Genomic DNA, 57,671 nt, shown 5'->3' with positions numbered 1-57,671 from the left:
CCCCGACCATCTCGCCGTTTTTCAGGGCGGTACGCCGGGCTCCCCGGCGCTTGGTCAAGATATCGTCCTCGGCGGCGCTTACATCAACGAACTGTTCGCCGCCGACGTCATCGTCATCGGTGCGCCGATGTACAATTTCTCGGTCCCCTCCCAGCTCAAAGGTTGGATCGACCGCGTTCTGGTCGCCGGGCGTACCTTCCGCTACACCGAAAACGGGCCGGAAGGACTGCTGCCGGCCGGCAAGAAGGTTTTCATCGCCTCGGCGCGCGGCGGCATCTACAGCGGCGCCAGCCCGGCGGCTCAATTCGATCATCAGGAACCCTATCTGACGGCCGCGCTCAATTTCATCGGTCTGACCGATATCACCATTATTCGTGCGGAAGGTCTGGCGCTCGGCGATGAAGCAAAAACCGCGGCGATTGCCAGGGCCAGAGCGGAAATCGACGCGCTCATCGCCTGACTTACCGCCCGGAGGGAGCGATGTTGCACGGTGCCGGCCTGCTGTTGATGACTATCGGCACCGCCCGATCTCGCTTCCCGTTTCAAAAAATTGCTTTCCGCTGCAAAAGACGGTTCTTCGCTGCAAAAAAGGTATCGCTTATGGCACATCATCAGGCTTTCTCTGCGACAACGCGCCCCATCGTTCACCGCACTTCGGGTCAACGCCTTGGTCCTCTCACCCGGCTGATGTCACCGGGCGATCTGGGGCAGTGGGCCAAACCGTTCGTTTTTCTGGATCTGTTCGAGTCTGTACCCTCAACCGGCACGGGTTTCAGACCGCATCCGCATTCGGGTATTGCAACGCTCACCACTTTCCTCGAAGGCAGCATGACCTATGGCGATACCACCGGAAAACAGGGGGCGATGACCGCGGGATCGGTCGAGTGGATGCGCGCCGGAAGCGGGGTGTGGCACGCCGGCGAGCCTGCGCCAGACCACATGATGCGTGGATATCAGCTCTGGATTGCGCTGCCGCCATCGCTTGAGCTTGCGCCTGCGCAGAGCCTGTATCTGGAACCGGAACAGATCGCGCGCGACGGGCCGGCGCGCATCCTGCTTGGTCGCTATGGCGACAAAGTCAGCCCGATTCCGCTGCCCGTGTCCATCACCTACCTTCATGTCCGACTGGCGGACGGCGAACGCTGGACCTACCAACCCGCCGCCGATCACGATACGGCGTGGCTGGCGCTGAACAGCGGCAAGCTGCATGTCGGTGGTACGGTGCTTGAGCGCGAACTGGCGGTGTTCGCGCAAGGTAATGAGGCAATCGGGATGATGGCCGAGGACGAGGTCGAGCTGGTCATCGGTTCAGCGGCCAAACATCCACATCCGCTCGTGATGGGCGCGTATTCAGTTCACACCTGTATCGAGGCGCTCGCCGAAGGCGAACGTACGATCAACCAACTGCAACACAGCCCGGCGTTCGCCGCGCTTAACCGCCGCGAAGCGCGGTGGTCATAACGTCATTTAAAAGGAACTGTCTGTATGCAAAAGAAATCTGTCCTTGTTATTGGCGGTGGGGCGGCAGGGCACCAGATCGCTTATCAACTGCGCGATGCGGCGAACGTGACCCTCGTTGATCCCAAAACCTATTGGGAAGTGCCGATGGCGGTCCCGCGTTTGCTGGTCGATCCTGACAGTCTGCCGGCGCAAATCCCTTATGACAGCTTCATCGGCACGGTGCGGTTCATACAGGGTAAAGCGGTGGGGTTGACCGACCACAACGCGCACGTGGCGCTGGCGGATGGCAGCGAAGGCGCGGTGTCATTCGATTATGCGGTGATCGCCACCGGGTCAGCGTATATCGATCCGCTTATCAAGGCCCAGGCGCCGTTGAGTACAAGCCGCACCGCCGAAATCCGGTCGATGCACAAACGCCTGCGGGAGGCACGCTCCGTGGTGGTGGCGGGGGCCGGGCCGGTTGGTATCGAGATTGCCGCAGAGCTGTGCGAGGCGTTTCCCGATCTGGCAATCACCGTGGTTCACAGTGGTAAGACGGTACTGAATAACGCACCGGACAAATTTCCCCAATGGGCGGAAAAAGATCTGCGCGACAAAGGCCTTAAATTTGCGCTCAACGATCGCGTTGTGCTGCCTGCGCCCGGTGAACAGCCTGTGGACGGTAAGGTCGTCACTCACTCGGGACTTATGCTCGCGGCCGATATCGTCATCTGGGCAGCGGGAGCGAAGCCGGTGACTGATTTTGTGGCCAGATCGTGGCCTGAAGCGGTGCAACGCAACGGCCTGATCAACGTCGATCACTATCTGCGTGTGGAAGGTCATGACCGGGTGTTCGCTGCCGGTGATATTACTAACCTGCCTGAAAACCGGCTGGCGATTATCGCCGGGCTGCACGCCAAATCGATTGTTGCGAACATCAAGGTGTTGATAGCCGCGAATCAGCCGTCCGAGGCCAGGCTTAAACCTTACAAACCGGTACAGCCCGGTAAAGGCATGGGTAAAGTCATGGTGGTCACGCTTGGCCGCAACGACGGTCTGACTTCGCTACCGTTCGGTCAATTCCGGGCGCCATTTTTCGCCCGCAAGATCAAAGCGCGCGATATGCTGGTGGGGATGTCACGCAAGGCCGTTGGCCTTTGACAAAAGGATGTGTTCTCGTGTCACTGTAGCCATCAGAAAGCGGATTATTTTCGGGAAATAATCATGTGAATCAAATAAATGAATAGCAGCTAGTTGAGTAGCTGCTATTTGTCTGCAACACCGCGACTGGTTTGGCAAACGACGATGTGTTTGCCAAACCACGACGTGTTCGTCAAACCACGATGGAAGCGATTATGCCGTGGTGTTGATGTTGCGGCCGATTGCCGGATTAGCGGGCAACTGCGGAATGGACTGAATGAGACTGGCTACCGTATCCTTCTGATTATCCAGTGATTTCTTCAGAACACTCGTACTGATCTCGCTGCTCAGTTGCATGTTGCTAAGACCGGTGGAAAGTGATGCGATCTGTGAAACATCCATCTTGGTTATCCTGTTTCTGCGTTTGAAGAGGCCCGATATGCAAGGGGGAATTCCCTGCTCATCAGTACACCGATGAGCTGGCGGCATATGCGCCAGCTTTTTTATGGTATCGGTTTTTTCTGTTCAAACTTTAGGCTAGCAGACAGAGCACATTACCGCCGCTCTTTTCATCTCATCGCACTATTTTTATCAGCGAGCTATTTTTCTCGAAAAACCGTTTGTCTCAAAGAACCATTTGTCTCGACGAACCATTTGTCTCGAAGAACTATTCGTCGAAGAACCAGTAGCCTTGATTAACCAGCTCGGTCAGTTCCGCAACGAAAGCCGGATTGCGCAGCGCCTCGCCGAGTTCCTTTTTCCCGAGAGTGGTGTAACGGCACAGCGCATCGGCGGCTTCCGGGGCGACCGTTTCCAGCCTTTCGCTGTTGATGAAAAAACTGTCGCCGATATGCAGCACCCGCAGTCCGCTTAAGCGGGTCAGGATTTCGCCGGACATCAGGGCGTCGGCAATCTCATCCGGCTCATAGGGCGGCTCTGCGGGGGCGATATCCAGCTCGTGGCGCGGCGTCGTCACGAAGCGACCGAACCACTGTTTAAAGTCTTCCGGCTGATTGAGCATGTCGATCATCATCGCGCGCAGGCGGTCGAGCTCATACGCCTCCACCCGGCCTGGATGTTCCCGGCAGGTTAAATCAGGGTCGCTGTAGTGCTCGCCGCCGAGATCGTTTTCCAGCGCATAGTCGGCAAAACTGCTGATTAAATCCCTGCCGTTTGGCCCGCGGAAGCCGACCGAGTAATTGAGCGTGGTTTCAAAGGTGAAGCCGTCGTGCGGGAAGCCCGGCGGAATATATAAAATGTCGCCCGCTTCAAGCTCTTCATCGATGATCGGCGTGAAAGGATCAACGTGCAGCAGCGCCGGATGCGGGCAGAACTGCCGCATCGGCAGCTTATCGCCAACGCGCCAGCGGCGGCGGCCCATCCCCTGAATGATAAACACGTCGTACTGGTCGATATGCGGTCCGACGCCGCCGCCCGGTACGGAAAAGGAGATCATCAGGTCGTCTAAACGCCAGTCCGGCAGCACGCGAAACGGACGCACCAGCTCGGCAGACGGGGCATGCCAGTGATTAACCGCCTGGGCTAACAGCGACCAGTCGGTTTCCCCTAAATGATCGAACTGCTCAAACGGCCCGTTCCACGCTTGCCACTGTCCATTAACATGGCTGACGATGCGGCTGTCCACCTCCGGCTCCATCGCCAGTCCCGCCAGTTCATCCGGCGTAATGGGGTCGACGAAGTTCGGGAACGCATTTTTTAATACAACAGGTTGTTTTTGCCAGTATTTTTCTAAAAATTCGGGCCAGTTAAGGTTAAGTTGATAAGCCATACTTTCACACCAGTGAGAAGACAAACGGGCCTGATTATAAAGAGGCTAACGTCCGTACCGCCTTGTCATTGGTCAAGATCGCGCGCTCGGGGAATCATCATGTGGCGGAATACCGGTTACGGCTGGAGCAGAATCGTGGCGGAGAAACGCTATCTTATACGAGGGGGCGACCATGCCTGTATCAGCCTAAAACGCCCGGTCTAGACCGGGCATAGCAGATATCAACCTGGATCAGGCGGTGGCTCAGCGTCAGGCCGTTAATACGATTTTCCCGACGTTAAGGCCATCCTCCATGCGCTGATGAGCAACACTGGCCTCTGCCAGAGGGAATACGCTATCAATAACCGGTGACAACCCATCTTTGCCGAAATGAGACAGCCAGCGCTCTCTGAACCGCCGGGACATCTCATGCTTCACATCCTGGGAACGCGATTTCATGACCGTTCCGATGATCTGCAAGTGACGATAAAGAACACGATCCAGCGGCAGTTTCGCGTTTTCAATGCCTCCCATAATGCCAATCTGTATCAGACGTCCACCGAAATTGAGTGAATTCACATTACGTTCCAGGTAGGAGGCACCAATAAAATCAAGGATGAGATCCACGCCGCGGTTATCGGTCAGATCGGAAACGACGTTGGCAAAATCCTCTTTAACGTAATCGATGGCATGGTCCGCCCCCATGCGATGGACAAGCGCGTGCGCCGTCTCCTGGGCGGTGGTGATGACCGTTGCACCGACCGCATGAGCCAGTTGCACCGCAGCACCGCCAACGCCGCCGGCGCCGGCATGAATGAGGACGGTTTCACCCGCTTTCAGTTTACCAAGATGGATTAACGCTTCATGTGCGGTAACAAAGGTCTCGGTAATGGCGGCTGCATGAATATAATCAAGACTTGCCGGGATGGGCATCGCCATACGGTAATCAATGCGGGAAACCTCGGCATACGCACCGCCACCGACGATCCCCATCACTCGGTCGCCGATGGCATACCCCTTAACCTGATCCCCTACCGCAATGACATCACCGGCGATTTCGAGACCCATGATGGTTGAGTCGCCAAAATCCGGACGTCCATATCCGCCTTTACGATGCGTCAAATCGGCACGATTAACGCCAGCGGCACGTGTCCGTACCAGCAGGTCATTGGGACGAATTTCGGGTTCCGGAACCTCACGGAGTTTGAGCACATCAGGTGCTCCAAACTGGTCAAAAATGATTGCTTTCATGGCTGTTTCCTGTGAAAAAATTGGTTTAAAACGGGATGCCGGCATAAATGGATATACCGGCAGGGTATGTTCAGGCTGCGCCGTCCTCGCTGAATGTTGCGTTCGCGACTGCCGATGCGGTGATGGCGGCAGGAAAGCCTGCGTAGAAAGCCAGATGGGTGATGACCGCGCTGAGTTCTTCCCGGGTCAGCCCATTTTCAATACCCCGACGTAAATGGGCGGGCAGTTCGTTCGCATGATTCAGGGCGATCAGGCAGGCGATGGTGATCAAACTGCGATCGCGGGGAGCCAATGCCGGGTTAGTCCAGACCTGAGAGTACAGCGGCTGTTCGACAAAATCAGACAGCTCGGGAGTGAAGGGCCGGGCGGCAGCGCGGGGACGGGTAAAATCAATCGCTTTCATGGTGTGTTCCTTATCTTTGGTGATTCGGGTCAGGTTATGCATCAAATCTGGCTGATGAATTTGTTGGTCAGATAGTGTCCAATCCCTTCGGTGCCCCCTTCAGAGCCATGACCGCTTTCCTTCATTCCCCCAAAGGGCAGTTCCGTCGCGATGATGCGGTACTGATTGATGCCGATCATGCCGGCTTCCAGGCCGTCCCCCACATCCATTGCGGTGCGTGCGTCACGGGTAAAGGCATAGGCAGACAGGGCATAGGGCAGGCGATTCGCCTCCGCCAGACCATCTGTCAGGGTATCGAACGGCATCAGGACCGCGATTGGGCCAAACGGCTCTTCATGCAGGATGCGGGCGTTCATCGGGACGTTGTCGAGCACCGTTGGCTCAAAGAAAAAGCCGGGGCGATCAATACGCTTCCCACCTGTCAGTACCTTCGCGCCCCGTTCCACCGCATCAGCAACCAGCGATTCCATCTTTTCCAACTGGCGCTGATTGGCCAGTGGGCCGACCTGCGTTTTGGCGTCCATGCCGTCACCGATAATCAGTTTCTCCGTTGCGCTAACAAAGCGCTCGGCGAAGCGATCATAGGATGCGCGCTGGATTAAAAAGCGGGTTGAGGATATACAGATCTGCCCGGTTCCACGGAACCGGTTGGCGGCCCCGCCATCCGCGGCAGCGTCGATATCGGCATCGTCAAAGACCAGCACCGGGCCATGTCCGCCGAGTTCCAGGGTAATCGGCTTCACACCCGCCGCCGCCCGCTCGGACAGCAAACGGCCCACAGGTACCGAGCCGGTGAAGGCGACTTTGCGGATGATCGAAGAGGCAATGAGCTGGGATGAGACCTTATCTGGTACACCGAATACGACCTGCAGAACCCCTTTGGGAAGGCCCGCGTCATCAAGGCAACGGGCCAGCGCCAGGGCGGTTGCCGGGCTTTCCTCGCCGGGCTTCAGAATGACGCTGCAGCCTGCCGCCAGCGCCGCAGAGAGTTTTCGGGCCGGCGTTATCGCCGGGAAATTCCAGGGGGTAAACGCGGCTACAGGGCCAATGGCCTGTCTTTTAACCAGTTGCTGCACGCCGGGGCGATTCGCCGGTACCACGCGACCGTCGATACGGCGGGCTTCTTCTGCAAACCATTCAAAGTAATCGGCCGCGCGCAACACTTCATCACGGCTTTCCGACAGCGGCTTGCCTTCTTCCTGGGTCATCTGGGTGGCAATGTGTTCCGCACGTTCGCGCATCAATGCCGCAGCATCTTTCATTATTTGCGCACGTTCGGCCGGTACTGTGCGACGCCATACTTCAAATCCCTCTTGGGCGCTATCCAGTGCGTTATTCAAATCAGCCGTGGTGGCCAGCGGCAGTCGCCCCAGCGCATCCCCCGTAGCCGGATTAATGACGGAGGCGGTATCGCGGTTGCCGGCTTCCAGCCAGTCGCCATTAATAAATAGGTAGAGCGGATCATAGGTGGTGGTTTTCATATTTTCTTTCCCGGTTCAATGATGTCTGTAGGTGAACTTGCTGTGGGAAGAATATTAAGATTGGGGGAACTGACTGATAAGATGGCTTCTCCCCACAACAGCTATGCAGGAAATGCACAGATGCAGTCAGAGAAATTCGCCGAGTTCCTGAGCGTTTTTGTTGATGTCGCGCGCGAGAACAGTTTTTCTGGAGCCGGTCGTCGTCGTGGACGCACCCCTTCCTCGATCGGCCGCCAGATTGATGCGCTTGAGGCGCATCTTGATACGCCGTTGTTTCTGCGCTCAACCCGACATCTTACGCTGACGGATGCCGGCGAAGCGTTGCTGATCCGGGCAAGACAAATACTGGATTCACTGGCGGACGCACAGCAGGAGCTGGCCTCGATGAAAGGCGCCGTTACGGGCATTTTGCGGGTGGCGTGCTATCCGACATTCGGCAAACGCTACGTACTTCCCGTCATGGCGCAACTGACGCAGCAGCATCCTGATTTAAGGCTGGAACTGGATTTGACGGAACGGCTGGCAGACCCGGTTGCTGAGCGGCTGGATCTGGTTATCCGCATCGGTGATATGGCCGACAGCACCCTGATAGGCAGTCGCATCGGTACACAGACCCGGGTGCTGTGCGCCAGCCCGGCGTATCTGGCAAAGGCGGGAGTACCCGCCACGCCAGAGGAGATTTCGACGCATCGCCTGATCGATAAACTTCACGGTTCTGACCTGCTGAACTGGGCCGGTGTGCTGGGGCAGCCGGTACGCGCAGCCGGCTTTCCCCCGATGTTCGGTTGTGATGATTTTGACGCCATGCGACTGGCGGCAGTGGCGGGGATCGGTATCGCCTGGCTACCGGACTGGGTGGTTGGTCCGGATATCAAAGCGGGTCTTCTGACACAGCTGTTCCCGGCGTTGTGCCTGCAACCACAGGCATCGACGGGTATTTACGCATTACGCGCACTGAGAAATCCGCCAGCCCGCGTAACGGTTTTCCTTGATGCGTTGAGGGCCTATATCGGTCAGCCGAATACCTGGTCACTGACTGATTCGGTTGGCACCTGTGCTGAATGAGCCGCCGCAGGACTTATTAAGGTCATCCAGAAACGTGATGCAGAACGTAAGCCTTATCAGTGTATTTAGTGGCATCCGGTAGATGTGGGGAAGGGGGATAAATTAGGTGCAAATTTATTCCCTCTGGATTTAAACTCCAAAATGACGTTGAGGTGTCTCTAAACCTGTGGTGATTTAGTCAGGGTCACAATCAGATACTCAGACTGCACAGTGTAAAGGTGAACAGAAGCTGAGCCTGATAAGCTGGGCTGCTATTAATAAGACACTTGAGCCTCACTGATTTTGCGAGCATTATCGCAATAAATCTCTCTTTTCATCAGTCTTGAGTATGTCATCTGTTCAGGCTCTTCAAACAGCAATCACCAACATGTCTATGTGGCGTAAAGGCGACCAGCGTGCGCCACATAAGCCGCTGTTGCTGCTTTATGTGCTGTCAGCCTATCAGCAAGGGCATCCGCGTTTATTTCACTACGGCAATGAAATTCGTCCTCACCTCCTGACACTGCTGAACAGCTTTGGGCCACAGCGGCGGACTCATTACCCTGAGATGCCATTTTGGCGACTGCGAGGTGATGGTTTTTGGGAATTACAGAACGATGATCGCTGCTCACCGCAGAAAGGTAGTAAAGAGCCGCCCAATCGTGAACTTATTCAACATGATGTCATGGGCGGGTTTGATGAAGCCAGCTATCAACTATTAAAAAAACAGCCACGATTCATTGAGAGATTGGCCCAGCAGATTTTGAGCGAACACTTTCCTGAGAGTGTGCAGGAAGTGATTGCCAATCGATTGGAACTGCCGATAGAGGATGTCAGAAAATCCCGTGATCCCCATTTTCGTCAGACGGTGTTACGTGCGTATCAATACCGTTGTGCGGTATGCGGCTATGATTTACGCCACGATACGACACATGTTGGCCTGGAAGCCGCGCACATCAAATGGAAACAATGCGGTGGCCCTTGTACCGTGACCAATGGGCTAGCCTTATGCTCGGTACACCATTCCGCGTTTGATATTGGTGTTATCGGTATTAATGACGAAATGAAATTGATGGTTTCTGAGGGTGTTAACGGCAGCAAGATTGTTGAACGCCTGTTCTGGGACTTTGAGGGAAAACCGCTTTTTATGCCCAAAAAACGGGAGTATTACCCATTGGAGCAGTTTGTTGAATGGCATCGGGGGCGGGTGTTTAAAGCGTAATGTCTCAGTTAATGTGGGCAAATTCACTGTACTAACCACAGGGAAGCTAGCTGAAGAATAAGTGAAAATTTGCTAAAGGTTATTACAATCAGATGAATTTATAAGATTTGTCTGATGTGTGGTTGTTTTTTTGACGGATTTTTCCCCGACCAGAATTTTTTATTTTTTAGGTTATTAGAAAGTGATGCGGATGGGATCCACTATTGGGTAGTTATCAGCACACAGATTGTACAGGCGAAGTGATGAATATCACGTTAGACGCGATCTTCGCTTTTGTGTCCCATCAAAATGCCATGCCCATTCTGCGCGAATTAAAAGTAAATGATGGCGGCGTAATCGATCTTGAAAACCTGATGCTGCCATTAACGTCGTCACCTTCTTTCTTCCCTAGAACCTAAAACATGGCATATAGACCGGCTTGCCGGTAGGAATGTACTTGTAGTGGCGATTGATCTTTAGTTATCTGTGGCAGGTGCGACATGAATGCCAAGTGAATTGTGTTTATTCTGTCTTAACGTAATCAACTAGAATGATAGGTTATTTATTGTGTGATGGTTTCATTTTATTACCATGAATGCGCTAATTATTTATCTATGTTATTTATTTTTTTGGGGATATATACCTTCAAGGTAAGGGTAAATTTATTAGTGTTTTTTATTGTGCATTAAAAGAGGGATTGGTTGGCTATTTGCTACTTGTTATCCCTGTGCAGCAGGTTATGATTTGTGAGAGGAATGTGATTGCATAAAGAATAAAAGGTGGTCTGGCGCTGTGGGCGATGGGTTATCGATGTTCACTCTCTTTTGCTGACGTCACCTCTCTCCGTGATTCGAAAACTGCATATCAGTTTATTATTGCGCTATAACACCTTGTTATGAGTGCCAGTGGGTAGTTGTCAGATAAATAATCTGTTGTTGACTCGGGATGAAAAATGGATTGGCTTAACTCGTTTTTAACTATATTGACCTCCGTGCAACCCGAAAAGGTTCCGCTGGTCGTTATTATTGTCGTTGCTGTTGCGCTGGCATTTTTTGCTGCTTTGTATGTTTATCGGGCAATTAAAATTGTCAGTAAACTGAAGAAGCAGTCAGTGATCATTTCAGGCTGGAAGAATGAAACAACGGCAGTAAAGCTACAGAAGCTGAGCGAGTTATTTACCGGGACGTCACTAGCACACTCCTGGAGTGAGTTTGCAGAGTCACTCCATCAACAAAAAACGCTTGTCGATGGAGAACTAAAATTAAAAGACGTTCGGGCAACGGCCCCCGCGGCGGCATTTTTTACTGAGCAGCAATTAATTGATATTCCGCTTAATACCGAGTTTTTTAAGCACCTGCCAGGGATCCTGACGGGGGTCGGCATTATCGGTACATTTTATGGGTTGATGATCGGTTTAAATCATTTCGACCCCAGCACGCCCGAGCAAGTTACCAGCAGTGTGGCTTCGCTCTTGCGGGATGTGCTGTACGCTTTTTTAGGGTCGTTTACCGCCATCGCGGCGTCAATCTTCGTTACGTGGCTGGAAAAGCTGTCGATAGCGAAGTGTTATAAATATCTTGAACAGTTTACTGCCGCTGTTGATCAGCTATTTGAAACCGGTGTGGGGGAAGAATACCTTGCTGAACTGGTGAAATCGAGCAACGAAAGTGCCACCCAGGCCAAACAGCTTAAAGACAGCCTGGTGACCGATCTCCGCGATATGCTTCAGAACCTGGTCGCAAGCCAGGTCGCTGAAAATGAAAAGCTAGCGCACACCTTATCTTCCACCTACCGTGATACTGGCCAGCAGTTTGCCGAGCAGGTGAGTGGAGCCATCGAAAATAGCCTGAAGTCACCGTTAGATAAAATTGCCGGTGCGGTACAAACCGCCAGCGGCGATCAGTCGGGTCAGGTACAGAATATGCTTCAGGATGTCCTGACGGCATTTATGTCCAAACTCGACAATACCTTTGGCAAGCAGTTCGAAAATATGCACCAGATGATGGGGCAATCTGTTGGCGCCATTGAGGCAATGCAATCGGGTTTTGCCGGTTTGTTGCAGGATATGCGTAGTGCCAGCGAGGACACCCGCCAGGGCAGTGCTGAGTTGATGTCGCAGTTGCTCAGTGAGATGAAATCCGGACAGGTTGCAATGCAGGCAGGGATGAACGATATGCTGGCCAGCCTGCAATCGTCGGTCGCCAAAATTGGTGCCGAAGGTGAAGGCGCAGGTGAACGGATGGCGCAGCAGCTGGAAAAAATGTTTGCCGATAGCGAAGCGCGTGAAAAAGCGATGGCTGAACAGATGAAAGCGTTTATCGACTCTATCCAGCAAACGTCCCAGCAAGGCCAAAGTGAAACCATGAAGCAAATGGCGTCGTCCGTTGAGGCGCTGGGCGAGAAACTGGGGTCACTGTTTACGCAGCTTGAGCAGGGACAACAGCAACTGGCCAGTCATCAACAGGATACTCAGACATCTCTCCATCAGGAAACGCAGCAGATCATCGCTGGTTTCGACGAGCAGGTCCGCTCACTGCTGAATGCATTGAATGAACAGCAGGGTGCGACGGAAAGCACGTTGCGCAAACTGGCAGAACAGACTTCCGCACATTTACAGGATATGCACACCGGGGCCGATAAAATGCGCCTGGCTGCCGAGCGTTTTGAAATGGCAGGAGACAAAGTTAAAGAAGCAAATCTTCTCACCGCTGATGTGCTTACTAAAGCGCAAGGTACAGGCAATACGTTGAGCCAGGCCAGCCAGGAGCTTGGCTCGGTGGTGGCAGATTATCGAAACAACCGTGAGGCGGTAGCAAAATCAATCACATTGCTGGAAGGCATCATTGCCAATGCCCAGTCTGAGTTGGAATCACGTAGCCAATTCCTGAAAGAGCTGAAACAGCACAATGAAGGGTTGCATGACTATAACCGCGAAGCAAAAGAGTTCCTCGAAAATGCAGGACAAGTGTTGGCTAATGGGTTCAATCAGTTCTCAGACGGCATGAAAACGAGTCTCGACACCACGTTAGGGGCGCTGGATGCTAACCTGGACAGCGCTGTTAAACGCCTGGGAAGCGGTATTGATGAGCTTGGTGAAAGTATTGAAACCCTTGAAGAAGTGCTTTCTAAAGTGCCGGCGTAAGGGAGTCTGAATCATGTTCGGTCAAACATTTCGTATTAAGCCCCGGCGTTCGGATGAGGCAGAGAAACCCTTCTGGATTTCCTATGCTGACCTGATGACGGCCATGATGGTGCTGTTTCTGGTCGTTATGGTGGCCTCATTAAGCTCGGTAACACAGCGGATCCAGCGGGTAGAACAAGGTGAGAAATTGCGTGGTCAAGATATTACCCGTCTGTGTGAGCGTTTAGAGCTGCACGCCCGCAACCTCAATAAAACCATCGTTGTTGATTGTCGTGATAACCGTATCAGCTTTGGTGAAGCGGGCCGTTTCGATCATAATCGATTTTTCCTCAATGCCAGCGGTCAGAAAGCACTGCAGGATGTCGTGCCGCTAGTGCTGGAAGCTGCAAACAGCGAGGAAGGGCAGAAGTGGTTCAAACAGATTGTTATTGAAGGTTTTACCGATACCGATGGTTCTTATCTGTATAACTTACATCTTTCGTTGCAGCGTTCAGAGTGGGTGATGTGTAGCCTGCTGGACAGCCGTAGCCGCTTACAGCAGCAGATAACGCCTCTGCAACAGGAGCAGATCCGCAAGCTGTTCCTTGCGGGCGGTGTTTCGTTTAACAACGCCAAAGAGAGTAAAGAGGCCAGCCGTCGCGTTGAGTTACGCATGCAGTTCTTTGGTCTGAAAGATGAACATGATAAGGCTGCAGTCGATGTGGATAGTGCGGCCGGGCTTACAACCGAAAAATGTCAGTTGGAGATGCCGTTATGATCTCCGCTTTATCCCGCCTGTCATCGGAGATTGCTGCCACCGTCAAGCGGCATATTGATACGGAAGCAACCGCTTTTGGCGATTTTCCTAAGCTCAGGGCTGCAGAGCAATATCTGTCTGTCAAAATGGAGAAAAGTGAACGGACGACAGTTCCTCCGCTGACGAAGCGACTTAAAGCGATCGCAGCACTTCGCCAGTTGAAAGTGCTGACGAGATATGACTGGCAGTTGATCTTTGCGGGCCTGGCTGATAGCGATCCCGATGCGGCATTTCCGGTTCTGCTGGAGGATGATTCGCTTTATAACCGGGTTGAACAAGAGATTCAGCAGCGGATAGACAGAAAAAAACTCAAACGGCGTGAGTGGAAGTTTTTATGTAGCAGCTATTTTGGTTATCACGCGAAAAAGCCCGACGAGAATAACAATTGGTGTTCGTTACGCGATCAGCTTCGCATTGGCTACGGTGTGATTAAAGGCCAGGTACGCCGAGAAAAACGCTGGATGGCGGTGATTGATGAATATCAGGATTTATTCACTGCTGATGCCGGGAACTTGCTGGCAAATAAAATGAGTTCTGGCGAGCTGGTTGATTTTTCTGCGCTGGAAACTGTGGCTCAGGTTCCCGATGATAGCTGGCTTTGGTACCGGGCCTTTGTTGTTCTGTTGGCAAAGATCTTAGAGCTGGATGATGATGCATTTAAAGAACGGCTGCCCAACCTGCTGGAACTCGCTCGCCAGCGCGAAAGGTATAAAAATATCATCTTACGTGCGTGTTTAATGCAGTATTACCGATCTTCTTTCAGAAATACCCCGCATCCACAGCTTAAGCAAATGGCACTGGAAAGCTGGGGAAGCCCGCAATTACGCAGTAAACAAAACCTCTGGCTTACTCATTTGAAAGATCCCGATACCAGCGAAAAAATTTGCGGCATGGTACGTAGCTGGCTGGCTAAAGAGGATTTAACGCATTTCTTCCAGTTGCTGAAAGGTAAGGGTGATGTTGATCAGGCCCGACTATTTTATTGGCTACGGTTTGCCAATCAGATGGGATTTACTCGAATTGTCATGGGGCAGGATGCGTGGGAAGATCGTAGTTCAGATTTTGTGGCATTCAGAGATAAAAATAAAGGTCGTTTGAGCCAGCTTATCGGTGGCAGAAGCTGGGACAATGCCATGATTATGCAAATTGGTGATTATTTCTTCGTTGAATTTTCGGGCACCGGCAATGCTATGTTTATTTATAGCATTGCAGATAAAGACTTTAAGCCAGAAAGCGAATATCTACATATCAATAATATGCTTAAGAAAAAAACGGGCATTGTTGCGAGAATGCTGCATTCATCACCGGTGCGTCGTTTAGATTTGAGATATATTGAAGGATGGATGGCAAAATTTGACGATAAATTGAAAGAGTTGGGTATTAGATATCTGCCGGATGATACTCCTGTAACTGAACTTGTGCCCGAATCGGGGGTAGTAAAAAATATTAATAGTGATACCGAAAGAGAAAAGGAAATTCAGGGGCTAATAAGCACCATCGAATGCACTGTTAACGATAAAAGAGAGATAGGTGGTGCTCTGTATATAATTTTGCCAGCATCAAATCCAGTTTTTGAAGCAAAATTATTACGTCTCGGCTTTACACCGCAACGCGGTAATTCACTTATGTTCTGGAGTAAATAATGCTGAAACGCCTGCTCAGTAAGTTTATGGGTAATGATTCATCCTCAGAGGAACGAGTAAGCCACCGTTATCAGGTTGAAGAGTCAGGTCTATCTTTTTTATTTAACCTGGCTGATGAGGATGCGCTTTGGCCCCTGGTTGCCTATATGGAGCAGCTTTCAGAAGAAGAGTATGTCGTTGAGTTATCCGATCGCTGGCTGCTTACCTGGGATGAGTTGTATCGTCTGGCAGCCGACGAGGATCACCACACCAGCCTGCCATTATTAGGTGTTCCAGAGGTTAAGCCGCTGAAGATTTGTCTGGCAGGTAGTGGAAGCCTGAGTGATTCTGAATTTAGCGTTTATATCCGTGACTGGAAGGACAGTACCACTGGCCGGTCTGTACCGGTTGAAAGAACGGGGGCGATATTTCACGGGCCTGAGGGGCAATTTTTACAGACCAAAGAGAACTGGCTACTCCTTACTGCTTTGCAGCAATTTCGGGATGAACAGCTGCGCAGAGCGGGAGAAAATACCAATCAGCTTGGCTGGGCGAAAATACGGCGCTTAGCCAAAAAAGCGCATGCAGAATTAGATAACTACCTGGCAAAAACGATTGTGGTTAAACCCGAATCGTTAAGACTCAAGCTACGCAAAGCAACCATTCACAACACACCTGTAATTGAAATTGAACCCTCTTTCGATGACCAACCAACGCAATGGCTCAATAGTTTCGATAACAGTAAGTTAGTGCAGGATCAGTACCGTGTTCTGGGTGAGGATGGATCGCTCAGCCACGTGATCATCACCCCGGAAGTGAAAGAAGTGCTCTCTTCTGTGCATTCAATTACTGGCAGGCGTGTAGCAGGTGATGATGCCGTCTCTTTTATTCGCAATCCCTACACTTTCATTGGTGAGGATGCGGCCAGTGTTATCCCGCCTGAACAACATGAAAAAGCGTTGCAGGATGCGCATATTTTTTTCCACCGTTTCTCTGTTACACCTGTGCTTGATGATGAAGCAAAAAGAATCTCGTCCGTATCTCTTGTCTTAGAACCTATTGCCGCCAGGCCGCAACCTGCTATCACTTTTTCTCTGACGAAACCCTATGAGTTTGACGAATTTATTCAGGAACTGGCAGTCAAACTGGCGTCGGGCCTACCTGCGGGAATATGGCAAGGTTATGAATTAGAACTGAGCCATTTGACGTTCGAACAACTTGAACACTACCAATCACTCCTGCATCGTTGGCAGCAAGAGATTGCGGGTATCGAATTTGATGAAGTTTTAGATCTGAATAAATATGGCGATCGTGTCATTGGTATTGGTGAGTTTGAAAAGATTTCCTCTCCCTTTTTAATAAAGGGCGAAAGTGAAGACTGGTTGCCAGAGACCTTAGGTGAAGCATTACTGGCGAGTGATTTTTTTGAGGGCTGGGAGCCGCAGAGCCAGGAACAGTTATCGGACCTTGAAGAACGCATTGAATCTGCGGAGTCCCAACAAGACACAACCGTCTCTATGCCCTGGAATGAGCAATCATTGCCGATTGACGATGCTAAATCGTTATTGAAAAACTGGCAGAAGAAAATTGAGACTCTGGAGATCGCCACAGATAAAGATATCACCGAGCCAGAAAAAAGAGCCGTTCTGCAGATTGAGCAAAACATTGAGCATGCAGCTTATATAAAGCAGCGACGCGAGGCATTGTTAAGTGCGAAAGATGCAGAACCTGTATTGCCTGTTTTGCTTAAAGAACATATTCATCTTCGTGAACATCAACGACAGGGCTTAGCATGGTTGCAACAACTGTTTCTTAAATCGCCAGAGGAAACGTCAGGCTGTTTATTGGCTGATGACATGGGGTTAGGTAAGACGCTGCAAATACTGGCCTTTATTGTGTGGTATATCGAAAAAAATCCTGATGGTTTACCCACGATGATTGTTGCACCCGTATCGTTATTAGATAATTGGGAGCGTGAACTGGATAATTTCTTTTATACCGAAAACCTTGGGGTGCTTAAACTCTATGGTAATGCAGTAAAAGCAGTGAAGTTCCATAAGGATGAAATCCCCACGGAACTGAGAGCGCAGGGCATTAAAAACCTGTTACGTCCGGGCTGGGTTGGTGGTGCAAAAATCGTGTTAACCACTTACGAAACCTTGCGCGATCAAGAGTTCTCTCTCGCACGCCAAAAATGGTCAATTATGGTGTGCGATGAAGCTCAGAAGATAAAGAATCCTGCCGCGTTAATTACCCATGCGGCGAATGCTATTCAGGCGCAGTTTAAAGTGGCCTGTACCGGAACACCTGTTGAAAACACGCTGGTGGATCTCTGGAGTTTGTTTGATTTTGCCCAGCCAGGTTTGCTTGGTGCGCTTAATGATTTCGGTAAGCAATATTTACGACCAATTGAAGGCGCTCCCGAAAGAAATAGTCTCGTACTGGAATCACTACGGCGCATTATCGAAGTACAGACACTGCGACGCACCAAAGAGGATGTAGCAAAAGATTTACCCTCAAAAATTGAGGACACATCCTGTAAGCAACTGGCTATGGATCCCTTGCAGCGCGACTTGTATGTTTCATCGATTGCCTCTTATCAGAATCGACAAAAAATGCAGGATGAACTGGAGCAACCTGGAATGGGAATGCTTGGTTTATTGCATCGTTTGAAGCTGATTTGCGCACATCCCTACAGTGTAAAACCGGATAACCGCTTAAGAGATCACTCACCCAAACTGGAGTGGATGATGCGTAAACTCGAAGACATTGCGAAAAAGGGTGATGATAAGGTCATTATATTTACTGAGCTGAGAGATATTCAGCGCGAATTGAAATACGCCATTCATCAGCGATTTGGCTTCAAGCCTTATGTCATCAATGGTGATACCAGTACTCGAAGTGAAAGTGCGAATAGCCGACAAAAACTCATCGATATTTTTCAGGATCAGCCTGGGTTTGGGATCATTATCCTTTCAACTGTGGCGGTCGGATTTGGGGTTAATGTGCAGAAAGCCAATCATGTTATCCATTTCACCCGTTGTTGGAACCCGGCTAAAGAAGACCAGGCGACGGATCGTGCCTATCGTATTGGTCAGACAAAAGATGTGTATGTTTATTATCCAACTATAACAGATGCCAGTATCCCCACGTTTGAAGAAACGTTGGATGCACTGCTGCAAAAGCGTCGGGCATTAGCGAGAGACATGTTATGTATTCAAGGCGATCTGGCTTCTGAGGATTTTAATCAGCTACTCACATCTTAAAAAAACGGGCTACTCCGGTTTTTTAATCTTCAAACTGACTCGTCCTAAATAGTGTTGATACATTTAACCCGTATGCTGATGATTTCTTCCCCAAACAAATAGGGCCTACAGGATTCGAATTAGCCACGTATCTATATTGAAATAAAAGGATTTTCAGCAGTTAGAAAAACGTAGTGGCCCCCAAATGGGCCCCCAAACCTTTCTGGCTGGATTTTTTGCGGGTTATCCGCAGTAGGCGTGGATTATATCCTGTTTTGGGGTAGGGCAGAATGTGTAAGTATCCCGCTAAACCGAACCATTCACTTTTAGAGATCTTCCGACATACTGATTATGTCCCGTTGAGGAGATCGCTATGCGCAAAGCCCGATTTACCGAGCACCAGATCATCGCCGTTTTGAAGTCCGTTGAAGCCGGACGTACCGTCAAAGACGTCTGCCGCGAAGCGGGAATATCCGAGGCTTCGTACTACATCTATGGACTACCTCCGTTTTGCAAGCACTGATTCTGGTTTTGGGTTGTTGCTTACATCTATCCGGCATCAGGAAAACCTGTGCCCAAATGGGTAATCCGCACACGATCGCCTCAACAACTGGACGGCCTCTGAGGCCAGTATAAAAATCAGGTTCCGATTGTGCAGGTGCAACCTGTCACCATTTCTCAGTACACTGCAACTTTTCTGGCTGGGAATTAACTTCCGGCTGCCTGATATTCTGTATCATTTCTCAGCATCGACCAGATTATTCTCGCGTTCTTGTTAGCTACCGCCACGGTCGTTTTATTAAACCCTCGCCGTTCCCTCAACTGATTAACCCACTGATGCAGACAGCTATCATTCTTATTCGTGGCAACCCTGACGACAGCGCGGGCACCATGAATAAAAAGAGTCCGCAGATGCTTGTCGCCTTTTTTCGTCATATTCATGAGAACTTGCCTGTCACCACTTGAGTGTTGCCGGGGAACCAGACCAAGCCACGCGGCGAAGTGACGACCATTTTTAAATTCAGTTCCTTTGCCAATAGCGGCAACAACAGCCGTTGCCGTTTTAGGACCAATACCTTTAACTTTGGCAATGCGCTGGCAGGCTTCAGATTGCCTGAACACAGCCTCTATTTCTTTATCAAAAAAGTTTATGCGACGACCAAGATCGTTAAAGAGATCATAGAGTTCTGCAATCGTCCTGCGCATTCTGGTACTGAGACCATTTTCTGCATCTTCAAGGATCAGCGGAACTGCATGACGAACTCTTGAGACCGCTGCACCGATTGTTATTCCCCGGTCGAGCAGCAGTCCTCTGATTTGACAGACGGTTGCAGTACGATGATTGACAATACGTTGTCTTGCACGGTGCAGAGCCTGAATATCCTGCTGTTCGGGACTTTTAGGCGGAACAAACTGCATCGTGGGTTGCATAAGGGCCACAGCTATCGCCTGTGCATCATTACCGTCATTTTTTTGCCCACGAACAAAAGGTTTTACATACTGTGGGCTGATGACTTTTACTTTATGTCCCAGTTTTTCAAACTCGCGTTGCCAGTAAAATGCCCCTGTTGACGCTTCGATACCAATCAGACAGGCAGGAATATTTGCCACCGTCTGGAGTAATTCTTTTCGGCCGGTACGTTTTGTATAAACCGGTTTGCCAGCCTGGTTTAATCCGCAAAGCTGGAAAACATTTTTAGCCAGATCAATACCCAGAAATACGATATTCATGGTGACTCTCCTGTTGAGCATATTTCGTACAGTTAACCGCAGGGGGAGGAGGTAGTCCATCCCATTAACTGGAAAGCGAAGTTTGGCGGAATGGAAGCCTCTGATATCAAAAAGATGAAAGATCTGGAGGACGAAAACCGGCGACTGAAACAGATGTTTGCCGATCTCAGTCTGGAGTGCCGGGCACTCAAAGATGTTATTGAAAAAAAGCTTTAAAACCAGCGATAAAGCGTGAGCTCGTCAGTTATCTGACCGCGCAGTTTACGATGAGCATCAGCCAGGCATGCAGGACGTTATCGTTGAGCAGGACGGTCTATTTTTATCAGCCTGACACCCGGCGTGATGAGCCGGTCATTCAGGCACTGACCGACATGGCGGAACGCTATCCGCGATACGGCTTCAAGAAGTTGTTCCAGAAGCTACGCAGGCAGGGGCATGCATGGAATCACAAACGCGTTCATCGTATTTATTGCTTACTGAAACTGAATTTTCGTCGTAAAGGAAAGCAACGTTTGCCCGTGCGTGATCCAGCACCATTAGCGACGCCGGAACACCTGAATCAGAGCTGGTCAGTGGATTTTATGCATGATGCGCTGGTATGCGGCAGACGTTTTCGTACGTTTAACGTGGTGGATGATTTTAATCGTGAAGTGCTGGCGATAGAAATTGACCTGAATATACCGGCACAACGCGTTGTTCGGGTGTTGGACAGGATAGTGGCAAACCGAGGGTATCCGCTAAAGATGCGGATGGATAACGGCCCGGAGCTGGTTTCGCTGACGTTGGCACAATGGGCGGAAGAGCATGGTGTAGCACTGGAATTTATTAAACCGGGCAAGCCGACACAGAATGCCTTTATCGAACGTTTTAACCGGACGTACCGGACAGAAATACTGGATTTTTACCTGTTCAGGACACTGAATGAAGCGCGGGAAATTACGGAGCGCTGGCTGCATGAATATAACAGCGAGCGTCCCCATGAATCGCTGAATAACCTGACGCCGGAGGAATATCGGCTGATGGCTGAAGACCCGGAAATCTCAAAAAGTGTGTGGAACTAAAACGGGTGCGCTTACAAATGCAGCTTATCGACTGACCCAGTTTTCCACTCGTAGCCCAGGCACACGCTCAAATTCACGCACATTGTTCGTTACCAGTATCAAACCTGCTGATCGAGCGTGACCCGCTAGCATGGCATCATATGGGCCGATGGGGGTTCCTTGTCTTGCCAGTTCCGCACGAATTTGGCCGGTATGCACGGCAGCGTCAAAACCATAGGTTTGCACTTCCAGACGCGCAGAAAACCCTTCAATCACGGCAAGATTCTTTTCTGGGTTTACCGATTTCTCCGCGCCATAAATCAGCTCCATCAGCGTGATAGCACTGATAGCAAACTGCCCGTAATAACGGTAGAAAGCGTCCCTGACTTCCTGTGGTTTGTTCTTGATGGTGTAAATACAGATATTGGTATCAAGCAGATATTTCAGCATCAGAAATCTTCCCTGATCTGATCATCGGGTTGCTCTCTGGTGATCATGAAGTCAGGCGTTACCCCTTCCTCTTCGAACCAACTGTCCCAGCTTTCGCCTGCCGGAGTAATGATACGTGTGCGACCAATCGCGACGATATCAACCTGCTTAACATCATCGGGCAGTGCAACGGCTTTGGGGAGTCGTACTGCTTGACTGCGATTGCTTTTAAATACTGTGGTTTTTTCCATGGCGATCTCCTTGGAGAAATTTTGTGCTATCGATAGCATAGAATATTGATGGGATATGTCAATGGGATATACCTTGGTGAGCAGGTATTTACTCAATCTTCGCCTTTATTGTGGCAATATATTTTCTTTGCACCGTATAGGCGCAAAGACAGCGCCCACTTTTTCAGCATCAGGGATAAATGGATGTATACCACTCTGAGATATTGGATCTGCAGACTCATCACAGCAGCGCTGTGTTGCATTGTACTCAGTGCCTGTACCAGCCTAATCTCTGGTACCAGGTCAGTTCCGATACGCGTCACTGATCTGGAGGATATCGAGAAGGCTTTAACTATGCCGATGGACGCGCCGTTGATCACACACCCAATTGGGCATCGTCCAGTCAAAATTTACAAGGTGGCGTTTGACGGTACCTTTAACGATCGCACTCGAATACCCTTAGATGAACGTGAAACGCTGGTGGCAAGAATCGCCCGGCAAGTGAACGCCGATCGTTATTATCGTGGCGTTGGCATGCAAGGCAGTGCTATCGATTATCGTGATGGGATCTCTGGCTCCAGCAGTTTTGACGTTGCCGAGCAGGCAAAAAGCGAGTTTTTCGTGCAAGCGAGCAAGTGGCTGTTGGATAACCCCAACACTGATATTCGCGTATTTGTAACAGGATTCAGCCGAGGGGCTGCAACAGCGCGGCATTATATGAATCTGGTGACGCAGCAGTGGCCGATGCAATTTGGCACGGTTGACAGTTTGGCTGCTAGTACCAGCCCAAGATTTTATGCGTTGCTTTACGACACCGTAGCCACTGGGCAGAATTATAGTCTGATGTTAAACATCCCGTCGTCCGTGGATTATCTGGTGCACTTCTATGCGACGAATGAAACCCGGAACCAGACTTTTGCGCCAATAATAGATAGCGATCCGACCCCTCTCCCCTTGCTATGGCGCTTTCGGCCAACACCGCGTCGTATCAATCTAATCCGATTGCCGGGTGCACACTCTGACATTGGTGCATCCTACCCTAAGGGAATCAGCGATGTTTATATCCAACTGACAGAACAGTTTTTGTATGCAATGGGGCTAAGTGAGAACAATTGCTGGGAGAGCGACGACAACCCGCTTCTGGCAGGGAAACATGATTCCCGGGGATTACTGGATAAACTCTTTGGTAGCCTCGATCCGACTCAGGTCAATCATGCCGGTCGAAATGATATTACTAAACCGGCCTCTCCGCTAACGCTGGAGGAGCAGGCGATGGTTGCTGATCGTCTTCAGGCGATGTACGACGCCAATGCCGATCGCGGAATCGGGATGTATGTGCAGAGAACAGTGACGTGGTTTGCCCGAATGCAATTAAGAAAAACGGCGAATAGTCTTAAATTTCTGAGCGTCGACAAGAACATCGACCCCGCATCGGTGACGTTTACACCTGAAGGCGGTTCTATTCGGTTGAAGTACCGTTTCAGTGGAATCGGGGACGGTAGTAGCGTATTGCTGGCACCAAAGACACTGAAACAGATAAGCGCTGAGTCGGAGGGTTCCGAACTGGCGATCACTTTCATCGAAGAGGGAAACACGGCGAACTACGCCATCTGGATAGATGACAAACTGTCAGTATTCAAGCCTGGGTTTATCAGCGAGTCTAGGATTTTTGCTCAGCCGATAAAGCGTTGCCATAAGCAGCCTGACGGTACGCTGAGATCGCCGATCGAAACGCATATTCTGCATACGCCTGCTGTTGGTATAAGAATTCATTGAACGGGCTGGCTCTCATGATGTTCATAGAATCATGGTTAAATGAAAGTCGCCGTTAGCGTTGAAATTGATTGTAGCTGATTGAGGAGTTGCTCTATCTGTTGCAGCGCGGCATCACGTCCGGTGACTACGCGTTCGATATTGGTCGTGACCCTGACCCCGAATCTGATCCACCCATAATCAGAAATTCTCGACTTCAGGATGGCTGCATATTCTGGCAACCGACAGATTTTTGAGCAAATTCGGATGGCGTCATCCAACCCAGCGCAGAATGGGGACGTCTCTGATTATAGTGTATGCGCCAGGCTTCGATTTTGCACCGTGCATCCTCCAGAGACATGAACCCGTTCTCGTTCAGGCATTCCTGCCGCAACCTGCCGTTGAAGGATTCCACCGTGGCATTGTCCGTCGGTGTTCCCGGCCGGGAAAAATCAATGCGGATACCCCGTTCGTAAACCCATTTATCCAGCATTTTTCCTGCAAATTCAGAGCCATTGTCGGTTTTCAGCCACTGAGGCAACGGGCGATGACTGGCGATATGGTTCAGCATCTCAGCGACCTCTGTTGAACGAAGGTTCTGTCCCACACAGATCCCAAGACACTCGCGCGTGTAGAGATCGATAACGGTCAGCAGGCGTAATCGACGTCCGTCAAACAAGGCATCAGAGACAAAATCCATACCCCACACATGGTTCGGATATAACCCCTGAGGTTGCGGCTGACGCCGCTGGGCAGATTTGTTGCGGTGTGGCCGCTTGAGACGTAACGATAGCCCCTGCTGGCTGTAAAGACGGTAGATCCGCTTGTGATTATCACGCCAGCCTTCGCGCCTGAGCATCACATGTACCCGTCGGTAGCCGTAATGCACCCGGGTTTCGGTGATCTCACGAATGCGCAGGCGCAGCGCACTGTCATCAGCGGCAACAGAACGGTATCGAAACGAACTACGACTGATCCGCAATGCCAAACAGACCTGTCTCTCACTGGCACCGTAGCGCGCTTGTAAATCCCTGACCCATTCGCGCAGGCGTGCCAGCGTCAGCTCTTTTTTGCGAGGACATCCTGCAACATCGCTTTATCGAGGCTCAGATCGGCAACCAGCTTCTTCAACCGCAGGTTTTCTTCTTCAAGCTGTCGCATATGCTTGAGTTCTGACGGTGAAATCCCACCGTATTTTTTACGCCACGTATAAAAAGTGGCATCGGAAATCCCCAGCTTGCGGCAGACTTCCGGCACCGGCGTACCCAATTCAGCCTGCTTCAGGGCAAACACAATCTGTTCTTCGGTGAATCGCGACTTTTTCATCGGCACAACCTCCGTTCAGGGCGTCATTATCATGCCGGAATTCTGTTTCTGAATGGAGCAGGATTTTGGGTCAGGGTCAAACAAGAAGAGCCCCCATAGAGGCCCCCAACATCGACTTGATTTCCAGTATGCTGGGTTGACCTCGGTGGAGCTCAGCGACAGAGAATCCTAGTGGTATCAATGAATATAACGGGGTTTTGTTGAATTCGGTAGAGTCTGGGAGAACTTGAGATGGTACGCCCTACAGGATTCGAACCTGTGACCTACGGCTTAGAAGGCCGTTGCTCTATCCAACTGAGCTAAGGGCGCCTTGATGGGATACAGTCGCTTGGCGATGTGGGCTGGATTATACCGGGCATCCCTGATGAGTCAATGAATTGGCGCGCGATTTGGACTGGTCGGCGAATCCCTGAACAACCTTCGTATAGCTCGCTGTTATTCCTGCAAATGAAGCCGGCACATCGGAAGCGATCTCGCAAATCGGACAGTTTCGGCGATATCTGTTTGAGTTTTACCTCCATTGCTGAGTAAGTTATTAGCCATCTCGCCTGCGGGTATCGCTGCAGGTTTCTGTTTCATCCCAGGGCAACCGGCGTAGTAATTACCGCACCGGTTGACGACAGTATCAAGGGCACGTTGGGTGTATGCGTAAAGGGCTACTCGGAATTTACGGTTGGATGCTGCTGGTGGCGCTGTTTGCCTTCAGTTCGGTAAGTATGGCCGCGACGGATCCTGCGCCGGATGGGCAGGAGGAAACCGCGGACAAGGTGAATGTGGATACCGAACTGCTAAAGCTGCAGAAACAGCTTGATGGCATCAAACAACAGGTGTCCGGCACCACCACTGACGCCAAACTTAATGTATTGAACGATACCACGCTGGAACTGGTCGCCAATGCGGATAAACTCGCCGGCATCCTGACGCCGATGCGTGCGCAATTGCAGGCGCAACTGGACGTTCTGGGGCCGGCGCCGCAGCCGCAGGCCGCCGTGAACGAAACCGCCGAGGTCACGCGTAAGCGCGCCACGCTTAACCAGCAGAAACAGAAACTGGATGCGCAGGCCAGTCAGGTGCAGGCGATAAAAACCGGGGCGGAGAACCTGTCGACGCAGATTCTGGCGCTGCGCCGGAATGCGCTGAAAAATCAACTGGCGCTCAACTCCGGCAGTATTCTTGGCAGCCGCTTTTGGTCACCCATTATCAAGCCGATGCAGGAAGACATCGAGCGGTTATCCGATTTGAAGGATGACCTGAGCGAGGCGTTTATTGCCGCCTGGCAACCCGGATGGCGTTACGGGTCGGCGTTTTTTCTGCTGCTGGCGGCGGCACTGAGTACGGCGGGGCGAAAGCTACTGGAGAAATATCTGGCGCGGGCGGGCATTCATTTGCTGCCGGAAGGTCGTTTGAGACGCAGTTTTCTGGCTATCGCGGTGGTGTTTTCCACTGTTCTGACGATGGGGTTGGCGGTCCTGCTGGTGGATTATGTTTTCACTCGTCATGGCGATGTGACCGATCGTGCCGAGGGATTCATGGAAAGCCTGGTCCGGCTGGTGGTGTTCTGTTCGATGATTTCCGGGCTTGGGCGGGCTTTTCTTTCCAATAAACGTCCGTCGTGGCGCCTGCCGGCGATTGCCAACCCGGTGGCGCGGGCGATGGAACCTTTCTCGATTATCGCCACCAGCTTTATCGTTGTTTTTGGGGTAATTGAGCAGATCAATACTGTCAGCGGCATTTCGGTGGGGGTGACGATAGTCGGCAACGGCCTGTCGTCGCTATTTCTGGCGTTGACATCCGGGGCGATAGCTCTGCGCAGCGATCAGATTCGCCGGCGTATGGTGGAAGCCGGCGAAACGCCTGAAGCGCGCTCAACCCTGTCGGGATTGATTCATCTGGCCGTACTGTTGACCACGCTGGCGGTGCTGGTGTCGCTGCTGATTGGCTATATCTCGCTGGCGCGTTTCCTGACGTATGAACTGGTGTGGGTCGGCATGGTGCTATCCCTGCTGTACCTGTCGACCACTTTTGTGGAAGACGTGTGTGAAAGCCTGTTTTCCCCGGCTTTTGCCAGCGGACGGCAGATCAAACGAACGTTGAATCTGGATGATCGTCATCTGGATCAGGCCGCGGCTATTTTGTCCGCCGGGTTGAAAGTGCTGTTGATTCTGATGGCCGTAGTGGCATTGCTGAATGGCACGTTTGGTTCGACCACGCCGGTTGATCTGGTGCAGAAGGCGGTGGAGATCTGGGGTGGGAAGGGCCTGGAATCCATCAGTATCGTACCCGCCCATTTGGTTAATGCCGTGGTCCTGCTGGTTATCGGCATTTACAGCCTGCGCGTATCCCGCCGCTGGCTTGAGCATGAATTCTTTCCGAAAACTACGCTGGAAGCCGGTATCAAGGCCTCTCTGGTGACGTTGTATTCCAATATTGGTTACATCCTGATTATTCTGCTGACGCTGGCGACGCTGGGTATCGAGTGGAGCAAGCTGGCGTGGATTGTCAGCGCCCTGTCGGTCGGGATCGGTTTTGGTTTACAGGAGATCGTGAAGAACTTTATTTCCGGGTTGATTCTGCTGACTGAACGGCCGGTCAAAGTGGGCGATCTGGTTAACATCAGTGGCGTTGAGGGAGATATTCGGCGCATTAATGTGCGCGCTACGGAAATTCAGTTGGGGGATCGTTCTACGGTGATCGTGCCCAACTCCCAGTTTATTTCACAGAATGTGCGCAACATTACCATGGGTAATCCGCAGGGGGTGGCGACACTGGCGCTGACCTTCCCATTGGATATTGATCCGGATGTGGTTAAAAACATTCTGTTGGATGCCTACGACGCGCATGAAAAAATTCTGGAAACCCCGGCGCCGTCGGTGATGTTCAGCCAACTGACCCCAAATGGCATGGTGCTCAGCGTGACCGGATATGTAGGCAGCCCGCGCATGGTGGCGTCGGCCAAAAGCGATCTGTTGTTCGATATCATCAAGCGCCTGAGAACAGAGAGTATTCCGTTGGCGGTGCCGCAGAAAATGGTGCTGGAAAGCAATGTAGATGTTGCTGCGTTGCAGGCGGATGCGTTGCCCAGACAGTAACAGCGGTTGCTGTGTGCGTGCAACACATCACGGCAAACAGAAGCAGACCGGCTTTCATGCTTGGATGACGAGCCGGCCCGCAACGTGAGTGGGTTAACGTGTCTGCGCGTGGGCCATCTCGATGTAGATGTCGCGCAGGCAGCGTGTGACCGGACCTGGTTTGCCGTCACCTACCTGACGACCGTCGATTTTCACGACCGGCAAGACAAATGAGGTAGCGGAAGTGATGAAGATCTCCCGCGCCTGCCAGGCTTCTTCCGGAGTGAATGGGCGTTCTTCTACAGCAATCTGCTGTTGCTCGGCCAGTTTCAGCAGGGACTGACGGGTAATGCCGTGCAGGATGTCGTGACTCAGCGGGCGGGTAACGACGTTATTGTTTTCCAGCACGATATAGCAGTTGCAGGAGGTGCCTTCGGTGACAAAACCGTTTTCGACTAACAGCGCATCGTCTGCCTGATGGGCGTGGGCGTACTCTTTCGCCATACAGGCGGCCAGCAGGCTGACCGTTTTGATATCGCGGCGATGCCAGCGGATATCCGGGCAGGTGACTACGGACAACCCGGTGTCGGCTTTAGGATGATTGATGATCGGACGATCCTGGGTGAACAGGACCAGCGTCGGTCTGACCTCGGCCGACGGAAAGTAGAAATCGCGATCGCCGCCGTTGCCGCGGCTGAGCTGAAGGTAAATCGAGCCTTCCTGCAGGTGGTTTCGTTCAATCAGTTGCTGGTGGATGGTTTTAAGGTCATCGATCGACACCGGCAGAGATAAGGATAGCTCGCGACAGGAACGTTGCAGCCGCACCAGATGCGCATCCAGATCGACCAACCCGCCATTGATGACGGACGTCACCTCATAGACGGCGTCGGCAAACAGAAAACCGCGATCGAACACCGAAATGGTGGCTTGAGATTCCGGCAGGTACTGACCATCAACATAAACACTGCGCTGCATGACAACACTCCTTAATGATGTCGGGCATAAAAACCATGCCGCACTGCCGTATTGATGGGAGGCAATGGCTTCAGGCATGAAAGAAAATTCAGGAATCGGACGGGCAGTTCTGCCGGCAGCAGTCGGAGGCATTGGGGGCAAAGATTGTCGCGCGTCGTAACCGCGCATAAAGATACTGATTTCTTTGATTGGGTGAAAGAGCGTTGCAACAGTCTGTCACAGGAAAAAGGCGGCAAAGAGGCGCCGGCGGCTGTTGACCCTGAAGCTCCATCGGCAAGCTAAAACGCGGGTGACAAAAAATAATCGCCAGGCGATCTCGACAAGTCTCTGCCAACTGGGATAGGGTGAATAACGGTCCGTTTTGCGGGCCAGGCGTCGCTCGGACGGTCCGGGCGCTCACGTTATCCTGAGGATCCTATGGCTGATTTTAATTCTCCGCGCCGTTTCTCGCGCATCGAACGTCTCCCCCCTTACGTTTTTAATATCACTGCTGAGCTGAAAATGGCCGCCCGTCGTCGGGGTGAGGACATTATTGATTTCAGCATGGGTAACCCGGATGGCCCCACGCCGCCGCACATTGTCGAAAAACTGTGTACGGTGGCCCAGCGTGAAGACACCCACGGTTACTCCACATCGCGCGGTATTCCCCGGTTGCGCCGGGCGATTTCCCGCTGGTATGCCGATCGCTATCAGGTGGATATTGACCCGGAAAGCGAAGCGATTGTCACCATCGGCTCCAAAGAAGGTCTGGCGCATCTGATGCTGGCGACGCTCGATCACGGCGATACCGTGCTGGTGCCCAACCCCAGTTATCCGATCCACATCTATGGCGCGGTGATTGCCGGCGCACAGGTGCGTTCGGTGCCGCTGGTTGACGGCGTTGATTTCTTCAATGAGCTGGAGCGGGCGATCCGCGAAAGTATTCCCAAGCCTAAGATGATGATTCTGGGCTTTCCGTCAAACCCGACCGCACAGTGCGTGGAGCTGGATTTTTTTGAGCGGGTCGTGGCGCTGGCCAAACAGTACGGGGTGCTGGTGGTGCATGATCTGGCGTATGCCGACATCGTTTACGATGGCTGGAAAGCGCCGTCGATTATGCAGGTTCCCGGCGCCAAAGAGATCGCGGTGGAGTTCTTTACGCTGTCGAAGAGCTACAACATGGCGGGCTGGCGCATCGGTTTCATGGTCGGTAACCCGGAGCTGGTGAGCGCCCTGGCGCGTATCAAGAGTTATCACGACTATGGTACGTTCACGCCGTTGCAAGTGGCGGCGATTGCTGCGCTGGAAGGCGATCAGCAGTGCGTGCGCGATATTGCCGAGCAGTACCGTCAGCGTCGTAATGTGCTGGTGCGCGGTCTGCATGAAGCTGGCTGGATGGTGGATGAACCGAAGGCGTCGATGTATGTGTGGGCGAAGATTCCGGACGCCTACGCCCATCTGGGGTCGCTGGAGTTCGCCAAGCGCCTGCTGGCGGAAGCGAAAGTCTGCGTATCGCCCGGTATTGGATTCGGCGATTACGGCGACACGCACGTGCGTTTCGCATTGATTGAAAATCAGGATCGCATTCGGCAGGCGGTGCGCGGCATCAAAGCCATGTTCCGGGCTGACGGGGTGTTGTCCGGCAATAACTTGTTGTCCGGCAGTAAAAAGGGCGAGTAAGCCTGTCGGGCGTACTTGCAGAAATATTTTTCTGATGGTTTGATCACGCAGTCCTTTGCCGCCGCTTGTGGCGGCAAAGGGATAATGATTTGCTAAGCGGATGTCCAATCCGGGCATCCCAGAGATGGAACTTAATTAATAAGACGAGTCGAGTCATGCATGTATCTTCGCTAAAAGTGGTCCTTTTTGGTGTCTGTTGCCTGAGTCTGGCTGCCTGTCAGGCACCGGCGCCGGTGAAAAACACCGCTTCCCGCAGTGCGGCCAGCGTGCCGGCTAATGAGCAAATCAGCCAGTTGGCGTCATTGGTGGCGGCCAGTAAATACCTTCGGGTGCAGTGTGAGCGCAGCGATTTGCCGGATGACGGCACCATCCTGAGAACGGCGGTGAACGTGGCGGCGCAAAAAGGCTGGGATACCAGTCGCTATCAATCTTTGCCGCAATTGAGCGAGAACCTGTATCAGGGGCTGTTGAAAGACGGCACGCCGAAAGCGACGCAGTGCTCTTCATTCAATCGCGCCATGACGCCGTTTCTTGACGCCATGCGCACCGTCCGCTAAGAGAGAAGCAACTGCATGATGTGCAGTTGCTGTGTTATTTCTTCGTTGTTCTGAGCGTTTTTTCCGGTTTTGACGTCGGCTCCGGGTCATTGACCTGTGCGGCGTCAGCGCCCGGTTTCCCGCCCGGCCAATCCTGTAACGAATCCAGAATGAACGCTTCGCCGTTAAAGCTGAAGATCACCATATCCTGCTCAATCTGCTCGATCACTAACCCCTGATACGGGCTGTCGCCTTCCCGGTAGCGTTCTCCGTTCAGGGTCACGCTGCGTTTGTCCGGATCAGATGTATAGACATGCGCGCTGAAAGCGATATAAGGCAGCTCACCGGGTTTGGCCGTTTGCCAGCCGACCGCGGATTTTAGCGGCTTATCTTCCGTTGCGGCATCTGGCGAGGTCGCGGTTTCCCTGTTATCCGTAGCGGCCTGAGGCGGGGGCGTAGCCTCGGCGACTGTTGTTGTTGCAGGCGCGACGATCTTGATCGGCGGGGCGGCAATTGCCGCAGTGGGGACTGAAAGCGAAGGAGGGCTGACATCCGCCCAGCGTTGATGACCAAACCAACCCAGCGCGAACAACAGCAGCGCGTAGACAACCAGCAAATAACCGGGGATGCGGTAACCGGTCTGGATTGATGATGTCACTTCCGGTGTTTTTTTCACGTTTTACCTCAAACGTTATACAACCTGACGCTCATCCTGAGCGCACCATTACAGATCTTGACGGAGCGTCTGATGCCTCATTTTTCAGGGAATGAGAAGGAATAATCAACGTTTCATCCCATTTATGTGACCTGAATGCCATTTCGACAACATTCTATTACGCTGATCATTAATGCCGGTAAAACTTTGAGGCTGGTCGCAAAAAAAAACCGGCAATATGTTTTAATGAAACGGCGTTTTACTATCATAATGCCGCTGTTTCTGTTTGCCAGTGTGCAAAGAGGCGGTAGTGACAACGGCAGAACGGGTATCGGCATTGGTGCAGGTAGAGCATGGCTAACGGTGTGTGGCAAACATACTATCATCCCATTGCTCAATGGTCGCAACGCAATTATGCCAGTGCGTGTGCGTGAATACCGGCGTGATTGTGGTTGGATTAACGTACGGCAGGATGGCAAATAACGGTTGGTGATTAAATGAACCGTTATTAAATATTATTTGTGCGATGTTCGACTCGTTATCGTCCCGCATCCCGGCATAGATAACCGAGGCGTTAGAATTAAGGGACTATGCCTGTAGCTTGTACAGATAATAAGCGTAAGCTCGGTTATTGGGTAGATATACCCAAAATAATTCGAGTTGCAGGAAGGCGGCGACGCAGCGAATCCCCAGGCGCTTACATGAGTAAGTGACTGTGGTGAGTGAGGAAAGCCAACGCATCTGTAACTTGAAGTATGACGGGTATAAATGCCATTTATCGTGTGAATCGGTAATATCCACCATGATATGAAGTAAGTGTGTAAATGAGATGTAATGTTCTTGTGTCGCAGAATATTTTCCCGCTCCTGAGACGCAACGGTAAATGCGAGCATAGCCGATTGCGTCAGGCGTTTATCGGAAAATAGTGGGAAAAATGGTTGCTGACCGGGGGATTGTCTTGTCATTAACCTGAGTTATATTATTGGGCGTTTTAGCCTTATCCGGCACGGTGATATTGCGTGCAGATCGCCTGGCATAAACAGGAAACAGGATGCCTGTCAGCCAGTAACACGATTGCAGACAGGTTGAGTACATGCGTGACGTGACTGGCTGAAAACGGTCGGAACATGAATTTCATGCTGGCGCTCACGGCCTTTCCGGCGAATCGGTTGGCGAGAGAGTAATCCGTTATCCGGGCAGGCGGCTTATATGGCCGGTGCGGCATTAAGACAGCAACAATGCAGAAGCGTCGCTTTCAGGAATGGCTGCCATGCCCCCGAAAACCGGCGCTGTATGGCCCTTATTCCACGTTCGTGAACGTGGTAAGGATAATCGGCGAACACATAGGGATAATGTTTGCAGATGAATATCTCGAAACTGCCACCGCTATCTCCGTCTGTCATCAGACGGATTTTATTTTATCTGCTGATGCTGCTCTTTTGTCAGCAATTGGCCATGATCTTCTGGCGTATTGGTTTACCGGACAATGTGCCGGTCGCCAGCGTGCAGATTACCCCGGCACAGGCCAGACAGCAGCCTGTCACCCTGAATGATTTTACGTTATTCGGCGTTTCTCCCGAGAAAAATAAGACGGGCGCGCTGGATGCGTCGCAAATGAGCAATCTGCCTCCTTCTACGCTGAATCTTTCGCTGACCGGCGTTATGGCTGGCGACGACGATTCCCGTTCTATCGCCATCATCAGCAAAGACAACGAACAGTTCAGTCGCGGCGTCAATGAAGAGGTTCCCGGTTATAACGCCAGAATCGTATCGATCCGGCCGGATAAAGTGGTGCTGCAGTATCAGGGGCGTTATGAAGTGCTGGGATTATACGGTCAGGAGGATAACGGCCAGGACGGCGTCCCTGGCGCGCAGGTCAACGAGCAACTTCAGCAGCGCGCATCCACCACCATGAGCGATTACGTCTCTTTCTCCCCGATCATGAACGACAGCAAGCTGCAGGGCTACCGGTTGAATCCGGGGCCGAAGAGCGATTCATTCTACCGCGTCGGACTTCAGGATAACGACATGGCCGTTGCCCTGAACGGGTTGGATTTACGTGACGAAGAGCAGGCGAAAAAAGCCATGGAACGCATGGCTGATGTGCATAACTTTACCCTGACGGTGGAGCGGGATGGTCAGCGTCAGGATATTTATATGGAATTTGGGGGAGACGAGTAACGTGCTTGGCAAAGGGATCAAAAAAAGCTGGGGGTGGCTGGGGCTAACCGTTCTCCTGCTTGGCTCGCCGTGTGGCTGGGCTGCCGAATTTTCAGCCAGTTTCAAAGGAACCGATATTCAGGAGTTCATCAATACGGTCAGTAAGAACCTGAACAAAACGGTGATTATTGACCCGACGGTTCGCGGCACCATCAGCGTGCGCAGCTACGACATGATGAACGAAGGGCAGTATTACCAGTTTTTCCTTAGCGTGCTGGATGTGTATGGTTTTTCGGTGGTGCCGATGGATAACGGCGTATTGAAAGTCATCCGTTCCAAAGATGCTAAATCGTCTTCCATTCCGCTGGCTAATAACGAACAGCCGGGAATCGGCGACGAATTGGTGACCCGCGTGGTGCCGCTCAACAATGTGGCGGCACGTGATTTGGCTCCGTTGCTGCGTCAGCTCAACGATAACGCCGGCGCCGGCACCGTGGTGCATTATGAGCCGTCCAACGTGCTGTTGATGACCGGGCGCGCCGCGGTCATCAAACGTCTGGTGGATATCGTCAATACGGTGGATAAGACCGGCGATCGTGAAATGGTCACAGTCCCATTGACCTACGCATCGGCGGAAGACGTTGCCAAACTGGTGAACGATCTCAACAAGAGCGATGAGAAGAACGCGTTGCCAAGCACCATGCTGGCTAACGTGGTGGCGGATGGCCGCACCAACTCAGTGGTGGTGAGCGGTGAAGAAAACGCCCGTCAGCGTGCGGTGGAAATGATCCGCCAGCTGGATCGCAAACAGGTGGTGCAGGGCGGAACCAAAGTTATCTACCTCAAGTACGCCAAGGCGCTGGATCTGATAGAAGTGTTGGCCGGCAACGGCACCAGCGGCAACCGCAATTCGTCGTCGAATGCGTCGCGGCCGTCATCGCCGCGTTCCAGCAGTAGCTCAAACAGCAACAGCAACTCCGGTTCGTCCAGCAACTCGTCTTCCGGCAGTTCGTCTTCGTCGTCCAGTTCCAGTATGGGATTTGGCTCCGCGTTTGGTTCGACCAGCAGCTCGGGCGGCCGCACTATCACGATTCAGGGCAAAGAAGTGACGGTTCGCGCCCATGATCAGACCAACTCGCTGATCATTACCGCGCCGCCCGATATCATGCGGGACCTGGAGCAGGTGATCAATCAACTGGATATTCGCCGTCCGCAGGTACTGGTGGAAGCGATCATCGCCGAAATTCAGGATGCCGACGGGTTGAATCTGGGGATCCAGTGGGCCAATAAGCGAGCCGGCATGACCCAGTTCACCAACACGGGCATACCGATTTCAACGGCGGTGATCGGAACCGATCAGTTCCGCAGCGACGGTACGTTGACGACGGCGTATGCCAGCGCACTCAGCAGCTTCAACGGCATTACCGCCGGTTTTTATCGCGGCAACTGGTCAATGTTGCTGACCGCGCTGTCCAGCGACAGCAAAAACGATGTACTGGCGACGCCGAGCATTGTGACGCTGGATAACATGGAAGCGACCTTTAATGTGGGTCAGGAAGTGCCGGTACTGACCGGTTCGCAAACCACATCGGCCGATAACATTTTCAATACCGTCGAGCGTAAGACCGTCGGTATCAAGCTGCGGGTAAAACCGCAGATCAACGAAGGCGATTCGGTGTTGCTGCAAATTGAGCAGGAAGTCTCCAGCGTGGCGGACAGCAACAGTAGTACCAACAGTTCGCTGGGCGTGACTTTTAATACCCGCACCGTGAACAATGCGGTGATGGTCACCAATGGCGAAACTGTGGTCGTGGGCGGCCTGCTCGATAAAACCGCCGTTGAAACCAATAACAAGGTACCATTGCTGGGCGATATTCCGTGGCTGGGCAGCCTGTTTCGTTCGAAAAGTCAGACGGTGAGCAAACGTAACCTGATGCTGTTTTTACGTCCGAGCATTATTCGTGACCCAAGACAGTTCCAGGAAGCGTCGATCAACAAATACCGTTCTTTCAACAATGAACAGCAGCAGCAACGCGGCGAAGGCAACGGCGTGCTGGACAACAATACCCTGCGTTTGTCCGGTGGCAACACGTACACCTTCCGTCAGGTACAATCGTCCATCTCCGCCTTTTATCAGCCGGAGGGGCGATGAGCGATCAGCCTGTCAACACGCCTGAACTGCGACCGGTGCTGCCGTTTGCCTTTGCCCGGGCGCAGCAGATTCTGTTGTTGCAGGATGAATCGGCTACGGCGGCGGAAGTGGTGTGCGTGCCCGACACGCCTGCGCCGGCGTTGCTGGAAGCGCGCCGGGTCGCCGGGGTGCCGTTGACGGTGAGTCAGGTCAGCCCGGAAGAGTTTGAGCGGCAACTGGTGATGCGCTATCAGCGCGATTCCGAAGAGGCGCGCCGCCTGATGGAGGACATCGGCAACGATATTGATTTCTACACGCTGGCGGAAGAGCTGCCGGACAGCGACGATTTGCTGGATGGCGAAGATGACGCGCCGATCATTCGACTGATCAACGCCATGCTCACCGAAGCCATCAAGCACAAGGCCTCGGATATCCATATCGAAACCTTTGAACGTCACCTGTTAATCCGGTTTCGTATCGATGGCGTGCTGCGGGAAATCCTGCGGCCGCAGCGTCAGCTGGCGTCATTGCTGGTTTCCCGTATCAAAGTTATGGCCAAGCTGGATATCGCCGAAAAGCGTGTCCCGCAGGATGGCCGCATGGCGCTGCGCATTGGCGGCCGCGCTATTGACGTGCGTGTGTCGACGCTGCCTTCCAACTACGGCGAGCGCGTCGTGTTGCGTCTGCTCGACAAGAACAGCGTTCGGCTGGATCTGGAAGCGTTGGGGATGGCCGAACACAACCGTCGCCAACTGGATACGTTGATCCACCGTCCACACGGCATCATTCTGGTGACCGGGCCTACCGGCTCGGGGAAAAGTACCACCCTGTATGCGGCGCTGAGCCGTCTCAATTCCGCCGAACGCAACATTATGACGGTGGAAGACCCGATTGAATACGAGCTGGAAGGCATCGGGCAGACCCAGGTCAACCCTAAGGTCGATATGACCTTCGCCCGTGGTTTGCGCGCGATTCTGCGTCAGGACCCGGATGTGGTGCTGGTGGGGGAAATTCGTGACGGCGAAACCGCGCAGATCGCGGTACAGGCGTCGTTGACCGGCCATCTGGTGCTGTCCACGCTGCATACCAACAGCGCGCTGGGCGCGTTGTCCCGTCTACAGGATATGGGTATCGAGCCGTTTCTGTTGTCCACATCGCTGTTGGGGGTGCTGGCGCAGCGGCTGGTACGTACGCTGTGCCCGTCCTGCCGTCAGCCTTATGTCCTCAACGACGAACAGGCGCAGCAGACCGGTCTGGCGGCGGGGACCACGCTCTACCATCCCGGCGGCTGCGAAAAGTGCAACTACAGCGGTTACCGCGGCCGTACCGGCATCCATGAACTGCTGCTGATCGACGATACGGTGCGCAACGCCATTCATCACGGCGAAAGTGAACTGGGTATCGCCCGGATGCTGGGCGACAAGCGGGTTACGATTCGTCAGGACGGGCTGGATAAGGTTCTGGCGGGCATCACCACCTGGGAAGAAGTGGTGCGTGTAACGAAAGAGGAATGACATGGCGCTGTTCCAGTATCAGGCATTGAACGCCCAGGGAAAGAAAAGTCAGGGCATGCAGGAAGCGGATTCTGCTCGTCACGCACGTCAGTTGCTGCGTGAAAAGGGACTGGTGCCGGTCAAAATTGAGGAACAGCGCGGCGAAGTGACTACCCGCAGCGGCTTCTCTCTGTCGTTGCGCCGTTCGCATCGCATTAGCGCCAGCGATCTGGCGTTGCTGACCCGTCAACTGGCGACGCTGGTGGCGGCGGCATTGCCGCTGGAAGAGGCGCTGGACGCCGTGGCGAAACAGAGTGAAAAGCCGAAGCTAAGCGCGCTGATGGCGGCGGTGCGCGCCAAAGTGGTGGAAGGGCATTCGCTGGCCGAGGCGATGGGCAATTTCCCCGGCAGTTTCGAGCGTCTGTATTGCGCTATGGTGGCGGCGGGCGAGGCATCCGGCCATCTGGATGCGGTGCTGAACCGGCTGGCGGATTACACCGAGCAGCGCCAGCAGATGCGCAGCCGTATCCAACAGGCGATGATTTATCCTTGCGTGTTGACCCTGGTGGCGATTTCGGTGGTGTCTATCCTGCTGTCCGCCGTGGTGCCCAAGGTGGTCGAACAGTTTATCCACATGAAGCAGGCGCTGCCGCTGTCCACGCGGTTGCTGATGGGCGTCAGCGACGCGGTGAGAGCCTACGGGCCTTGGGTGGTTTTATTACTGGTGCTGGCGGTGATGGGGCTGCGCGTGTTGCTACGGCAGGAAAAGCACCGTCTCGTCTTCCATCGGCGTTTGTTGTTCCTTCCCTTGATCGGGCGTATTGCGCGGGGGCTTAACACCGCCCGTTACGCCCGCACCCTGAGCATTCTTAATTCCAGCGCCGTGCCGCTGTTACAGGCGATGCGCATCAGCGGCGATGTGCTGACCAACGATTACGCCCGCTTCCGGCTGGGGCAGGCGACCGATGCGGTGCGTGAAGGCGTGAGCCTGCACAAAGCGCTGGAGCAGACGTCGCTGTTTCCGCCGATGATGCGCCACATGATCGCCAGCGGCGAGCGCAGCGGCGAACTGGATGGCATGCTGACCCGCGCGGCGGATAATCAGGATCGCGAGTTCAGCGCCCAGATGACGCTGGCGCTGGGGTTGTTTGAACCGCTGCTGGTCGTCAGCATGGCCGGCATTGTGTTGTTTATCGTGCTGGCGATTCTCCAGCCGATCCTGCAGTTGAATACCCTGATGAGTATGTAGCGAAGATTGATACGTTTAATGAGGTAACGAAAAGATGGAACGACGTCAGCGAGGTTTTACCCTGTTGGAAATCATGGTGGTCATCGTCATTCTCGGCGTACTGGCCAGTCTGGTTGTCCCGAACCTGATGGGCAACAAAGAAAAAGCCGACAGGCAGAAAGCCATCAGCGACATAGTCGCGCTGGAGAGCGCGCTGGATATGTACAAGCTGGACAACAGCCGTTACCCGACGACTGAGCAAGGGCTGGGGGCGCTGGTGAAAAAACCGACCACGCCGCCGGAACCACGCAATTACCCCCAGGATGGTTATATCCGCCGCTTGCCGCAGGACCCGTGGGGCGCGGAATACCAGTTGGTCAGCCCCGGCCGTCACGGCAAGGTGGACGTGTTCTCCTACGGTCCGGATGGTATGCCGGATACGGATGACGACATCGGTAACTGGAATGTCGGCAACGGCGCGCACAACAACGGTAGTAACGGTAACGGGAACCCCTGATCGTGCGTCAGCGGGGATTTACGCTGCTGGAGATCATGCTGGTGGTGTTGCTGGCCGGTGTGGCCGCCACGCTGGTGATGATGGCGATTCCTGCGCCTAAGCAGCAGGACAGCGGCTGGCAAATCGCCCGCTTCAAGGCGCAACTGCAGTATGCGGTGGAGGACAGTCAGATGAATGACCATATTCTGGGCATTTATATTCAACCTCGCCGCTGGCAATACGCGTTGCTGCAACGTCAGGTGGTGGAGAATTCTCCGGAAGATCAGCAACGCCTGCGTTATGTCTGGGTACCCTGGCAGCCGTACCGGATGTCCTCGCCTAGCGAGTTACCGGATGGCTTTCAGATCGAGCTGTCCACGCAGGTGGGAGCCGCGGGGGATGGCGCCGGGTTTTCGCCGGGCAATGGCGACCCGCACATCCTGATCCTGCCGGGCGGCGAAGTCACGCCATTTCGTCTGACTTTGCACAATGGCAGTAGTTCCGCCTGGCTGCAGGTGGATACCAATGGTCGGGTGCAAACGTCGCCGGAAGCGGAGCAGTAAGGGATGAAACAGCAGGGAATGACGTTGCTCGAAGTGATGGTGGCGCTGGTGATTTTCGCGCTGGCCGGACTGACGGTGCTGAAAACGACCGCACAGCAGGCGAACGGGCTTGGTCGGCTGGAAGAGAAAACTTTTGCGCTCTGGATTGCGGAAAACCAGCAGGCGGCGATGCGGCTGGAAAAACAGTGGCCGCAGACGCAATGGGTAGACGGTGAAGTCAATTTTGCCGGCTCGCTCTGGTTCTGGCGTATTCAGGGCGTGGCAACGGCGGATACGCGAGTGCGCGCGGTAGATGTTGAAGTTCGTCATGAGCGCGACAGCCGGGCCGCCGATGCCGTATTGCGCAGCTATCAGGTTCAGCCGGGAGAACCCGCGCAGTGAAACGGCCAGACTGCGGATTTACCCTGCTGGAAGTGATGCTGGCGCTGGCGATTTTCGCCGCGCTCAGCCTGGCCGCTTCGCAGGTGATGAATGGCGTGATGCGCAATGACGAGGCTTCGGCGCGTAAAGAGGCCCGTCTGGCGGAGTTGCAACGGGCTTTTTCCCTGATGGAGCGAGATTTTTCGCAGATCGTTCCCCGCCGCAGTCAGGGCTATGAACTGGGGTTTTACGCCGAGCGCTATCAATTAAGCAGCGCCGACTGGGCGGTCAGTTTCATCCGCAATGGCTGGCTCAATCCGCTGGGTATTATGCCGCGCTCTGAACTGCAACGCGTTGGGTACCGCTTGCGCGGCGATACGCTGGAACGGCTGTTTTATGATTCTTCCGAGCCGCTGTCTACGCAGGAGGCGGCGATACGTCCGGTGTTAACCGGCGTGACCGGGTTTGTATTGCGCTTTTTCGGCAAGGATGGCTGGCAGGATCGCTGGGACGATCCGGCTCATCTGCCGCAAGGCATTGCGATTGTCGTTACCTTGCGGGACTACGGTGAGATTACCCGCGTGTTCCTGGTGACGCCGCGCTATGTGGAGGCGCAGCGCAAGGGCGGCCCGAATGGCAATAATGGCGATGAGAACAAGGACGAGAACAGTCAGGATCAGCCGCCGCAGGAAAATACCGATTCGTCCGGCGAGCAGAATCAGGCATCGCCGGACGACAACGGCGGAGGTGACTCATGAGTCGTCGGCAACGCGGCGTCGCCCTGTTGATTGTGATGCTGATGCTGGCGTTGATGGTCACCATCGCCGCGTCGATTACAGAGCGCAGCGGCAAGGCGTGGCAACGCACCAGCAATTTGCTCAACCGTACGCAGGCTCGCTGGTATGCACTGGGCGCGGAGGCGTTGATTTCCAGTTCGCTGCAGCGTGACGCTCAGGCATCGCCGGAAAGCACCTTTATCGGTCAGCCCTGGTCGAAGGTGGATCACCAGATGATGGCGGATGGCAGCGAAATTCGTGCGCAGGTGCTGGACGGTCAGGCGTGTCTCAATCTTAACGCGCTCAGTCCGGCCAAAAAACCGATGCCCAATAGCGCATCCGGTAATAACAATAACGGTAATAACAATACCAACAGCAACGCCGGCAGCGGTAATACCGACACCAACAATCAAAGCCCGCCTTCCAAAGGCGGTAATCCTGAGCAGGGGCCTTATGCCGCTCAGGTATTTCGGCAGCTGCTGATGGTGCTGGGCGAAGATCCGAAGCAGGCCGAGCGCGTAACGGATGCGGTGCGCGACTGGATCGACGAGGATAGCGAACCGTTGATGAACGGCGCGGAAGACGACAGCTATGTCAACTTTCATCCCGGCAACCAGCGTATGACGGACGTCACGGAACTGCGGGCGGTCATGGGCGTGGATGCGGCGCTGTACCGCCGCTTGCTGCCTTATGTGTGCGTGTTGCCGGTGGACAAGCTGGTTGTCAACGTCAATACCCTGACGCCAGAGAGCGCGCCATTGCTGTCGGCGCTGTTCATGGGGGAGATGAGCGTGGAAGCGGCCGAGCGCGTTTTGCTGCAACGTCCGCCTCAGGGATGGCGCAATCTTAATGAATTTATGGGGCTGTCGCCACTGCCGGAAAACGCTAAAACCGGCGTCCGCCAGGTGCTGGCGATCAAGAGCGACTGGTTCTTCGCCGACATTCAGATACGGGTGGACGACAGTGAATTCTATCAACGCAGTCTGTTTCATCGTGGCAAGCAGATTGAGGTGGTACAACGTCAGTACGGGGGATATAGGACGGTGAACCCATGAACAGGGCCGAGAACGTCAGCGGCAAACAACAGCTGATTCTGCGGTTGTCCGCAGAGACTTCAGACAGCCTGGAATGGCTGATCTGGTCTGTCAGCCGCCACCAGACCCTGACGCAGGGCAACGGAACGCTGGAGCGTCTTCAGACGGTGCTGGCGGATTATCCGGTGATGTCGGTGCGGGTGCTGGTGCCGTCGACCGACGTCACGTTTCATAGCCTGTCGTTGCCGCGTCAGTCGCGCCGACAATTGCTGCAAGCCATTCCGTTTATGCTGGAAGAGCAGGTGGCGAGCGATATCGACCAACTGCATTTTGCCGTCATGGAGATGCAAGGGGATAACGCGACCGTCGCGGTGGTGCAGAAATCACGACTGCGGTCATGGCTGAACCTGTGTGAGACATTGGGCGTGCCGGTAGAGACGGTTGTGCCGGATGTGATGGCGCTGCCGCGGGCCGACAGCGCCTGGAGCGCCATCAGCCATCAGAATCTGTGGCTGTTCCGGTTGGATACCGGTATTGGCATGGCGGCGGAAGATAGCTGGTATCAGTCGCTGCTGGCCGGTTTTCAGCCGTTGCCCGCTGTGCACTGCTATAGCCCGGTGCCTGCGTCGGCTTTGACCTGGCAACCGCAACCGGTGACGGATTTGCTGACGCTGGCCGCGCAGGCCAGCCTGCCGATGAGTATGGATCTGCGACAGGGCGAATACGCGCCAGTGAAACCCTGGAAACAGGCGGTACTGCCGTGGCGCAATGTGCTGATCGCCTTGTTCGCCTGGCTGCTGCTGGTGCTGGGCGAGTCGGTCTGGACCCATTACCAGTTGTATCGTCAGGCGGATTACTGGCGTCAGGAGAGTGTGCGGATGTACCGCAAACTGTTTCCGGACGAGAAACAGGTGGTGAACCCGCGTGCGCAGATGCAACGTCATTTGCAGGAGGCGCGTTCCGGCATGAGCGGCTTTGCGCTGACGGAACAGATGAACCGGTTGCAGCAACTGGTGGCGCAGAATGACGGCGTGTCGCTGCAATCGCTATCGTACGATCGCAGCCGTGATGAACTGCGCCTCAGCCTGCGTGCGACGTCTTATGCGCAGATGGAACAGTTCCGCCAGCAGGCTCAGGCCTATTTCCAGATCCCGCCGGGTGAAATGAAGCAGGAAAAAGACCATGTGGAAGGCCAGTTAACCCTGAGGAGTCAGCCATGAATGAATTGCGTCGTCGCTGGCAGATAATGAGCCAGCGCGAACGGATGATGACGCTGGCGTGCGGCGGTCTGGTGCTGTTGTGCCTGCTGTATTATTTGTGCTGGGCGCCGTGGCAGGAGCAGGCGCGGCAGTGGCGGATGACTATTGACCGCGAGCGCCAGACCGTGCGCTGGATGCAGCAACAGGCGCCGCGTTTGCCGCCGACGGAGGGCGCGCGGCGGCAGATCGCCGGGCGGGACATCAGCCTGACGGTGCTGGTGCCGCAAAGCGCGGCCCGCTACGGCATCACCGTGCTGCGTATGCAGCCGCAGGAGTCGCAAGTGTCGGTGACGCTGGCCCGTAGCGATTTTAATAATCTGCTGCACTGGCTGGCAGAACTGGAGCAGAAAAACGGCGTGATCACCCAGGGACTGGATGTCACGGCAGTTCCCAACAGCGCCGGCATGGTGGAGGTGACCCGGTTGTCGCTGGAGCGGGTGCTGTAACCGGCAAAACGGTCAGCCTGCCTGACGCTAAACGGCAGGCTGGGCTTGATGCCGCCGCCGACAATCAACCAGTCTGCGCGCCGGCGCGCAAAAAACGATGTCTGTGATTCACCGGTCTGGCACGGGCTGGCGTCTTGTGTCAGCATACCGGGCCATCAGGGATCGGGATGGGAGAACAACATGGATCTGATCGCCTTTGCCAGCGCATTTCCGCGTATCTGGCTGACGGCGTTGTTATTGCTGGGGCTGATTACCGGCAGTTTTCTCAACGTGGTGATCCACCGACTGCCGGTGATGCTGGAAAGGCGCTGGCAGCAGGAAGCGCGTTTTCAGCTCGGTCAGCCCGTTGGCGCGCCGTCTTCCCGTTATGACCTTTGCTGGCCGCCATCGTCCTGTCCTCATTGTCATCAACGACTGCGTGTGCGCGACAACATTCCGCTGCTGAGCTGGATATGGCTACGCGGGCGCGCCCATTGCTGTGGCGGCGCGATATCCTGGCGCTATCCGTTGATTGAGTTGCTGTCCGGGTTATCGTTTCTGTTGGCCGGGCTGCTTTGGCCGCCGGGGCTGGCGTTGCTGGGGGCGTTGCTGTGTTTTGGCATGCTGCTGACACTGGCTGCTATCGACGCCCGAACCCAGTTACTGCCGGATGTCATGACCCTCCCGCTGCTATGGGGCGGTTTGCTGTTTAATCTGGCGGATACCTTTGTGCCGCTTGAGCAGGCCGTGGTCGGCGCGATGGCGGGCTATCTGTCGCTGTGGCTGATTTACTGGGCATTTCGTCTGCTGAGCGGGCGTGAAGCGCTGGGGCAGGGGGATTTCAAATTACTGGCCGCGCTGGGCGCCTGGCTGGGCTGGCAGGCGCTGCCGAATCTGGTGTTGATTGCCTCGTTGTCTGGATTGGTGGCGACACTGTTGTGGCGGCGCGTGCGCCGTATCAATATGCAGCAGCCGCTGGCGTTTGGCCCCTGGCTGGCGGTGGGCGGCGCAATCAGTCTGGTGCTGAATGTGCTGGGAGGCTGGAGTCACTGAGCCGTCACCGGTCGTTGCTAGGCGGCGCTGAGCACCGGAAATCCCCATAAAAAAACAGGCTGGCAGAGTGGCGCCAGCCTGTCGTTTGTTCGTCTTTCGTGTGTGCCTGATAATTATTTTTTGTTGTTGCCCCGACAGGAGCCACCTGTCGAAGTGGATGGTGAAATACCGTCAGGGTTATTCCAGCATCAGTAAAAAAGTGCCTACCCACAAAAACAGAATAAATGAAACTCCCATGAACAAGTACTTCACTGATTTCTCTCCAGCAGTATCACGCCAGCAATGATTCCGATTGTGCGTTTCACCGTTCGGGAACTGCCTGGTTCTGAGCCGTTCCCCCAGCCATCGCTGCCATTTGCAGACAGATGACGGAATCGGCGCTAAATCTACGCTGGGTCAGGGGCGAAATTCAAGAGGAACGGCTTTAAATCCGATGGGGATAGCATTAAAAAGCATTGACGGCACGCTGCCCGCCAGGCGAAAGGCAGCGGTTTGCCGATGTTGAGAACAACGGATCAGATTATGCCGACAAACACCATTTTTGAGCAGTTGTGCCAGCGCCTTGAACAGGAGCGGGCGCGTTATCGGGTCGTGCATCACGACAGCGCCGGGCGCTCGGAGGAGGTGGCGCGGATACGCGGCACCGAACTGGGGCAGGGGGCCAAGGCGCTGGTCTGCCATGTCAAGGGTAATGGCCTGCGCCAGCATGTGCTGGCGGTATTGCCGGCAGACCAACAGGCGGATTTAACCCGTCTGGCGCAGGCGTTGGGCGGCACCCGCGCGTCGCTGGCCAGTCCGGCGGAGGTCGACGCCCTAACGCACTGTGTGTTCGGCGCCATTCCGCCATTCAGTTTTCATGCTGATTTGCTGCTGGTGGCCGACCCGATGCTGTTTACCCGCTTTGATGAACTGGCGTTTAATGCGGGATCGCTGACCTGCTCGGTGATTCTTAATACCGACGATTACCGGCGTATCGCCAGCCCGCGCGAGCTGGCGTTTTCCCGCCTATCCGGGTAGGCCAAAAAGAGACGCCTCAACAGGTGTCTGGTGTAAAAAGCACAATAACTCAGCCGGATAAGCCGGTCAGGCGGCGTACTTGAATGAGGCGTGGCTGCGAAGGGAGAGCGAATGCGGGTCGCGCGACTAGGGGGCTGGTTAGCGGCACGAATAATTAAGGAACACAGTCTAGGATACAAATCGGGAATCACGTGGTAGGCTGTAAGCCGGTGCTGATATTGTTATCAGATTGTAATGAATAGGGTGTAAGGGACGACGGTAGCACTGATGGTGTCCGTGTCACCCTGGCAGGCAATCAACAGGGAGACACAGAACCTGATGCAGACAACAGAAGTAGACCAGCGTCTGACGGACATCGACCCGCGCCTGATCATGGTGTTGGTGCCGGGGCTGCGCGACAGTGATGAAGAGCACTGGCAGAGCCACTGGGAGCGGCGGTTTCCGTTCTGGCGGCGTATTCGCCAGAAAGAGTGGTATCAGGCGGATCTGGACCGGTGGGTGCTGGCGATTCGCCGCGAACTGGCGGCCTGTGATCGGCCGGCGGTGTTGATTGGTCACAGCTTTGGCGCGCTAGCCGCCTGTCATGTGGTCCAGCAAGGTATGGAAGGTATCGCCGGCGTGATGCTGGTGGCGCCGGCTGAACCCATGCGCTTTGAAATTGAAGATCGTATTCAGGCCGAACGACTGGCGGTGCCCAGTCTGGCGTTCGCCAGCCACAACGACCCGTTAATGACGTTTTCCCGCGCTGAATACTGGGCGCACGCCTGGGGCAGCGATCTGGTTGATGTCGGCGAGGGCGGTCACATTAATGCGGAGTCGGGGTTCGGCAAATGGGAATACGGATTGCAGCGGCTGGCCGCCTTTGCCGGGCAACTCGCGCCGGCAACCTGATATCGCTCCGGCGTGCGGGGACGTAAGCACACGTCTTCGCCGCGTTATAACCGTTTACCCTGTTATAACCATTTACCGCGTTATAATTATTCACCTCGTTATAATCATTCACCTCGTTATAATCATTCACCTCGTTATAACCAATATGCTGCCATTAGCACCGAATGGTCTGGCAGCGCTCTTCACGATGGTGTATATCCCTATTCCTTCTATTTATTACGCTGATGCCACGAATCGTCAGGCGGTGTCACCGTCCGATGCGGACAATGACGCCGTAGCCGTTCGTTGAGTTCAGCCGTTCACTTGTTGGGTGTCAACGAAAAGGAAAAAGCTATGCCAGATTTGTTTGATCCAATCCATATTGGCGCTATCAAGGCAGAAAACCGTATTGTCATGGCGCCGCTGACCCGCATGCGCGCTTTCGACCAGCGGATCCCCAGCGCGTTATCACTGGACTATTACGTTCAGCGCGCCAGCGCCGGGATGATCCTGACTGAGGCTACTGCCGTCACTCCGCAGGGCGTCGGCTATCCCAATACGCCGGGGATCTGGTCGGACGAACAGATCGAGGGCTGGAGCCGCATCAATGCGGCGGTACACGCGGCGGGCGGCAAAATGGTGCTGCAAATGTGGCACGTGGGGCGCATTTCCGACCCTGTTTATCTGGATGGCGAATTGCCGGTGGCGCCCAGCGCCATTGCGGCGGAAGGGCACGTGGCGACCATTCGTCCGTACAAGTCTTATGTGGTGCCGCGAGCGCTGGAAACCGAAGAAGTGGCCGCTATCGTGGAGGATTTTCGCCGGGCGGCGGAAAACGCCAAACGCGCTGGCTTTGACGGCGTGGAAATTCATGCCGCCAACGGTTATCTGTTCGACCAGTTCCTGCATGACGGCTCCAACCTGCGCACCGACCAGTACGGCGGTTCCATCGCTAACCGGGCGCGTTTTCTGTTGGATACGGTGGACGCCGTACTGACCGTGTGGCCGGCGGATCGGGTCGGCGTGCACCTGAATACCATGTCCAACACGCACTCCGTGCAGGATTCCGACCCGCAGGCGCTGTTCGGCTATGTGGCTGAGCAACTGAACGATCGCCAACTGGCGTTCATCTTTGTGCGTGAAGCGCTGGATACGCCGCAGCGCATTCTGCCGCTGATTCGCAAAACGTTCAGCGGCGTGGTGATCGCCAACGATGGTCTGACCCGTGGCGCCGCTGAGCAACTGCTGGCGGACGGCGAGGCGGATGCGGTGTCGTTTGGCCGGGTCTATATTTCCAACCCGGATCTGGTTGAACGCCTGCGTCGCGGCGCGCCGCTCAACGAGCTGAACAGTAATACTATCTATGGACCGGGCGCGGAAGGTTACACCGATTACCCGGCGCTGGCGGAGTAACAAGCAATAGTCCTTAAGTACAGGATAAAGCATTTTTCCGGCGTCAAAAACTGTGCTGAGGTGAACGACTTCGCCGGATGCGCGGCAGGGAAGCCGCGCAAGCCCGTGCCGCGTCTGGAACGCGTCACGGGTGGTCCGAATAGCGAAGTCGAGCACCGAAGGCACCGCGAAGCGGCACAGTTTAGCCCCCAGCCAGAGGTCAAGGAGAGGCGGCGTTTGAGCCTCTTCTTGTCGTGCGTGCGATGAAGCGGCAAAGAAATGACACCGCTTATCCCGCACGAAACTATTCACTGACCGGACAAGCTTCACCATTCATAAAACAACATAGCTGTTTGTCAACAGCCTCAAAGGAGGCCATTGGCCTCCTTTCTTACATTTACGGCTGAATAACGGCCGTGGTCAGCCGGGCGATGCAGCAGCGCCGCTGGCGCTCGTCCACGATCTCTATCTGCCAGACCTGCGTCTGGCGGCCCAGATGCAACGGTTGGCAGATGCCCCGAACCTCGCCCTGCGCTACCGCCCGCAGGTGGCTGGCGTTGATTTCTACGCCGACCACGCTGGCGCCCGGTTCGGTACAGAGCCAGCCCGCCACCGACCCCAGCGATTCCGCCAGCACTACTGAGGCGCCGCCGTGCAGCAGGCCGAACGGTTGCCGGGTGCGGGCGTCCACCGGTAGGGTTGCTTCCAGACTGTTGTCCGTCATGTGGGTAAAGCGGATACCCAGATGGGACACCATGCAGTCATCGCTCATCTGATTGAGCGCCTCCAGTGAGGTGGCGCGTTTCCAGATCATGCTCATTTCTCCATGAAAACCGGTCATGCGCCCAGCGTGGCGCCGCCGTCGATTACCATATCCTGTAGCGTAACGTGGCTGGCGAGATCGGAAGCCAGAAACAGCACCGCATCGGTGATTTCGCGCGGATGGGCGATTTTGCCGAGCGGAATCCCCAGTTTGAACTGCTCGGGAAAACCGGCGATGGTGTGTTGTTCCGAGGCGGGTGAATGCCACAGGCTGCGTTGCATCGGCGTGTCGGTGGAGCCGGGCGACACCAGATTGCAACGCACGCCGTATGGCGCCAGCTCCAGCCCAACGGTCAGGCACAGGCTGCGCAGCGCCGCTTTGGACGCACAATAGGCCGCCATGCCGGCCCGCGGTACATGCGCGGCGTTGGAGCCAATCGAGACAATCGCGCCGCTGCGTTGCCGTTGAAACTGCGGGATCAGCGCCTGAAACAGGTGAAAGGCGCCGCCGGCGTTAACATTCAGGCAATCCTGCCAGTCCTGCTGACTGAGCGCTTCGGTCTGGCCCATGCGCAGGATGCCGGCGCCGTTCACCAGCACATCCAGACGCAGTGTTTGCGCCAGCAGCGTCGCGCAGACATCGGCAACGCTAGCCGCGTTGCTGATATCCAATTCGATGGCGCGAAACGGCGGTTTGTCGGCGGAAAAGGCGCAGTCGAATCCGGTGACGGTAGCGCCCGCGTCGGCGAAACGACAGGCAGTGTCATAACCGATGCCGCGTCCGGCGCCGGTCACCCACACCTGTTTGCCGCTGAAATCCAGCGTGACACTCATGCTTCCTCCCGCTGAGGCTGACTGAGCAGTTGGTGCCAGTGGCGCAGCGTGGGGTTTTTCACCAGCGCCACGAAGTCGAGGTCATGTCCCTGCTGACGCCAGCGGGTAACCAGCGACATGATGCGCACCGAATCCAGCCCGTAGTCCAGCAGGTTGTCGTCGTCGCCGATGTCATCGTCGTCATCCAGCAGCGGCAGCAGCTCGGCGCGCAAACGCGCCAGGCCGTCATCCGCCTGCGGGGCGAGCGCCTCCAGCAGTTGCCCGCTGGTCAGCACCCGGCCGCAACGCCCGGCGGTGTAACGCAGCGCCATCAGGTGCTCTTCCTGAGAGAAATCCGCCAGCGCGTCGGCGATCATAAACGGCTTGATATCACGCATAAACGCGTCGGTAGCGGTGGTCAGACAACCGATGTGCGCGTATACCCCGCAGATAATCAGCTGATCGCGGCCTGTCGCTTTCAGTCGTTGTTCCAGATCGGAACGGTGGAACGCGCTGTAGCGCCATTTCACCAGCACGGTGTCGTCCACGTCCGGCGTCAGGGCCGCGGCGATTTGCTGTTGATCCGGGTGACGGTTCAGGCCCGGCCCCCACATGTCGTTGAGCAGCGCCCGGTCGGCGTCGCTCTGCTGGTTGGGTTGCGCGGTGTAGAACACCGGAATGCCTTGCTGGCGGCACGCCTGACGGATGAGCGCGACATTGGCGACCAGCTGCTCGGTCAGCGGGCTGTTTTCTCCCCAGAAATTGAGGAAATAATTCTGCATATCGTGAATCAGCAGGGCGGCTCGCGAAGCATCGACCGGCCAGTTAACCTTGTTGACCGGCAATTGCTCCACGCCGGGAAGCGGGTAGGCGTTCAGTTTTGGAATAGCCATGGTTTATTCTCCTGCGGCGGCGGCCGCCACGTGCTGTTGCGCCAGCTGGCGTAACCGCTGTTTATCGACTTTGCCCACTGCGGTTTCCGGCAGGGTAGGCAGTTGTTCAAATCGGTCCGGCAGTTTGTAGTCGGCGATGCCCTGTTCGCGCAGATGGCGACGCAGCGCCACCGCTTTGAGCGGTTCGCGGGTGACCAGAAACGCGCAGCTTTTCTCGCCCATCATCGGGTCCGGCACCGCTACCAGTGCGGCGTTGATGACCGCCGGGTGACGCAGCAGCAGGTTCTCGATCTCCTCGGCGGCGATTTTTTCCCCGCCCCGGTTGATCTGATCTTTTTCGCGGCCCACCACCTGCAAATAGCCATCCGCCTGCTGGATCACCAGATCGCCGGAGCAGTAAAAACCGTCATCGTTAAATACCTGGCGGTTGTGCGCCGGGCTGCGGTAGTAACCCCGAAAGGTGTAAGGACCGCGCGTCATCAGTCGGCCGGGCTCGCCGTGCGGCAACGGGTTGCCATCGGCATCGGCCACCCACACTTCGTCATCGTCGCTGATCGGGCAGCCCTGAGTGGTGAAACTGTGGGCATCGTCGTCGTCCAGCCGGGTGTAGTTCACCAGTCCTTCCGCCATGCCGAACACCTGTTGCAGCTGACAGCCCAGTTCCGCCGGCACCCGTCGCGCCAGCGCTTCGCTTAAACGCGCGCCGCCGACCTGCAATACCTGCAGACTTGCCAGCGCGCGGCGATCGCCGGATAACGCCACCGCTTCCAGCCACAGCGTGACGGCGGGCGGCACCAGCGCGGTCAGCGTGATCTGGTGTCGGGCAATCAGCGGGAAACAGCAGCTTGGGCTGGGGTCGCTCGCCAGCACCACCGTGCCGCCGGCGTAGAACACGCCCAGCGCGCCCGGCGAACTGAGCGGATAGTTGTGGGCGGCAGGCAGGGCGCACAGAAAGCGGGTGTGCGCGTCGACCCGACAAATCTCCACGCTGCCGCGAATGCTGTAGTAGTAATCGTTGTGGGTGCGGGGGATCAGCTTCGGCGTGCCGGTGCTGCCGCCGGAAAGCTGGAAGAACGCCACCTGATCGGCGGGTGTCGGCGTGGCGGCCAGCAGGTCGCCGTCTTCCAGCAACAGCTGCGACAGCGCCTGCGCTGAGTCGGCATCGCCCCGCAGAATCACCTGCTGCAGCGACGGACAGCGCCGGCGCAGTTCGTCGATAAAGCTATCGTCGGCAAACAGCGGATGGCTGCGATCGGCGATCAACAGCGTCGGGGCTATCTGGTCGGCGTAGGCGCACAGCTCGCTGCGCTGATGGCTGAACAGTGCATTTACCGGCACGATGCCGGCGCGCAGCAGTGCGAAGTAAGTCAGATAGAATTCGGCGACGTTGCCCAACTGCACCAGCGCGGTCTGCCCCGGTTTGATCCCCCGGCGTTGCAGCGCGCAAGCCAGTTGCGTCACCTGCTGATTCATCTGTCGGTAACTGATGGCGCGTTCGCCGCAGATCAACGCGGTGTCGTCATTGTCGGCGTGTCGGGTCAGGATGTCGCCCAGCGGCACATCCTGCCAGTAACCCCGTTCGCGATAGCGCTGTTCCAGCTCGGGCGGCCAGCGGGTGAATTCAATCATCATGCTGCACACTCCTGATCCTGTCGCAGACCAAATGCGCGCAGCATGGTGCTCAATTTAACGCCGGTTTCGTGCCACTCGGACACCGGCTGGGAATCCGGCACGATGCCTGCGCCGGCAAACAGCCGTACCCGATTTTGTCGGACTTCGCCGCAGCGAATGGTGACGACCCACTGACCGTTGCCTTCATCATCGCACCAGCCGACGATGCCGCCGAACAGCCCGCGCGAGAACGGCTCCAGTTGGGCGATGCGATCTCTGGCGGCTTCGAAAGGTACGCCGCACAGCGCCGGCGTGGGGTGCAGCAGGCAGGCGATGGACAGCGCGTTTTCCTGCGGGTCCAGCACGTCGCCCTGAATCCGGGTAGCCAGATGCCACAGTACCGGCGTGCTGAGTAGCTCCGGCGTGTCCGGAATGGTCAGCGTCCGGCAGCGTGAGGCCAGTACCCGGCGGATGTCATCGGTCACCAGCCGGTGCTCGTGGCGATCTTTGGCCGACGCCATCAGCATGCGGCGCAGGCGCTGGTCTTCCACCGGGTCGTCGCTGCGGCGGGCCGAGCCGGCCAGCGGTTGCGACACAATATGATGGCCCTGCTTGTTCAGCAGCAGTTCCGGGCTGGCTCCCAGCAGCGCGCCCTGTTCCAGCGGCACGTGGAAGTTATAGCTCCACGGGTTCTGGCGGTTGAGTTGCAGCAGCAGGCGAATCGAATCCAGCGGTTGCTCGGTATCGATATCCAGCAGGCGGGACAGCACGATCTTGTTCAGCTCGCCGCTGCGGGTCGCGGCGACCCCGGCGCTGACCATCTGGCAAAACGCATCCTGCTCCGGCATTTCGCGTATCTGACGCACGGTCAGCGGCGACGCGGACGGCGTGTCGTGCTGCAACGTCTCGCGTGCGAACCAGTGGGACTGTTGCGGCACGAACAGCCTGGCGGGCTGGCGTTTGTCGAACGGGATGGCGCCAACCAGCAACGGCCGGGCGATACCGTCCTGCCGGGCGCGGGCAAACAGCGTTTTTACCTGTTGCTGAACGTCGCCTTGCAGGTGACCGCCGTCTGCCACTGCCGTCGCCAGAGTGGCGTAACATCCGCGGGCATGCAGGCTGTTGTCGGGGGACAGAAACAGAAAATCATCGTGCTGAAGCGTGCGTGCATCCAGCGATGAAGAGGTGGCTGCGAGCGTTGACACGGGGGTTATCCTTATGTCGTGAGTGAACAAAATGGTGGCGCGCAGGCGTCACCGCAGGGCGGGAAACCCCGCCCTGCCGCGTATTACCAGCTGTAGCTAACCGTGGCGACGACCGTGCGTCCGCTGCCGTAGAAGCAGGCGGCATCGCCGCCGCACGACGCCACATAGCGCTTATCGGTCAGGTTGTTGACGTTCAGCTGTACCGCAGCGCCTTTCAGTTGCGAGGCGAGCGAGCCCAGTTCATAACGCGCCATCGCGTCGTACAGGGTGTAAGCCGGTACCTTGAAGCTCTCCGCGTTATCGCCGTAGGTAGAACCGATATAACGCACGCCGGTGCCCAGCGTGACGCCTTTCAGCGGACCATTCTGGAAGCTGTAGCTGCCCCAGGCGGAAGCGGAATGACGTGGAATGGATGACGGCGCTTTGTTGACCTGGCTGGCGGTGTAGCTTTCCTTGGTGACCGCATCGGTATAGGTGTAGGCCGCCATCAGGTTGATTTCCGGCGTCAGTTGCGAGTGAACTTCGGTTTCCACCCCTTTGGATTTCACCTTACCGATCTGCTCGTTGTATTTAGTCACGCTGTTGTACGACGTGATGTTTTTCTGCGTGATATCGAACAGCGATACGGTCAGCAGGGTATTACTGCCCTTGGGCTGGAATTTCACCCCCACTTCCTTCTGCTCACCGGTGGTCGGTTTAAAGGCTGGCGTGCCCGGCGCGCCGGAATCCAGGTTGGGTTCGAACGAGGTGCTGTAGCTGGCGTACGGTGAAATGCCGTTGTCGAAGGCGTACAGCAGACCAGCGCGGCCGGTGAATTTGCTGTCGTTTTGCTGGGTCGTGGTGCTGGTGGTGCGATCCTGCGTACGTATTTCGCTCCAGTCATGACGGCCGGACAGCAGCAGGTTCCACTGGTTCCATTCCATCTGGTCTTGCAGATAAACGCCGACCTGATCGAGTTTTTTCTTGTAAGACTGGTTCAGTGCTAACTGACTGTCGCTGACCAGATAAGAACCGCCGTAGCTGGGGTTCGCCCAGTCAAAGTTGTACTGGTCGCCCATGTTGCGCCAGTAGTTGTAATCACGGTCCTGCCATTTGTAATCCAGGCCGCCCAGCAGGGTATGCTCCACCTCGCCGGTTGCCAGTTTGACCTTGATCTGGTTATCCAACCCGATTTCATCGGCGTCCAGCTCCTCACGTACCTGACGGCGGGCCAGCGAAGTGTCGGAAATTTCCGGTTTGCTCGTACTATAAACCAGATACTTGTAGCGCTCCCGCAACTGGGAGTAGCGAAGGTTTTGCTGGAAGGAAACGTTGTCATTGAAGGAATGATCGAAAATATAACCGATGCCGATCTGTTCGCGTTTTGAGCGGTTGTAGTTAGGGTCGCTGACATTCAGGTCTTCTGGAATATAGCCAGCGCTGGCTTCGGTCACCGTACCGATTTTCGGCAGGAAATTGCGGTAACCGGCCTTCGGATCGTTCTGGTAGCTGGTCAGCAGCGTAAAGCTGGTGTCGCTGTTAGGCAGCCAGGTGATCGCCGGCGCGATGGCGACGCGTTTCTCTTTGTAATCCTTGACGAATTCATCGCGGGTGCTGGCGATGCCGTTGAGGCGATACAGCAGGGTTTTGTCGTCGTTGAGCGCGCCGCCGAAGTCAAACGCCGCTTCGCCCAAATGCTGGTTGCCGGCGCTGAATTGCACCTTGCGGATGGTTTCAGCGGTCGGGCGTTTGCTGGTCATGCTGATCAGCCCGCCGGGGTTAACCTGGCCGTACAGCACCGAGGCCGGGCCGTGCACCAGTTCCACTCGCTCCAGCAACCAGGGGTCGATTTTCCCCAGCGCGGCGCCCTGACCGCTCAGGCCGTAGCTCAGGCCGTCGAGGAATTTCGGCGCGTAGCGGAAACCGCGGGCGATCACTTCATCGTTGCGGTTGGAAGAACCACGATAGTTGGTGACTACGCCGCTGGAGTAGTTCAGCGCGTCAGAAACAGAGGAAACCGCCTGCGCATCCATCTGGTCGCGGGTCACGACGGTGACCGCTTGCGGGGTTTTTATCAGCGGCGTGCTGGTTTTGGTGCCGGAGGCGCTTTCTTTCGCCACGATGCCTTTCAGCGGCGCGGTGACGCTTTCACCGGCGTTGGCCGACACAATCATGGTATCGGTGCTGGTGGTGTCGGCCGCCTGCGCGTGCGCCGCCATCAGCAGAGTGGAAGCCAGCACGGCTGGCATCGCCTTTTTATTTCCCTGCCAAGACTTTAATTTTTTTAATTGTTTATTCCTGGTGCTATGCATCAGTTATCCCCTCCTGTGAAAGACCTTATTTTTTGTGTGTTTCAGGCTTTATATTCACCGGTCTTGTCATTCATCCCATTTAATCAATTAATTGACTTTAAATTCATCAGGTTAATTTTTGGTGGCGTGTTTTGTGACCGGAGTATGAGTTTGTTTATCCCGCCAAAAATCGGGAATTGCATCTTATTGCAAATGTAAATGGTTCTCAATATTATTTCTCTTGTCTATAGAATTGTAAATCATCTAACCAACTCATTAGCTTGGTTAACTAAATGTAAGAAAAACGTAAAGGGGCAGACCCCGGGAGGTTTTGATGCCGGCAGCACAGCCGTCAGGTTTCGCCGCAACACTTTTGTCATCGCCTCAGGCAGGGGAAGAGGTCTGGTGGCAACAGGTTGTCAGGTTGGGAACGCCACTGGTGGAAGTACAGGATGCCGGGCGGGTGCGGGTGACGTTTCTCTGGCGCGATCCGGACGGTGACGAACGCTATTCCGCCATCCGGCGGGTGTATGCCGATATCAACGGCGTGACCGATCACCACAGCACCGATCCGCAGAGTCTGGAACGGTTGCCCGGCACCGATGTCTGGCACTGGTCGATGAGCATCGAGCATGACTGGCGCGGCAGCTATTCCCTGATTCCCATCGTGGCGGCGCAACTGCCGCCGGTGTTTAGCGACGATGAGCAACTGCGTGACGAACAGCAGCGGGAGTGGTGGTGTTCGCTGTTTCCCTGCGCGATCGCCGATCCGCTCAATCCGGGCCAACCGTGGGGAGAACAACTGTCGGCCGCTCATATGCCGGCGGCGCCGTCGCAGCAGGCCTGGGGCGCGGTGGATAACGGCTCGGCGTTACCGCCGGATGCAGCCCGGCTGACGGTATTTGACTGGAAGAGCGAACAGCTCGACAACCAGCGCCGTATCTGGCTGTACACCACCGGCAGCAACGAAGCGCCGGCCCGGCGGCCGTTGTGCATTGTGCTGGACGGGCAGAAATGGGCACAGGAGACACCGTTATTTGCCGCGCTGGACGCGGAAACCGCACAGGGCAATCTGCCGCCTGCCGTCTGGCTGTTTATTGACGCCATTGACGGGGAAACCCGCTGCCGGGAACTGCCGTGCGATGCCGCCTTCTGGCAGGCGGTGCAGGATGAATTATTGCCGCAGGCGGCGCGACTGGCGCCGTTCAGCGACGACCCGGACCGCACTGTTGTATCTGGGCAGAGCTACGGCGGACTGGCGGCGCTGTACGCCGGTCTGCACTGGCCGCAGCGCTTCGGCCGCGTATTGACCCAGTCCGGCTCTTTCTGGTGGCCGAATCTGCAATTCATCACCGATTTCGACCTGCGCGACACGCTGGAACCCGGCGTGCTGGTCACGCAGGTAGGGCAGGGCGGACGGACGGCGTCGCCGCTGGTGATTTTTCAGGAAGCCGGGCGGCGCGAAGCCGATATCGCCTTCGTCAACCAACAGATGCATGACGTGCTGACGGCGGCGGGGCATCGGGTTCACCAGCGCGTGTATGCCGGTGGGCATGACACTCTGTGCTGGCGCGGCGGGTTGATTGACGGCTTCCGTTGGTTGCTGAGCGACGCGGGCTTACCGGCGGCGTCCCGGGATTAAGTATGCATGCTGCCGGCGTCTGACGGACGGCGGCGGCTCAATAACACGAGGTAATAACAATGAGTCAGGAACAACTTAATCCGTTTGACGATGATCGTCTGGCGTTTCTGGTACTGGTCAACGAACAGCAGCAATACAGCCTGTGGCCGGAGTTTGCTGCGGTGCCGGCAGGGTGGCGCGCGGTATACGGGCCGCAGTCCCGTGAGGCGTGCATCGCCTATACCGAAACCCACTGGCAAGACATGCGCCCGGCCAGTCTGCGGACCACTGAAGCCTAACCGGCG

The 57,671-nt window shown here is 55.0% G+C and carries 50 protein-coding genes, 1 tRNA gene and 2 pseudogenes (1 of these 53 running past the window's edge); 34 read left to right on the top strand and 19 right to left on the bottom strand.

What is annotated here, in order from left to right; all coding sequences use genetic code 11:
• The 3 genes in view from CPA59_RS15805 to CPA59_RS15795 are tightly spaced (at most 24 nt apart) and all read left to right on the top strand, a layout consistent with a single transcriptional unit that may run on beyond the window.
• Positions 1 to 460: the 3' portion of an FMN-dependent NADH-azoreductase gene (locus CPA59_RS15805; RefSeq protein WP_107760001.1), read on the top strand. 152 nt of this gene lie to the left of the window's left edge; the window shows 460 of its 612 coding nt (coding positions 153–612); the start codon falls outside the window, past its left edge; its stop codon occupies positions 458 to 460.
• Positions 461 to 480: 20 nt separating this feature from the next.
• Positions 481 to 1,461 carry a pirin family protein gene (locus CPA59_RS15800; protein ID WP_255412235.1) on the top strand — a complete coding sequence of 327 codons (981 nt, stop codon included), beginning with the start codon at positions 481 to 483 and terminating at the stop codon, positions 1,459 to 1,461.
• A 24-nt stretch (positions 1,462 to 1,485) separates the two neighbouring features.
• Positions 1,486 to 2,601 carry an NAD(P)/FAD-dependent oxidoreductase gene (locus CPA59_RS15795; protein WP_107759999.1) on the top strand — a complete coding sequence of 372 codons (1,116 nt, stop codon included), beginning with the start codon at positions 1,486 to 1,488 and terminating at the stop codon, positions 2,599 to 2,601.
• A gap of 192 nt (positions 2,602 to 2,793) precedes the next feature.
• Here CPA59_RS15795 and CPA59_RS15790 read toward each other — a convergent pair whose 3' ends face one another.
• From CPA59_RS15790 to CPA59_RS15770, 5 genes are all read right to left on the bottom strand, one after another.
• Positions 2,794 to 2,982, bottom strand: coding sequence for a YjfB family protein (locus CPA59_RS15790; protein ID WP_033112380.1), 189 nt, complete (start codon positions 2,980 to 2,982; stop codon positions 2,794 to 2,796).
• A gap of 265 nt (positions 2,983 to 3,247) precedes the next feature.
• Complete coding sequence (locus tag CPA59_RS15785; RefSeq protein ID WP_038919739.1) at positions 3,248 to 4,369, bottom strand: cupin domain-containing protein; 1,122 nt, start codon at positions 4,367 to 4,369, stop codon at positions 3,248 to 3,250.
• 249 nt (positions 4,370 to 4,618) lie between these two features.
• Complete coding sequence (locus CPA59_RS15780; RefSeq protein ID WP_107759997.1) at positions 4,619 to 5,599, bottom strand: NAD(P)H-quinone oxidoreductase; 981 nt, start codon at positions 5,597 to 5,599, stop codon at positions 4,619 to 4,621.
• 70 nt (positions 5,600 to 5,669) lie between these two features.
• The gene (locus CPA59_RS15775; RefSeq protein WP_038667222.1) at positions 5,670 to 6,002 is read right to left on the bottom strand and encodes a carboxymuconolactone decarboxylase family protein; all 333 of its coding nucleotides are present in this window, start codon (positions 6,000 to 6,002) and stop codon (positions 5,670 to 5,672) included.
• A gap of 41 nt (positions 6,003 to 6,043) precedes the next feature.
• Positions 6,044 to 7,483 carry an NAD-dependent succinate-semialdehyde dehydrogenase gene (locus CPA59_RS15770; protein WP_107759995.1) on the bottom strand — a complete coding sequence of 480 codons (1,440 nt, stop codon included), beginning with the start codon at positions 7,481 to 7,483 and terminating at the stop codon, positions 6,044 to 6,046.
• 120 nt (positions 7,484 to 7,603) lie between these two features.
• Here CPA59_RS15770 and CPA59_RS15765 point away from each other — a divergent pair, with 120 nt between their 5' ends.
• The 8 genes and pseudogenes from CPA59_RS15765 to CPA59_RS15735 all read left to right on the top strand — a co-directional run.
• Positions 7,604 to 8,548, top strand: coding sequence for a LysR family transcriptional regulator (locus tag CPA59_RS15765; RefSeq protein WP_107759993.1), 945 nt, complete (start codon positions 7,604 to 7,606; stop codon positions 8,546 to 8,548).
• Between the two features lie 328 nt (positions 8,549 to 8,876).
• The gene (locus tag CPA59_RS15760) at positions 8,877 to 9,749 is read left to right on the top strand and encodes a phosphorothioated DNA-binding restriction endonuclease (RefSeq protein WP_107759992.1); all 873 of its coding nucleotides are present in this window, start codon (positions 8,877 to 8,879) and stop codon (positions 9,747 to 9,749) included.
• 242 nt (positions 9,750 to 9,991) lie between these two features.
• Entirely contained in the window at positions 9,992 to 10,147 is a 156-nt protein-coding gene (locus CPA59_RS22920; protein ID WP_157987367.1) for a hypothetical protein, read from the top strand.
• A gap of 533 nt (positions 10,148 to 10,680) precedes the next feature.
• Positions 10,681 to 12,870, top strand: a complete 2,190-nt coding sequence (gene zorA1 / locus CPA59_RS15755; protein WP_039691059.1) for a type I Zorya anti-phage system protein ZorA1 — start codon at positions 10,681 to 10,683, stop codon at positions 12,868 to 12,870.
• 13 nt (positions 12,871 to 12,883) lie between these two features.
• Positions 12,884 to 13,627: a type I Zorya anti-phage system protein ZorB1 gene (zorB1, locus tag CPA59_RS15750; protein ID WP_038919733.1), complete on the top strand. Its 744-nt coding sequence runs from the start codon at positions 12,884 to 12,886 to the stop codon at positions 13,625 to 13,627.
• Positions 13,624 to 15,309 carry a type I Zorya anti-phage system protein ZorC gene (zorC, locus tag CPA59_RS15745; RefSeq protein ID WP_107759990.1) on the top strand — a complete coding sequence of 562 codons (1,686 nt, stop codon included), beginning with the start codon at positions 13,624 to 13,626 and terminating at the stop codon, positions 15,307 to 15,309. Before zorB1 ends, zorC begins: the two co-directional genes overlap by 4 nt.
• Positions 15,309 to 18,554 (top strand): type I Zorya anti-phage system protein ZorD, encoded by a 3,246-nt coding sequence (gene zorD / locus CPA59_RS15740; protein WP_107759988.1) that lies wholly within the window; start codon positions 15,309 to 15,311, stop codon positions 18,552 to 18,554. The genes zorC and zorD overlap by 1 nt, the downstream gene beginning before the upstream one ends.
• A 352-nt stretch (positions 18,555 to 18,906) precedes the next feature.
• A pseudogene (locus tag CPA59_RS15735) lies at positions 18,907 to 19,023 on the top strand (transposase); the annotation flags it as partial.
• Positions 19,024 to 19,241: 218 nt separating this feature from the next.
• Here CPA59_RS15735 and CPA59_RS15730 read toward each other — a convergent pair.
• Positions 19,242 to 20,264, bottom strand: coding sequence for an IS110 family transposase (locus CPA59_RS15730; RefSeq protein WP_100848778.1), 1,023 nt, complete (start codon positions 20,262 to 20,264; stop codon positions 19,242 to 19,244).
• Between the two features lie 66 nt (positions 20,265 to 20,330).
• Between CPA59_RS15730 and CPA59_RS15725 the strand changes: the two are divergent.
• A pseudogene (locus CPA59_RS15725) lies at positions 20,331 to 21,325 on the top strand (IS3 family transposase); the annotation flags it as partial.
• Between the two features lie 24 nt (positions 21,326 to 21,349).
• Here the strand turns inward: CPA59_RS15725 and vapC are convergent.
• Both vapC and vapB read right to left on the bottom strand, forming a co-directional pair.
• Positions 21,350 to 21,754 (bottom strand): tRNA(fMet)-specific endonuclease VapC, encoded by a 405-nt coding sequence (gene vapC / locus CPA59_RS15720; RefSeq protein WP_038919729.1) that lies wholly within the window; start codon positions 21,752 to 21,754, stop codon positions 21,350 to 21,352.
• Complete coding sequence (gene vapB / locus CPA59_RS15715) at positions 21,754 to 21,984, bottom strand: type II toxin-antitoxin system VapB family antitoxin (protein ID WP_038919728.1); 231 nt, start codon at positions 21,982 to 21,984, stop codon at positions 21,754 to 21,756. The genes vapC and vapB overlap by 1 nt, the downstream gene beginning before the upstream one ends.
• 333 nt (positions 21,985 to 22,317) lie before the next feature.
• Here vapB and CPA59_RS15710 point away from each other — a divergent pair, with 333 nt between their 5' ends.
• The gene (locus CPA59_RS15710) at positions 22,318 to 23,739 is read left to right on the top strand and encodes a DUF2235 domain-containing protein (protein WP_231348807.1); all 1,422 of its coding nucleotides are present in this window, start codon (positions 22,318 to 22,320) and stop codon (positions 23,737 to 23,739) included.
• Between the two features lie 193 nt (positions 23,740 to 23,932).
• Here the strand turns inward: CPA59_RS15710 and CPA59_RS15700 are convergent.
• Positions 23,933 to 25,041 (bottom strand): IS3 family transposase gene (locus CPA59_RS15700; protein ID WP_369831406.1). Its coding sequence is split into 2 segments (ribosomal slippage): positions 23,933 to 24,780 and positions 24,780 to 25,041, totalling 1,110 coding nucleotides; the frame shifts between segments, so codons are not numbered across the junction.
• Between the two features lie 232 nt (positions 25,042 to 25,273).
• A tRNA-Arg gene (locus tag CPA59_RS15695) sits at positions 25,274 to 25,350 on the bottom strand.
• Between the two features lie 335 nt (positions 25,351 to 25,685).
• Here CPA59_RS15695 and CPA59_RS15690 point away from each other — a divergent pair.
• Positions 25,686 to 28,130: a DUF3772 domain-containing protein gene (locus tag CPA59_RS15690; protein ID WP_107759986.1), complete on the top strand. Its 2,445-nt coding sequence runs from the start codon at positions 25,686 to 25,688 to the stop codon at positions 28,128 to 28,130.
• Positions 28,131 to 28,223: 93 nt separating this feature from the next.
• Here CPA59_RS15690 and CPA59_RS15685 read toward each other — a convergent pair whose 3' ends face one another.
• On the bottom strand, positions 28,224 to 29,084 hold the full coding sequence (locus tag CPA59_RS15685) for a D-amino-acid transaminase (RefSeq protein ID WP_107759984.1): 861 nt from the start codon (positions 29,082 to 29,084) through the stop codon (positions 28,224 to 28,226).
• Positions 29,085 to 29,501: 417 nt separating this feature from the next.
• Between CPA59_RS15685 and alaC the strand changes: the two genes are divergently transcribed.
• Entirely contained in the window at positions 29,502 to 30,743 is a 1,242-nt protein-coding gene (gene alaC, locus CPA59_RS15680; protein WP_038919725.1) for an alanine transaminase, read from the top strand.
• Between the two features lie 155 nt (positions 30,744 to 30,898).
• A complete protein-coding gene (gene outS, locus CPA59_RS15675; protein ID WP_038919724.1) occupies positions 30,899 to 31,300 on the top strand; it encodes a GspS family T2SS pilot lipoprotein variant OutS in 402 nt (133 codons plus the stop codon).
• Positions 31,301 to 31,334: 34 nt separating this feature from the next.
• Here the strand turns inward: outS and gspB are convergent, their stop codons facing one another.
• Positions 31,335 to 31,955, bottom strand: coding sequence for a type II secretion system assembly factor GspB (gene gspB, locus CPA59_RS15670; RefSeq protein ID WP_107759982.1), 621 nt, complete (start codon positions 31,953 to 31,955; stop codon positions 31,335 to 31,337).
• A 135-nt stretch (positions 31,956 to 32,090) separates the two neighbouring features.
• Here gspB and CPA59_RS15665 point away from each other — a divergent pair, with 135 nt between their 5' ends.
• The 13 genes from CPA59_RS15665 to CPA59_RS15600 all read left to right on the top strand — a co-directional run bounded on the left by CPA59_RS15665 (position 32,091) and on the right by CPA59_RS15600 (position 44,912).
• Positions 32,091 to 32,417 (top strand): hypothetical protein, encoded by a 327-nt coding sequence (locus tag CPA59_RS15665; protein WP_107759980.1) that lies wholly within the window; start codon positions 32,091 to 32,093, stop codon positions 32,415 to 32,417.
• A gap of 879 nt (positions 32,418 to 33,296) precedes the next feature.
• The gene (gspC, locus tag CPA59_RS15655; protein WP_038919720.1) at positions 33,297 to 34,115 is read left to right on the top strand and encodes a type II secretion system protein GspC; all 819 of its coding nucleotides are present in this window, start codon (positions 33,297 to 33,299) and stop codon (positions 34,113 to 34,115) included.
• A gap of 1 nt (position 34,116) precedes the next feature.
• On the top strand, positions 34,117 to 36,246 hold the full coding sequence (gspD, locus tag CPA59_RS15650) for a type II secretion system secretin GspD (protein ID WP_038919718.1): 2,130 nt from the start codon (positions 34,117 to 34,119) through the stop codon (positions 36,244 to 36,246).
• Positions 36,243 to 37,739: a type II secretion system ATPase GspE gene (gene gspE, locus CPA59_RS15645; protein WP_038919717.1), complete on the top strand. Its 1,497-nt coding sequence runs from the start codon at positions 36,243 to 36,245 to the stop codon at positions 37,737 to 37,739. The genes gspD and gspE overlap by 4 nt, the downstream gene beginning before the upstream one ends.
• Before the next feature lies 1 nt (position 37,740).
• On the top strand, positions 37,741 to 38,967 hold the full coding sequence (gene gspF / locus CPA59_RS15640) for a type II secretion system inner membrane protein GspF (protein ID WP_038667254.1): 1,227 nt from the start codon (positions 37,741 to 37,743) through the stop codon (positions 38,965 to 38,967).
• A 34-nt stretch (positions 38,968 to 39,001) separates the two neighbouring features.
• Positions 39,002 to 39,463: a type II secretion system major pseudopilin GspG gene (gspG, locus tag CPA59_RS15635; RefSeq protein ID WP_038667257.1), complete on the top strand. Its 462-nt coding sequence runs from the start codon at positions 39,002 to 39,004 to the stop codon at positions 39,461 to 39,463.
• 2 nt (positions 39,464 to 39,465) lie between these two features.
• Positions 39,466 to 40,005, top strand: coding sequence for a type II secretion system minor pseudopilin GspH (gspH, locus tag CPA59_RS15630; RefSeq protein ID WP_038919715.1), 540 nt, complete (start codon positions 39,466 to 39,468; stop codon positions 40,003 to 40,005).
• Between the two features lie 3 nt (positions 40,006 to 40,008).
• Positions 40,009 to 40,386, top strand: a complete 378-nt coding sequence (gspI, locus tag CPA59_RS15625; RefSeq protein WP_038667263.1) for a type II secretion system minor pseudopilin GspI — start codon at positions 40,009 to 40,011, stop codon at positions 40,384 to 40,386.
• The gene (gene gspJ, locus CPA59_RS15620; protein ID WP_038919714.1) at positions 40,383 to 41,123 is read left to right on the top strand and encodes a type II secretion system minor pseudopilin GspJ; all 741 of its coding nucleotides are present in this window, start codon (positions 40,383 to 40,385) and stop codon (positions 41,121 to 41,123) included. Before gspI ends, gspJ begins: the two co-directional genes overlap by 4 nt.
• Positions 41,120 to 42,196, top strand: coding sequence for a type II secretion system minor pseudopilin GspK (gene gspK / locus CPA59_RS15615; RefSeq protein WP_038919712.1), 1,077 nt, complete (start codon positions 41,120 to 41,122; stop codon positions 42,194 to 42,196). The genes gspJ and gspK overlap by 4 nt, the downstream gene beginning before the upstream one ends.
• Entirely contained in the window at positions 42,193 to 43,395 is a 1,203-nt protein-coding gene (gene gspL / locus CPA59_RS15610) for a type II secretion system protein GspL (protein WP_038919711.1), read from the top strand. Before gspK ends, gspL begins: the two co-directional genes overlap by 4 nt.
• Positions 43,392 to 43,880 (top strand): type II secretion system protein GspM, encoded by a 489-nt coding sequence (gene gspM / locus CPA59_RS15605; protein WP_038919710.1) that lies wholly within the window; start codon positions 43,392 to 43,394, stop codon positions 43,878 to 43,880. Before gspL ends, gspM begins: the two co-directional genes overlap by 4 nt.
• 180 nt (positions 43,881 to 44,060) lie before the next feature.
• Positions 44,061 to 44,912, top strand: a complete 852-nt coding sequence (locus CPA59_RS15600) for an A24 family peptidase (protein WP_107760868.1) — start codon at positions 44,061 to 44,063, stop codon at positions 44,910 to 44,912.
• 177 nt (positions 44,913 to 45,089) lie between these two features.
• Here the strand turns inward: CPA59_RS15600 and ypdK are convergent, their stop codons facing one another.
• Complete coding sequence (gene ypdK / locus CPA59_RS23330) at positions 45,090 to 45,164, bottom strand: membrane protein YpdK (protein ID WP_099327210.1); 75 nt, start codon at positions 45,162 to 45,164, stop codon at positions 45,090 to 45,092.
• A gap of 270 nt (positions 45,165 to 45,434) precedes the next feature.
• Between ypdK and CPA59_RS15590 the strand changes: the two genes are divergently transcribed.
• The 3 genes from CPA59_RS15590 (at position 45,435) to CPA59_RS15580 (ending at position 48,212) form a co-directional block, all read left to right on the top strand.
• Entirely contained in the window at positions 45,435 to 45,929 is a 495-nt protein-coding gene (locus CPA59_RS15590) for a YbaK/prolyl-tRNA synthetase associated domain-containing protein (RefSeq protein WP_038919708.1), read from the top strand.
• Between the two features lie 318 nt (positions 45,930 to 46,247).
• The gene (locus tag CPA59_RS15585; RefSeq protein ID WP_038919706.1) at positions 46,248 to 46,820 is read left to right on the top strand and encodes an alpha/beta hydrolase; all 573 of its coding nucleotides are present in this window, start codon (positions 46,248 to 46,250) and stop codon (positions 46,818 to 46,820) included.
• 333 nt (positions 46,821 to 47,153) lie between these two features.
• On the top strand, positions 47,154 to 48,212 hold the full coding sequence (locus CPA59_RS15580; protein WP_107759976.1) for an alkene reductase: 1,059 nt from the start codon (positions 47,154 to 47,156) through the stop codon (positions 48,210 to 48,212).
• A 376-nt stretch (positions 48,213 to 48,588) separates the two neighbouring features.
• Here CPA59_RS15580 and CPA59_RS15570 read toward each other — a convergent pair whose 3' ends face one another.
• From CPA59_RS15570 to CPA59_RS15545, 6 genes are all read right to left on the bottom strand, one after another.
• Positions 48,589 to 49,005 carry a hotdog fold thioesterase gene (locus CPA59_RS15570; RefSeq protein WP_022634261.1) on the bottom strand — a complete coding sequence of 139 codons (417 nt, stop codon included), beginning with the start codon at positions 49,003 to 49,005 and terminating at the stop codon, positions 48,589 to 48,591.
• A gap of 23 nt (positions 49,006 to 49,028) precedes the next feature.
• Positions 49,029 to 49,787: a 2,3-dihydro-2,3-dihydroxybenzoate dehydrogenase gene (dhbA, locus tag CPA59_RS15565; protein WP_107759974.1), complete on the bottom strand. Its 759-nt coding sequence runs from the start codon at positions 49,785 to 49,787 to the stop codon at positions 49,029 to 49,031.
• On the bottom strand, positions 49,784 to 50,659 hold the full coding sequence (locus CPA59_RS15560) for an isochorismatase family protein (RefSeq protein WP_038667287.1): 876 nt from the start codon (positions 50,657 to 50,659) through the stop codon (positions 49,784 to 49,786). The genes dhbA and CPA59_RS15560 overlap by 4 nt, the downstream gene beginning before the upstream one ends.
• A gap of 3 nt (positions 50,660 to 50,662) precedes the next feature.
• Complete coding sequence (locus CPA59_RS15555) at positions 50,663 to 52,291, bottom strand: (2,3-dihydroxybenzoyl)adenylate synthase (RefSeq protein ID WP_107759972.1); 1,629 nt, start codon at positions 52,289 to 52,291, stop codon at positions 50,663 to 50,665.
• A complete protein-coding gene (locus tag CPA59_RS15550; RefSeq protein ID WP_107759970.1) occupies positions 52,288 to 53,475 on the bottom strand; it encodes an isochorismate synthase in 1,188 nt (395 codons plus the stop codon). Before CPA59_RS15550 ends, CPA59_RS15555 begins: the two co-directional genes overlap by 4 nt.
• A gap of 83 nt (positions 53,476 to 53,558) precedes the next feature.
• Positions 53,559 to 55,766 (bottom strand): TonB-dependent siderophore receptor, encoded by a 2,208-nt coding sequence (locus CPA59_RS15545; protein ID WP_107759968.1) that lies wholly within the window; start codon positions 55,764 to 55,766, stop codon positions 53,559 to 53,561.
• 313 nt (positions 55,767 to 56,079) lie between these two features.
• Between CPA59_RS15545 and fes the strand changes: the two genes are divergently transcribed.
• The gene (gene fes, locus CPA59_RS15540; protein WP_107759966.1) at positions 56,080 to 57,387 is read left to right on the top strand and encodes an enterochelin esterase; all 1,308 of its coding nucleotides are present in this window, start codon (positions 56,080 to 56,082) and stop codon (positions 57,385 to 57,387) included.
• A 59-nt stretch (positions 57,388 to 57,446) separates the two neighbouring features.
• A complete protein-coding gene (locus CPA59_RS15535; protein ID WP_038667303.1) occupies positions 57,447 to 57,665 on the top strand; it encodes an MbtH family protein in 219 nt (72 codons plus the stop codon).
• The last annotated feature ends 6 nt before the right edge of the window (positions 57,666 to 57,671 follow it).

It is taken from the genome of Dickeya sp. Secpp 1600 (assembly GCF_003049805.1).
Classification (GTDB): domain Bacteria; phylum Pseudomonadota; class Gammaproteobacteria; order Enterobacterales; family Enterobacteriaceae; genus Dickeya; species Dickeya fangzhongdai.
The sequence above is the reverse complement of the archived record's forward strand: the minus strand, read 5'-3'. Positions and strand labels throughout refer to the sequence as shown.

Excerpts from the sequence above, each read along its gene's own strand:
- dhbA (WP_107759974.1), bottom strand. The coding sequence starts at position 49,787 with ATGAGTGTCACGCTGGATTTCAGCGGCAAACAGGTGTGGGTGACCGGC.
- CPA59_RS15600 (WP_107760868.1), top strand. The coding sequence starts at position 44,061 with ATGGATCTGATCGCCTTTGCCAGCGCATTTCCGCGTATCTGGCTGACG.
- CPA59_RS15730 (WP_100848778.1), bottom strand. The coding sequence starts at position 20,264 with ATGAATATCGTATTTCTGGGTATTGATCTGGCTAAAAATGTTTTCCAG.
- zorD (WP_107759988.1), top strand. The coding sequence starts at position 15,309 with ATGCTGAAACGCCTGCTCAGTAAGTTTATGGGTAATGATTCATCCTCA.
- CPA59_RS15710 (WP_231348807.1), top strand. The coding sequence starts at position 22,318 with ATGCCGATGGACGCGCCGTTGATCACACACCCAATTGGGCATCGTCCA.
- CPA59_RS15585 (WP_038919706.1), top strand. The coding sequence starts at position 46,248 with ATGCAGACAACAGAAGTAGACCAGCGTCTGACGGACATCGACCCGCGC.
- fes (WP_107759966.1), top strand. The coding sequence starts at position 56,080 with ATGCCGGCAGCACAGCCGTCAGGTTTCGCCGCAACACTTTTGTCATCG.
- CPA59_RS15690 (WP_107759986.1), top strand. The coding sequence starts at position 25,686 with ATGCGTAAAGGGCTACTCGGAATTTACGGTTGGATGCTGCTGGTGGCG.
- CPA59_RS15765 (WP_107759993.1), top strand. The coding sequence starts at position 7,604 with ATGCAGTCAGAGAAATTCGCCGAGTTCCTGAGCGTTTTTGTTGATGTC.
- CPA59_RS15780 (WP_107759997.1), bottom strand. The coding sequence starts at position 5,599 with ATGAAAGCAATCATTTTTGACCAGTTTGGAGCACCTGATGTGCTCAAA.
- CPA59_RS15560 (WP_038667287.1), bottom strand. The coding sequence starts at position 50,659 with ATGGCTATTCCAAAACTGAACGCCTACCCGCTTCCCGGCGTGGAGCAA.
- gspK (WP_038919712.1), top strand. The coding sequence starts at position 41,120 with ATGAGTCGTCGGCAACGCGGCGTCGCCCTGTTGATTGTGATGCTGATG.
- CPA59_RS15785 (WP_038919739.1), bottom strand. The coding sequence starts at position 4,369 with ATGGCTTATCAACTTAACCTTAACTGGCCCGAATTTTTAGAAAAATAC.
- CPA59_RS15775 (WP_038667222.1), bottom strand. The coding sequence starts at position 6,002 with ATGAAAGCGATTGATTTTACCCGTCCCCGCGCTGCCGCCCGGCCCTTC.
- vapC (WP_038919729.1), bottom strand. The coding sequence starts at position 21,754 with ATGCTGAAATATCTGCTTGATACCAATATCTGTATTTACACCATCAAG.
- CPA59_RS15795 (WP_107759999.1), top strand. The coding sequence starts at position 1,486 with ATGCAAAAGAAATCTGTCCTTGTTATTGGCGGTGGGGCGGCAGGGCAC.
- CPA59_RS15770 (WP_107759995.1), bottom strand. The coding sequence starts at position 7,483 with ATGAAAACCACCACCTATGATCCGCTCTACCTATTTATTAATGGCGAC.
- gspF (WP_038667254.1), top strand. The coding sequence starts at position 37,741 with ATGGCGCTGTTCCAGTATCAGGCATTGAACGCCCAGGGAAAGAAAAGT.
- CPA59_RS15555 (WP_107759972.1), bottom strand. The coding sequence starts at position 52,291 with ATGATGATTGAATTCACCCGCTGGCCGCCCGAGCTGGAACAGCGCTAT.
- CPA59_RS15760 (WP_107759992.1), top strand. The coding sequence starts at position 8,877 with ATGTCATCTGTTCAGGCTCTTCAAACAGCAATCACCAACATGTCTATG.
- CPA59_RS15545 (WP_107759968.1), bottom strand. The coding sequence starts at position 55,766 with ATGCATAGCACCAGGAATAAACAATTAAAAAAATTAAAGTCTTGGCAG.
- gspI (WP_038667263.1), top strand. The coding sequence starts at position 40,009 with ATGAAACAGCAGGGAATGACGTTGCTCGAAGTGATGGTGGCGCTGGTG.
- zorC (WP_107759990.1), top strand. The coding sequence starts at position 13,624 with ATGATCTCCGCTTTATCCCGCCTGTCATCGGAGATTGCTGCCACCGTC.
- alaC (WP_038919725.1), top strand. The coding sequence starts at position 29,502 with ATGGCTGATTTTAATTCTCCGCGCCGTTTCTCGCGCATCGAACGTCTC.
- gspL (WP_038919711.1), top strand. The coding sequence starts at position 42,193 with ATGAACAGGGCCGAGAACGTCAGCGGCAAACAACAGCTGATTCTGCGG.
- zorB1 (WP_038919733.1), top strand. The coding sequence starts at position 12,884 with ATGTTCGGTCAAACATTTCGTATTAAGCCCCGGCGTTCGGATGAGGCA.
- gspE (WP_038919717.1), top strand. The coding sequence starts at position 36,243 with ATGAGCGATCAGCCTGTCAACACGCCTGAACTGCGACCGGTGCTGCCG.
- gspG (WP_038667257.1), top strand. The coding sequence starts at position 39,002 with ATGGAACGACGTCAGCGAGGTTTTACCCTGTTGGAAATCATGGTGGTC.
- gspC (WP_038919720.1), top strand. The coding sequence starts at position 33,297 with ATGAATATCTCGAAACTGCCACCGCTATCTCCGTCTGTCATCAGACGG.
- CPA59_RS22920 (WP_157987367.1), top strand. The coding sequence starts at position 9,992 with ATGAATATCACGTTAGACGCGATCTTCGCTTTTGTGTCCCATCAAAAT.
- CPA59_RS15800 (WP_255412235.1), top strand. The coding sequence starts at position 481 with ATGTTGCACGGTGCCGGCCTGCTGTTGATGACTATCGGCACCGCCCGA.
- CPA59_RS15590 (WP_038919708.1), top strand. The coding sequence starts at position 45,435 with ATGCCGACAAACACCATTTTTGAGCAGTTGTGCCAGCGCCTTGAACAG.
- zorA1 (WP_039691059.1), top strand. The coding sequence starts at position 10,681 with ATGGATTGGCTTAACTCGTTTTTAACTATATTGACCTCCGTGCAACCC.
- CPA59_RS15685 (WP_107759984.1), bottom strand. The coding sequence starts at position 29,084 with ATGCAGCGCAGTGTTTATGTTGATGGTCAGTACCTGCCGGAATCTCAA.
- CPA59_RS15570 (WP_022634261.1), bottom strand. The coding sequence starts at position 49,005 with ATGATCTGGAAACGCGCCACCTCACTGGAGGCGCTCAATCAGATGAGC.
- vapB (WP_038919728.1), bottom strand. The coding sequence starts at position 21,984 with ATGGAAAAAACCACAGTATTTAAAAGCAATCGCAGTCAAGCAGTACGA.
- CPA59_RS15580 (WP_107759976.1), top strand. The coding sequence starts at position 47,154 with ATGCCAGATTTGTTTGATCCAATCCATATTGGCGCTATCAAGGCAGAA.
- CPA59_RS15790 (WP_033112380.1), bottom strand. The coding sequence starts at position 2,982 with ATGGATGTTTCACAGATCGCATCACTTTCCACCGGTCTTAGCAACATG.
- outS (WP_038919724.1), top strand. The coding sequence starts at position 30,899 with ATGCATGTATCTTCGCTAAAAGTGGTCCTTTTTGGTGTCTGTTGCCTG.
- CPA59_RS15535 (WP_038667303.1), top strand. The coding sequence starts at position 57,447 with ATGAGTCAGGAACAACTTAATCCGTTTGACGATGATCGTCTGGCGTTT.
- gspM (WP_038919710.1), top strand. The coding sequence starts at position 43,392 with ATGAATGAATTGCGTCGTCGCTGGCAGATAATGAGCCAGCGCGAACGG.
- CPA59_RS15665 (WP_107759980.1), top strand. The coding sequence starts at position 32,091 with ATGCCATTTCGACAACATTCTATTACGCTGATCATTAATGCCGGTAAA.